The 57,546-nt window shown below is 61.9% G+C and carries 53 protein-coding genes (2 of these 53 running past the window's edge); 25 read left to right on the forward strand and 28 right to left on the reverse strand.

Annotation, left to right across the window (positions count from 1 at the left end; all coding sequences use genetic code 11):
• The 6 genes from G3O01_RS11710 to G3O01_RS11735 all read left to right on the forward strand — a co-directional run.
• On the forward strand, positions 1-264 hold the 3' end of the coding sequence (locus tag G3O01_RS11710; protein WP_241023862.1) for an ABC transporter ATP-binding protein. The gene continues 594 nt to the left of window position 1, outside the view; the window shows 264 of its 858 coding nt (coding positions 595-858); its start codon lies off the left edge, out of view; the stop codon is at positions 262-264.
• Positions 261-1,079: an ABC transporter permease gene (locus G3O01_RS11715; protein ID WP_205804792.1), complete on the forward strand. Its 819-nt coding sequence runs from the start codon at positions 261-263 to the stop codon at positions 1,077-1,079. The genes G3O01_RS11710 and G3O01_RS11715 overlap by 4 nt, the downstream gene beginning before the upstream one ends.
• On the forward strand, positions 1,076-2,053 hold the full coding sequence (locus tag G3O01_RS11720) for an ABC transporter substrate-binding protein (protein ID WP_205804793.1): 978 nt from the start codon (positions 1,076-1,078) through the stop codon (positions 2,051-2,053). Before G3O01_RS11715 ends, G3O01_RS11720 begins: the two co-directional genes overlap by 4 nt.
• Positions 2,054-2,132: 79 nt before the next feature.
• Positions 2,133-3,458 (forward strand): amidase, encoded by a 1,326-nt coding sequence (locus G3O01_RS11725; protein WP_205804794.1) that lies wholly within the window; start codon positions 2,133-2,135, stop codon positions 3,456-3,458.
• A gap of 56 nt (positions 3,459-3,514) precedes the next feature.
• On the forward strand, positions 3,515-4,180 hold the full coding sequence (locus tag G3O01_RS11730) for a GntR family transcriptional regulator (RefSeq protein WP_205804795.1): 666 nt from the start codon (positions 3,515-3,517) through the stop codon (positions 4,178-4,180).
• A gap of 70 nt (positions 4,181-4,250) precedes the next feature.
• Complete coding sequence (locus G3O01_RS11735) at positions 4,251-5,762, forward strand: amidase family protein (protein WP_205804796.1); 1,512 nt, start codon at positions 4,251-4,253, stop codon at positions 5,760-5,762.
• An 83-nt stretch (positions 5,763-5,845) separates the two neighbouring features.
• Here G3O01_RS11735 and G3O01_RS11740 read toward each other — a convergent pair whose 3' ends face one another.
• Entirely contained in the window at positions 5,846-6,460 is a 615-nt protein-coding gene (locus G3O01_RS11740; protein ID WP_241023864.1) for an ATP phosphoribosyltransferase regulatory subunit, read from the reverse strand.
• A 385-nt stretch (positions 6,461-6,845) separates the two neighbouring features.
• On the opposite strand from G3O01_RS11740, the gene G3O01_RS11745 reads away from it, so the two are divergent.
• The 4 genes from G3O01_RS11745 to G3O01_RS11760 all read left to right on the forward strand — a co-directional run bounded on the left by G3O01_RS11745 (position 6,846) and on the right by G3O01_RS11760 (position 10,393).
• Positions 6,846-9,059, forward strand: a complete 2,214-nt coding sequence (locus G3O01_RS11745; RefSeq protein ID WP_346779172.1) for a transglycosylase domain-containing protein — start codon at positions 6,846-6,848, stop codon at positions 9,057-9,059.
• 116 nt (positions 9,060-9,175) lie between these two features.
• Complete coding sequence (locus G3O01_RS11750; protein ID WP_205804797.1) at positions 9,176-9,496, forward strand: metalloregulator ArsR/SmtB family transcription factor; 321 nt, start codon at positions 9,176-9,178, stop codon at positions 9,494-9,496.
• An 11-nt stretch (positions 9,497-9,507) separates the two neighbouring features.
• Positions 9,508-9,942 (forward strand): YeeE/YedE family protein, encoded by a 435-nt coding sequence (locus G3O01_RS11755; RefSeq protein WP_205804798.1) that lies wholly within the window; start codon positions 9,508-9,510, stop codon positions 9,940-9,942.
• A gap of 1 nt (position 9,943) precedes the next feature.
• Positions 9,944-10,393: a YeeE/YedE family protein gene (locus tag G3O01_RS11760; RefSeq protein ID WP_205804799.1), complete on the forward strand. Its 450-nt coding sequence runs from the start codon at positions 9,944-9,946 to the stop codon at positions 10,391-10,393.
• Positions 10,394-10,485: 92 nt separating this feature from the next.
• Here G3O01_RS11760 and G3O01_RS11765 read toward each other — a convergent pair whose 3' ends face one another.
• The 4 genes from G3O01_RS11765 to G3O01_RS11780 all read right to left on the reverse strand — a co-directional run bounded on the left by G3O01_RS11765 (position 10,486) and on the right by G3O01_RS11780 (position 14,230).
• Positions 10,486-12,147 carry a cation acetate symporter gene (locus G3O01_RS11765; protein ID WP_205804800.1) on the reverse strand — a complete coding sequence of 554 codons (1,662 nt, stop codon included), beginning with the start codon at positions 12,145-12,147 and terminating at the stop codon, positions 10,486-10,488.
• Positions 12,144-12,449: a DUF485 domain-containing protein gene (locus G3O01_RS11770; RefSeq protein ID WP_205804801.1), complete on the reverse strand. Its 306-nt coding sequence runs from the start codon at positions 12,447-12,449 to the stop codon at positions 12,144-12,146. Before G3O01_RS11770 ends, G3O01_RS11765 begins: the two co-directional genes overlap by 4 nt.
• An 829-nt stretch (positions 12,450-13,278) precedes the next feature.
• A complete protein-coding gene (locus G3O01_RS11775; protein WP_205804802.1) occupies positions 13,279-13,518 on the reverse strand; it encodes a hypothetical protein in 240 nt (79 codons plus the stop codon).
• Between the two features lie 61 nt (positions 13,519-13,579).
• Positions 13,580-14,230: a BON domain-containing protein gene (locus G3O01_RS11780; RefSeq protein WP_205804803.1), complete on the reverse strand. Its 651-nt coding sequence runs from the start codon at positions 14,228-14,230 to the stop codon at positions 13,580-13,582.
• 351 nt (positions 14,231-14,581) lie between these two features.
• Between G3O01_RS11780 and G3O01_RS11785 the strand changes: the two genes are divergently transcribed.
• Together G3O01_RS11785 and adhP are read left to right on the forward strand one after the other, a co-directional pair.
• Positions 14,582-15,208, forward strand: a complete 627-nt coding sequence (locus tag G3O01_RS11785; protein WP_241023866.1) for a LemA family protein — start codon at positions 14,582-14,584, stop codon at positions 15,206-15,208.
• A gap of 106 nt (positions 15,209-15,314) precedes the next feature.
• Positions 15,315-16,340, forward strand: a complete 1,026-nt coding sequence (adhP, locus tag G3O01_RS11790) for an alcohol dehydrogenase AdhP (protein WP_205804804.1) — start codon at positions 15,315-15,317, stop codon at positions 16,338-16,340.
• Between the two features lie 95 nt (positions 16,341-16,435).
• On the opposite strand, the gene G3O01_RS11795 is transcribed toward adhP, so the two are convergent.
• Genes G3O01_RS11795 through G3O01_RS11805 form a run of 3 tightly spaced genes read right to left on the reverse strand, consistent with a single transcriptional unit; the run spans position 16,436 to position 18,272 of the window.
• Positions 16,436-16,966: a flavodoxin gene (locus tag G3O01_RS11795; RefSeq protein WP_205804805.1), complete on the reverse strand. Its 531-nt coding sequence runs from the start codon at positions 16,964-16,966 to the stop codon at positions 16,436-16,438.
• A gap of 52 nt (positions 16,967-17,018) precedes the next feature.
• A complete protein-coding gene (locus G3O01_RS11800) occupies positions 17,019-17,765 on the reverse strand; it encodes a beta-ketoacyl-ACP reductase (RefSeq protein ID WP_205804806.1) in 747 nt (248 codons plus the stop codon).
• 48 nt (positions 17,766-17,813) lie between these two features.
• The gene (locus tag G3O01_RS11805) at positions 17,814-18,272 is read right to left on the reverse strand and encodes a universal stress protein (RefSeq protein WP_205804807.1); all 459 of its coding nucleotides are present in this window, start codon (positions 18,270-18,272) and stop codon (positions 17,814-17,816) included.
• Between the two features lie 359 nt (positions 18,273-18,631).
• Between G3O01_RS11805 and G3O01_RS11810 the strand changes: the two genes are divergently transcribed.
• The gene (locus G3O01_RS11810; protein ID WP_205804808.1) at positions 18,632-18,976 is read left to right on the forward strand and encodes a cytochrome C; all 345 of its coding nucleotides are present in this window, start codon (positions 18,632-18,634) and stop codon (positions 18,974-18,976) included.
• Between the two features lie 11 nt (positions 18,977-18,987).
• Here the strand turns inward: G3O01_RS11810 and G3O01_RS11815 are convergent, their stop codons facing one another.
• The 5 genes from G3O01_RS11815 to G3O01_RS11835 are packed head-to-tail and all read right to left on the reverse strand — an operon-like array spanning position 18,988 to position 26,786.
• On the reverse strand, positions 18,988-19,830 hold the full coding sequence (locus G3O01_RS11815) for an ATP-binding cassette domain-containing protein (protein WP_205804809.1): 843 nt from the start codon (positions 19,828-19,830) through the stop codon (positions 18,988-18,990).
• Between the two features lie 50 nt (positions 19,831-19,880).
• Positions 19,881-21,581: a cyclic peptide export ABC transporter gene (locus G3O01_RS11820; protein ID WP_205804810.1), complete on the reverse strand. Its 1,701-nt coding sequence runs from the start codon at positions 21,579-21,581 to the stop codon at positions 19,881-19,883.
• A 21-nt stretch (positions 21,582-21,602) separates the two neighbouring features.
• Positions 21,603-23,621, reverse strand: coding sequence for a Fe(3+)-hydroxamate ABC transporter permease FhuB (fhuB, locus tag G3O01_RS11825; RefSeq protein WP_205804811.1), 2,019 nt, complete (start codon positions 23,619-23,621; stop codon positions 21,603-21,605).
• Between the two features lie 8 nt (positions 23,622-23,629).
• On the reverse strand, positions 23,630-24,577 hold the full coding sequence (locus G3O01_RS11830) for an ABC transporter substrate-binding protein (RefSeq protein WP_205804812.1): 948 nt from the start codon (positions 24,575-24,577) through the stop codon (positions 23,630-23,632).
• A 19-nt stretch (positions 24,578-24,596) separates the two neighbouring features.
• Positions 24,597-26,786 (reverse strand): TonB-dependent siderophore receptor, encoded by a 2,190-nt coding sequence (locus tag G3O01_RS11835; protein ID WP_205804813.1) that lies wholly within the window; start codon positions 26,784-26,786, stop codon positions 24,597-24,599.
• Between the two features lie 69 nt (positions 26,787-26,855).
• Between G3O01_RS11835 and G3O01_RS11840 the strand changes: the two genes are divergently transcribed.
• A complete protein-coding gene (locus tag G3O01_RS11840; RefSeq protein WP_205804814.1) occupies positions 26,856-27,845 on the forward strand; it encodes a helix-turn-helix transcriptional regulator in 990 nt (329 codons plus the stop codon).
• 114 nt (positions 27,846-27,959) lie between these two features.
• On the opposite strand, the gene G3O01_RS11845 is transcribed toward G3O01_RS11840, so the two are convergent.
• The 4 genes from G3O01_RS11845 to G3O01_RS11860 form a co-directional block, all read right to left on the reverse strand.
• On the reverse strand, positions 27,960-30,953 hold the full coding sequence (locus G3O01_RS11845) for an autotransporter outer membrane beta-barrel domain-containing protein (protein WP_205804815.1): 2,994 nt from the start codon (positions 30,951-30,953) through the stop codon (positions 27,960-27,962).
• Positions 30,954-31,679: 726 nt separating this feature from the next.
• On the reverse strand, positions 31,680-32,858 hold the full coding sequence (locus tag G3O01_RS11850) for a porin (protein WP_205804816.1): 1,179 nt from the start codon (positions 32,856-32,858) through the stop codon (positions 31,680-31,682).
• Positions 32,859-32,942: 84 nt separating this feature from the next.
• On the reverse strand, positions 32,943-34,259 hold the full coding sequence (locus G3O01_RS11855; RefSeq protein WP_205804817.1) for an MFS transporter: 1,317 nt from the start codon (positions 34,257-34,259) through the stop codon (positions 32,943-32,945).
• Positions 34,260-34,295: 36 nt separating this feature from the next.
• Entirely contained in the window at positions 34,296-35,450 is a 1,155-nt protein-coding gene (locus G3O01_RS11860; RefSeq protein WP_241023868.1) for a M20 aminoacylase family protein, read from the reverse strand.
• Positions 35,451-35,695: 245 nt separating this feature from the next.
• Between G3O01_RS11860 and G3O01_RS11865 the strand changes: the two genes are divergently transcribed.
• Positions 35,696-36,196, forward strand: a complete 501-nt coding sequence (locus tag G3O01_RS11865) for a MarR family winged helix-turn-helix transcriptional regulator (protein WP_205804818.1) — start codon at positions 35,696-35,698, stop codon at positions 36,194-36,196.
• A gap of 186 nt (positions 36,197-36,382) precedes the next feature.
• On the forward strand, positions 36,383-36,820 hold the full coding sequence (locus tag G3O01_RS11870; RefSeq protein WP_205804819.1) for a cupin domain-containing protein: 438 nt from the start codon (positions 36,383-36,385) through the stop codon (positions 36,818-36,820).
• A 78-nt stretch (positions 36,821-36,898) separates the two neighbouring features.
• Here the strand turns inward: G3O01_RS11870 and gcvA are convergent, their stop codons facing one another.
• Positions 36,899-37,825: a transcriptional regulator GcvA gene (gene gcvA, locus G3O01_RS11875; protein WP_205804820.1), complete on the reverse strand. Its 927-nt coding sequence runs from the start codon at positions 37,823-37,825 to the stop codon at positions 36,899-36,901.
• 141 nt (positions 37,826-37,966) lie between these two features.
• Here gcvA and G3O01_RS11880 point away from each other — a divergent pair, with 141 nt between their 5' ends.
• Positions 37,967-38,743, forward strand: coding sequence for an SDR family NAD(P)-dependent oxidoreductase (locus tag G3O01_RS11880; RefSeq protein WP_205804821.1), 777 nt, complete (start codon positions 37,967-37,969; stop codon positions 38,741-38,743).
• A 117-nt stretch (positions 38,744-38,860) separates the two neighbouring features.
• Here the strand turns inward: G3O01_RS11880 and G3O01_RS11885 are convergent, their stop codons facing one another.
• On the reverse strand, positions 38,861-39,376 hold the full coding sequence (locus tag G3O01_RS11885) for a MarR family transcriptional regulator (RefSeq protein WP_205804822.1): 516 nt from the start codon (positions 39,374-39,376) through the stop codon (positions 38,861-38,863).
• Between the two features lie 426 nt (positions 39,377-39,802).
• On the opposite strand from G3O01_RS11885, the gene G3O01_RS11890 reads away from it, so the two are divergent.
• From G3O01_RS11890 to G3O01_RS11905, 4 genes are read left to right on the forward strand one after another with little or no spacing between them, the layout of a single operon-like run.
• A complete protein-coding gene (locus G3O01_RS11890) occupies positions 39,803-40,672 on the forward strand; it encodes a transporter substrate-binding domain-containing protein (protein ID WP_205804823.1) in 870 nt (289 codons plus the stop codon).
• A 21-nt stretch (positions 40,673-40,693) separates the two neighbouring features.
• Positions 40,694-41,338, forward strand: coding sequence for an amino acid ABC transporter permease (locus tag G3O01_RS11895; RefSeq protein ID WP_205804824.1), 645 nt, complete (start codon positions 40,694-40,696; stop codon positions 41,336-41,338).
• Positions 41,335-41,994, forward strand: coding sequence for an ABC transporter permease subunit (locus G3O01_RS11900; RefSeq protein ID WP_205804825.1), 660 nt, complete (start codon positions 41,335-41,337; stop codon positions 41,992-41,994). The genes G3O01_RS11895 and G3O01_RS11900 overlap by 4 nt, the downstream gene beginning before the upstream one ends.
• Positions 41,991-42,890, forward strand: a complete 900-nt coding sequence (locus G3O01_RS11905) for an amino acid ABC transporter ATP-binding protein (RefSeq protein ID WP_241023869.1) — start codon at positions 41,991-41,993, stop codon at positions 42,888-42,890. Before G3O01_RS11900 ends, G3O01_RS11905 begins: the two co-directional genes overlap by 4 nt.
• 59 nt (positions 42,891-42,949) lie before the next feature.
• Here G3O01_RS11905 and G3O01_RS11910 read toward each other — a convergent pair whose 3' ends face one another.
• The 7 genes from G3O01_RS11910 to G3O01_RS11940 form a co-directional block, all read right to left on the reverse strand.
• Positions 42,950-43,780, reverse strand: a complete 831-nt coding sequence (locus tag G3O01_RS11910) for a phytanoyl-CoA dioxygenase family protein (RefSeq protein WP_205804826.1) — start codon at positions 43,778-43,780, stop codon at positions 42,950-42,952.
• 72 nt (positions 43,781-43,852) lie between these two features.
• A complete protein-coding gene (locus G3O01_RS11915; RefSeq protein ID WP_205804827.1) occupies positions 43,853-45,052 on the reverse strand; it encodes a DUF1116 domain-containing protein in 1,200 nt (399 codons plus the stop codon).
• 2 nt (positions 45,053-45,054) lie between these two features.
• A complete protein-coding gene (locus tag G3O01_RS11920) occupies positions 45,055-45,741 on the reverse strand; it encodes an SRPBCC family protein (protein ID WP_205804828.1) in 687 nt (228 codons plus the stop codon).
• A 25-nt stretch (positions 45,742-45,766) separates the two neighbouring features.
• Entirely contained in the window at positions 45,767-46,279 is a 513-nt protein-coding gene (locus tag G3O01_RS11925; RefSeq protein WP_205804829.1) for a (2Fe-2S)-binding protein, read from the reverse strand.
• Entirely contained in the window at positions 46,276-47,112 is an 837-nt protein-coding gene (locus G3O01_RS11930) for an FAD binding domain-containing protein (RefSeq protein ID WP_205804830.1), read from the reverse strand. The genes G3O01_RS11925 and G3O01_RS11930 overlap by 4 nt, the downstream gene beginning before the upstream one ends.
• Positions 47,109-49,517: a xanthine dehydrogenase family protein molybdopterin-binding subunit gene (locus tag G3O01_RS11935; protein ID WP_205804831.1), complete on the reverse strand. Its 2,409-nt coding sequence runs from the start codon at positions 49,515-49,517 to the stop codon at positions 47,109-47,111. Before G3O01_RS11935 ends, G3O01_RS11930 begins: the two co-directional genes overlap by 4 nt.
• A gap of 18 nt (positions 49,518-49,535) precedes the next feature.
• On the reverse strand, positions 49,536-50,798 hold the full coding sequence (locus G3O01_RS11940) for an amidohydrolase/deacetylase family metallohydrolase (protein ID WP_205804832.1): 1,263 nt from the start codon (positions 50,796-50,798) through the stop codon (positions 49,536-49,538).
• A 328-nt stretch (positions 50,799-51,126) separates the two neighbouring features.
• On the opposite strand from G3O01_RS11940, the gene G3O01_RS11945 reads away from it, so the two are divergent.
• Entirely contained in the window at positions 51,127-51,693 is a 567-nt protein-coding gene (locus tag G3O01_RS11945; RefSeq protein ID WP_205804833.1) for a MarR family winged helix-turn-helix transcriptional regulator, read from the forward strand.
• Between the two features lie 32 nt (positions 51,694-51,725).
• Here the strand turns inward: G3O01_RS11945 and G3O01_RS11950 are convergent, their stop codons facing one another.
• A complete protein-coding gene (locus G3O01_RS11950) occupies positions 51,726-52,745 on the reverse strand; it encodes an SGNH/GDSL hydrolase family protein (RefSeq protein WP_205805156.1) in 1,020 nt (339 codons plus the stop codon).
• Positions 52,746-53,108: 363 nt separating this feature from the next.
• Here G3O01_RS11950 and G3O01_RS11955 point away from each other — a divergent pair, with 363 nt between their 5' ends.
• Genes G3O01_RS11955 through G3O01_RS11965 form a run of 3 tightly spaced genes read left to right on the forward strand, consistent with a single transcriptional unit; the run spans position 53,109 to position 56,735 of the window.
• The gene (locus tag G3O01_RS11955; RefSeq protein WP_205804834.1) at positions 53,109-54,398 is read left to right on the forward strand and encodes an LssY C-terminal domain-containing protein; all 1,290 of its coding nucleotides are present in this window, start codon (positions 53,109-53,111) and stop codon (positions 54,396-54,398) included.
• The gene (locus tag G3O01_RS11960; protein WP_205804835.1) at positions 54,395-55,645 is read left to right on the forward strand and encodes an LssY C-terminal domain-containing protein; all 1,251 of its coding nucleotides are present in this window, start codon (positions 54,395-54,397) and stop codon (positions 55,643-55,645) included. Before G3O01_RS11955 ends, G3O01_RS11960 begins: the two co-directional genes overlap by 4 nt.
• The gene (locus tag G3O01_RS11965; RefSeq protein WP_205805158.1) at positions 55,632-56,735 is read left to right on the forward strand and encodes a hypothetical protein; all 1,104 of its coding nucleotides are present in this window, start codon (positions 55,632-55,634) and stop codon (positions 56,733-56,735) included. The genes G3O01_RS11960 and G3O01_RS11965 overlap by 14 nt, the downstream gene beginning before the upstream one ends.
• Before the next feature lie 68 nt (positions 56,736-56,803).
• Here G3O01_RS11965 and G3O01_RS11970 read toward each other — a convergent pair whose 3' ends face one another.
• Positions 56,804-57,546: the 3' portion of an SDR family oxidoreductase gene (locus G3O01_RS11970; protein WP_205804836.1), read on the reverse strand. Its footprint extends 28 nt past the window's final position; 743 of the gene's 771 nt are visible here — the last part of the coding sequence; its start codon lies off the right edge, out of view — the gene reads right to left on this strand; it ends in the stop codon at positions 56,804-56,806.

Consider the following 57,546-nt stretch of genomic DNA (forward strand, 5'->3'; position numbering starts at 1 on the left):
GTGATGGCGCTGCGTGAGCAAAGCGGCACGAGCGTTGTGCTCGTCACACACGATATCGAAGAAGCAATCGCGGTGAGCGACCGCGTGATCCTGCTGGGCGGCCGCCCCGCGCGCATCGAAGACGACATCGACGTGCGTCTTACCACGCACGGACCGCGCACTGCTGTATCGGCGCGCGAAGCGCCCGAATTCCGCACCTTCCATTCGCGCGTCTGGAATGGGCTGCGCAGCCATACCATCCAGCACTCGGGAGCCACGGCATGAGCGACGTAGCAATGTCATCCGACGCGCCGGTGCGCCAGCGCATGAAGCCACGCCACGCGGCAAAGCTCGGCACCACGGGCGCTGTTGCGCTCATCGTCGTCGCGCTCATCGCGCTGTGGCAGGTGGCCGTCTCGGCGGGCTGGATCAACGGCAAACTGCTGGGCTCGCCTGAGGGCATCTGGCTGGCTGCGCAGCAAGGTCTCAACGGCGGCACGCTGATCAGCGACACGCTCGTCACGCTCTACGAAACCGTGCTCGGTCTCGTGGTGGGCAGCGGGCTCGGCATCGCGCTCGGTTTGCTGCTGTGGTTCGTGCCGCGCGTCTCGGGCGTCGCCGAAGGCCTGTCGGTCATTCTGAACAGTATCCCGAAGATCGCGCTCGGGCCGCTCATCGTCATCTGGTTCGGCTCGGACATGACGTCGAAAGTGTGGCTCGCCGGCATTTCCACGTTTGCGGTGGCGATGATCTCTTCCTGTGCCGCCGCGCGCGAAGTCGACAAGGACCTGCTCAACCTGTTCCGCTCGTTCAACGCAAAGCCTTCGATGATCTTCACCAAGCTCATCCTGCCAGGCGCAATGCCGTGGGTGTTTTCCACGCTGCGCGTGAACATCGGCTTCGCGCTGATCGGCGCGGTGGTGGGCGAGTACATCGCTTCGCAGGCAGGGTTGGGACACGAAGTGTTCGTCGCGGGGTCGCTGTTCGATCTGAACACCGTGTGGCTCGGCATCATCGTGCTCACGCTGATGGCGACGCTCTTGAGCTGGATCGTTCAATTCACGGAAGCAAAGGTCATTTCATGGAAGGCAAAACGATGAAACGGATGAACGCACGCATGGGCGCGATCGCGGCGGCTGCCGCGATAACGGGGTTCGCAGTTCAACTGCCCGCGCACGCGGCCGAGCCGGTAACGGTCTATCAGGCATTCCAGTCGATCCAGTACCTGCCGCTCTACGTGGCAATCGACAAGGGCATCTTCGCGAAGAACGGACTCGACGTGACGAAGGTCACGGCAGGCAGCGGCGCGGCGGGCGTGGCGGCCGTGATCGGCGGTCATGCGGACTTCTCGCTGCAGGACCCGATGACCGCCGTGCTCGCGAATATCAAGGGCGCGAGTGTCATCAGCGTGGCGAACGTGGTGGCGGGCGTTCCGGTGTGGGTCATCGCGCCGCCCGATGCCGGCGTGCATCAGCCCGGCGACATGTCGAGCAAGAGCGTGGCCGTCGCGCTGCCGCCGTCGACCAGCACCTACCTGCTGCAACGTCTCATCAAGGATCAGAAGATCGAGAAGGTCTCGCTCAATACGGTGCAGCTCGGCACCGAACTCGCGCCCGTCAGCGCGGGCCGCAGCCAGGCAGCGGCCGTCTACGAACCGCAGGCCGACACGGGCATCGCGCAAGGCTACAAGATCGTATACGGCTTCCCGAAGGCCTATCCGGGCGGCTACGCATTCTCGACCATCGACACGCTCGCTTCGACCATCAAGGACAAGCCGAAGATGGTCGCCGCCTTCGTGAAATCGATCGCAGAGGCCGAGGCGCTCATTCACCAGTCGCCGCAGACGGCCAAGGACGTCGCAAAGAGCGAGTTTCCCTCGCTCGATCCGAAGATCGTGGAAGCAGCCGTGGGACGGTTGATCGACCAGAACATCTACGCGCCGACGCCGGATATTTCCGAGCAGGCTTTCCGCAACGCGTTGGATCTGCAGGAGTCGATCGGCAATATCAAGCCGGGCGCCGTCACCTATGCGGGATCGGTCGACAATTCGTTCGCGGCTTCGCTGGCAAAATAGGGTCTCCGCAGTCATTGCCGGCAATCGACCCACGCGTTCGCGCGCGCCCGTGCGCGAACGCTTCGAATGGAAGTGCAACATGACCGAAGCCTCGCCGTCGTTCGTGACGGAACTGATCGCGCAACGCGGCAATGTCGCCGCGAGCCGCGCCCGCCTCGACGCCGCCATCGCGCGCGCCGATGCGCTCGAACCCACGCTGCACGCCTTCACGTACCGCCCCGAATCGTATGTCGAGCCGGATGCGTGCACGCCGCTCGCGGGTCTGCCCGTTGGCGTGAAGGATCTGATCGACACCGTCGACATGCCGACCGCGTACGGCTCGCCGATTTATCGCGAGCATCGTCCGCAGGCGGATGCCGCCATCGTGACGAAGCTGCGCGACTATGGCGCGCTTGTATTCGGCAAAACCGTGACCACGGAATTCGCGTGGCGCCAGCCCGGCCCGACCGTCAACCCGTGGGGCCACACGCACACGCCGGGCGGCTCGTCGAGCGGTTCTGCGGCGGCGGTGGGTGCCGGCATCGTGCCGCTTGCGCTCGGCACGCAAACGGTCGGTTCGGTGATCCGCCCGGCCGCCTATTGCGGTGTGGTCGGCTACAAGCCGAGCTATGGCAGCATCGCGCGCGATGGCGTGCATCCGCTCGCCGCGTCGCTCGATCACATCGGCCTTTTTGCGCAGTCGGTGGAAACGGCCGCGCTTGCACACGCGCTGTTCGTGGCCGGGCGTCCTGACACAATCGAAAGCGTCGCTAACTGGCAGACGTGGTTCGCGCCGCTCGCCGCGTCACCGCGTCTGGGCGCCGTGCGCACCCCTTTCGATGCGCGCCTGCAGGACGCGCAGAAAGCTAACTTCGAAGCAGCGCTTGCGCAGTTGCGCGCTGCAGGCGCCGAGGTGGTCGAAATTGCATTCGGCGCGGATCTCGCGCAGATCGTCGATGCGCTGCAGGTGATCTTGCGCGTGGAGGCGTGGCACGCAATCGGTCCGGTGTCGGAGTATCACCGCGCGCAACTCAGCCATCACATGCAGGCGCTGATCGACGAAGGCGCGGCGATGCCCGAAGCGCGCTATCGCGATGCACTGGCGTTGCAGTCAGCACTGCGCGCGGAATCGGCGGCGCTGCTCGCGGGCTGCGACGCACTCGTCAGCGTGCCGGCGACGGGTGCGGCACCCGAAGGTCTCGACGATACGGGCGACCCTGTTTTCTGCGCGCCGTGGAGCCTGCTCGGCGTGCCTGCCGTGACGGTGCCATCAGGCTGGACCGCGCAGGGCTTGCCGCTGGGTTTCCAGATCATCGGCGCATTCGGCGAGGATCTGGCGACACTGCGCACGGCGGCGTGGGTCGAACGCGTAATCGGTGCGAAGCGCGACCTCGCGCCCGATGCACGCAGCGAATCCGCCGCCTGATCTTTTCGTACAGACACTCAACATCGGGCACTGACAGACCACGATCAGGAGACGCCATGGGCAAGCCGTATCGCACGATTCAGGAATATGTATTGGGTACGCTGCGCGTGGAGATCCTGCAAGGCGTCTATACCGCTGGCACGCGGCTGCGCCAGGAGGAAGTCGCGAAGCGTCTCGGTGTCAGCACGACGCCCGTGCGCGAAGCGTTTCGCGATCTGCGCGCGGAAGGACTCGTCGCGATCGATCCGAACAAAGGCGTCGAAGTGCGCGGCCTGACAGCGGATGATGTCAGCGAGATCTACGAGTTACGCATGATGCTCGAACCCATGCTCGCGGAGCGCGCGTGTCTGAACGCGAGCGTCGAACAACTGGATGCTGCGAATGCGTGCCACGAGACGATGAGCACGGTCGCGCCCACTTCGGAGCAGTGGACGCTTCTCAACGAGGAGTTCCATCAGGCGCTGATGCAAACCGAAGCGGGGACGCGGCTGTTCGAGGTCGTGCGCGGGCTGTCGTTGCTCGCGAGGCCCTATGTCTCGCTGTCCATGTATGTGCAGCCCGATATCATGGCAAGCAACAACGAAGAGCATGCGCAACTGCTGGCTGCCTGGCGTGCACGCGACTCGGATGCAGTGCGCGAGCAGACGCGTGTGCATCTGCTCAATACGCGCGATGCGATCGTCGCGTGCGTCGATCAATCTGCACGGGCGCTGGCAGCGTGATTCGCTGTTTGATTCATCGGCAGCGTCACTACCCGTCCCCCCTGTCTCTCGCAGTTCCATCACGATCCGAATGTCCGAAGCCCTGCTGGACCTGTCCGCCGTCGAGGCACGGCGCCTGATCGGCGCGGGCGAGCTGTCGCCCGTCGAGCTGCTCGACGCGTGTCTCGCGCGCATCGAAGCCATCGAGCCATCCGTTAACGCGCTTGCCGCCACCGCGTTCGAACGTGCACGCGACGAGGCGCGGCGCGCACAGGAAGCCGTCGCGCGCCGCGAACCGCTCGGCCTGCTGCACGGCTTGCCCATCGGCGTGAAGGATCTCGAAGAGACGGCTGGTCTGTTGACCACTTACGGATCGCCGCTCTATCGCGACCACGTGCCCGCCGCGGACAACGCGTTCGTTGCGCGTCTGCGCGCGGCCGGCGCGATCGTTACCGCGAAAACGAACACGCCGGAAATGGGCGCAGGCGCCAACACGCGCAACGCGGTGTGGGGTGCGACGGGCAACCCGTTCAATCCACGATTGAATGCGGGCGGTTCGTCGGGCGGGTCGGCCGTGGCGCTCGCAACGGGCATGTTGCCGCTCGCAACGGGTTCGGACCTCGGCGGTTCGCTGCGTATTCCGGCTGCGTTATGCGGCGTGGTGGGTTTTCGGGCGTCGCCGGGTCTGGTGCCGTCGGCGCATCGGCGGCTGGGCTGGGCGCCGAACTGGGTCAGCGGGCCGATGGGCCGCAGTGTCGCCGACGTGCGCCTGCAACTGGCCGCCGTCGCGGGACACTCACCAGACGATCCACTCGGCTATCCCTTCGCACTGGATCCGCACGCCGCCGCGAGCCTCGATCACACCACCCTGCGCATCGGCTATACGGAAAATTTTGGTGTCTGCGCGGTCGATGCGTCGATTCGCGCAACGTTTCGCGCGAAGCTCGCGCGCATCGCCACGCAGGTGCGCGTGTGTGAACCCATCGATCCCGCCGAACTCGACATCGGCGATGCGCATCGCGTGTTCGACGTGGTGCGCGCACAGGAATTCGTCGCGAGTCTGCGTGAGACTTATGAGCGCGATCCGTCTCTGCTCGGGCCGAACACGCGCACGAACTACGAGATGGGCAGTGCACTCACACTCGCCGACGTCGCACGCGCCGACACACAGCGCACCGCGCTATACCGGCGCTTCCAGTTGCTGTTCGCACGCTACGACGTGATCATTTCGCCCGTTTCGCCGGTCACGCCGTTCGCATGGACCACGCCGCACTGCGCGCAGATCGATGGCGTCGAACTCGAGAATTACTACCGCTGGGTCGCACTCACTTACGTGGTCACGCTGCTCACCAATCCGTCGCTGTCGTTGCCATGCGGCGTCGATCACACGGGCATGCCATTCGGTTTGCAGATGATCGGTCCGATGCGTGGAGAGGCGCGCCTGCTCGATGTCGCGCAAACGCTCGAAGCCACGTTTGCCCGCGACGAGGCGCTCGCGCGGCCTGTGCCCGATCTGCAAAAGCTGCGCGACACGCGTGAGGATGTGCAGGCGGATCTGCGTGCCGTCGTCACGCATCCGCCGGGCTTGCGGATGGGTGAGTAATTCTCGCGGTTACCGTGTTTGTGTGCCCTATTACAAGGTCAATGGGTGATCATTCGAAGAAAGCCACTTCGCGTAGGGTTCCGCTATACAAGACCTTGGGCGTTCATTGCCAACAACAGCCGTTCAGCGCCTATGCCGAAACCAGCGCCCTCCCGATATGCACCACCCCCTGCCACCTGTTGTTGCGCTCCGAGTTCGGCACAGCGCATTTCGAACCCCCGACCGTTCAGATAGTAGCTAAGTCCCCTACGGGCCGAACCATCGATCTCATAGCGAAGACCAAGCGAATCGAGAAAGCCGGTCGCTATTTCCTGGCTACGTTTGACAGCCGATTCTGGATCGGCGCATAGATACTCAAATCCCAGTTGGGAAAATTCACGGTAACGACCGGCTTGCGGTCGCTCATAGCGGTAGCATCGCGCGATATAAAACAACATCCGCTCCCGTCGGCGGCCCAGCAATTCGTTGCATCGCTCCTGAAAGAGTGCTGTCGCCTCGGGAATCAGGCAGCAAGCTCGTCCCTTCTTGTCCGGAAAGGCCCACATCTGCGCGATGATCTCGCTTCCGCCGACCTTTTTAATGAATGTTTCTTGAGACCACAATGCGGGGACAATTGCCTCCTCTGCTCCAGCGTTAATGAAGATAGCTCCGGAATTGCGTTTCCAGAGCGCGAATCTGCGCGGCTTCCTTGCCAACAATAAAACGTGTTCCGCGAATCATGGTCATGAGAATCCTCTCGGGTGCTGAAAATAAAAAAGGCGCCTTTTGGCGCCTTGGTCGTTTCTGCATGGAGCAGGGAATGTGATCCCTGATCTTCTGCTATGGACGTAACGGACCACGGCGCATCGGATGACGACCGTGATGGTGGTGAAATTCAATGAATACGTTACGAAGTTCCATGAAGTTGATATTGACACACAAACTAATGACAGTGCAACGGCGGCGATGCAACCACCGTTTTCCTGTGTCGCCGCGAAACATTTGTAAATGTCTGTTAATGCGACGATCCGCCGTTCCGTTTTGACCACAGAAGCGCCGCTCCACTTGGTACGATCGCGCCTTTTCCGATAGTGGCCTGTCACGGTGAATCGCCGATACGTATCGTTGTTTCGTGAGCGCTGCGCACGGTGGCTCGCCCGCTTCCAGCCGCTGACCGCTGCCGGCAGCACGAAAGTCCGACTGCTCTTCAGGGGCGCGCTGCGTCGCCTTCGCCATCCGACGCGACGAGGCATCGCGCTGATGCTCGCCGCGCCGCCCGTGCTGCTCCTGCTTTACGTGGTCGCCCTCGTGCCGTTCACGCCGAGTGTCGGCGATATCCGTAAAGCCCGCGTCGATCGGCCTGCGTTGATCCTGTCCGCCGACGGAAAATTGCTCGATGAGTTCAAGCCGGTCAATCGCGAGTGGGTCTCTCTCGCGCAGATCTCGCCGTACATGGTAGACGCATTGATTGCGACCGAAGACCGCCGCTTTTACGAGCATCATGGTATCGACTGGCAGCGCACTGCATCGGCTGCGCTGCATACGTTCTCCGGCGACCGGCAAGGTGGTTCGACGATCACGCAGCAGCTCGCGCGCAACCTGTATCCCGACGAAATCGGTCGCGCGCCTACCCTCACGCGCAAGCTCGAAGAAGCGATTACGGCGTTCAAGATCGAAACCGTCTACAGCAAAGACCAGATTCTCGAGACGTACCTGAACACCGTGCCGTTTCTGTACAACGCCTACGGCGTGGAGATGGCCGCGCGCACCTACTTCGGCAAATCGGCCGCTCAACTCGATATCCTCGAAAGCGCAACGCTGGTTGGCATGCTGAAGGCCAACAGCACGTATAACCCGGTGCTCAATCCCGAACGGGCGCTGCAGCGAAGAAACACCGTGCTCGGTCAGATGAGCAAATTCGGGAAACTCCAGCCCGCTACCTATGGCCGGCTCACGCGCCAACCGCTCAACGTCGATTTCGAGTTGCAGACCGTCCGTCAGGGCGCCGCGCCGCATTTCTCTGCGCAATTACGCAAATGGCTGATCGCGTGGGCTGATCGCAACGGCTACAGCATCTATGCCGACGGGCTGGTGGTGCGCACCACGATCGATTCCCGTCTGCAGGCAATGGCAGCGCAGGCGATGGACTGGCAGACCAACCAGTTGCAATCGATTGCAAACGACGTGTGGAACGAACGCACGGGCTGCTGGCCGGGTAATGAGCTTTTCCAGAGCTTCATCCGGCAGACGCCGGACTATCGCGCCGCACGTGACGCCGGCCAGACGGATGAAGCGGCGCTGAGGAAGCTCGCAACGAATCCTGCATTCGTTCGCGCACTGTGCCATAACAAGACCCAGGTGCAAGCGGGATTTGTCGCAATCGACCCTCGCAACGGGGATATCAAGGCGTGGGTCGGTAGCCCCGACTTCCATGACGAACCATTCGATCACGTGCAACAGTCGCGACGTCAACCGGGTTCGACGTTCAAACCGTTTGTCTATGGTGCAGCGTTCGCGGATGGGGCGCGGCCAGGCGATACGCTCGTTGACCGGAGCGTCACAATCGCGATGCCAGGACATGCGATCTGGCGACCGACCGATGCAGAGCCGCCTACCGGACGGCCCATGACGCTGCGGGATGCGCTGGTGTATTCACGCAACCGCGTGACGGCCCAGTTGATGCAAAAGGAAAGCCCCGAGAAAGTAGCCCGGCTCGCCCGCGCCATGGGCGTACGCGAAAGTCCACTCGAAGCGGTTCCGTCACTTGCGCTCGGCACGAGCCCCGTTACGCTCAAGGAGATGGTGTCGGCGTACAGCACGATCGCGAACCGCGGCGCTTATGTAGAACCGCGCATGGTCACGCGCATCGAAGATCGCAACGGCAAGGTACTTGCGGATTTCCCGGGGACACCCCGGGAACAGGCGCTGCCACCCCGCGCGGCGCAAACGCTTGTCGAGGTTATGCGCGACGTCGTCAATCGCGGCACCGGCGCGAGCATCCGGACACGATTCGGGATTCACGCCGACGTCGCTGGCAAGACAGGAACAACTCAGGACAACACAGACGGCTGGTTCATCCTGATGCATCCCCAACTGGTCGCAGGCGCATGGGTGGGTTTCGACGATGCACGCGTCACGCTTGGCAGCGACTATTGGGGTGAAGGCGCACACAGCGCCTTGCCGATGGTCGGCGCATTCTATGACATGGCGCTGCGCGCACGGGTCATCGATGCCGACGCACAGTTCTATCCCGAGACCCGCCCAGCCCGGCCGGTCCACGCAAAACCGCATCGACACTTTTTCTTCTGGCCGTTCTGATCTGCTTGCCGACGATTGCAACTTCGGAACGTAATTCACAGTGGCGGTGAAAACACTCTATTCACACACATTATATTTTTTAATATAATGTTTTGAGAGAAACTGAACATCGCCTCATGAAAAAGCCTCGTCTAACCATCGACCTCGCGACGATGCAGTCGGGCGCCGCGAATGCGTGCGCCCTCCTCAAGGTACTCGCCAATCCCGACCGCCTCCTGCTGATGTGCCAGCTTTCCCAAGGCGAGCTGTCTGTCGGCGAACTCGAAGAACAACTTGGCATCTATCAGCCCACGCTGTCGCAGCAACTGGGCGTACTACGGGAAAACGACCTTGTCGTCACGCGCCGGGAAGGCAAAAGCATCTTTTATTCGGTAGCGAGTCCGCAAGCGCTCGCTGTGATCGCAGTACTGTATGAACAGTTCTGCCCAAAGCAGTAAGGAGGCGCAACATGCTGATCGACCTTGGTCATTTCACGCCTGGCCTCTCGTTGACAGGCGGCATCGTGATCGGTGCTGCGGCAGCCGTGCTGATACTGTTTAATGGGCGTGTTGCCGGCATCAGCGGCATCGCAGGCGGCCTGCTGGGCTGGCGACCCGGCGACATCAACTGGCGCATCGCGTTTCTGTTGGGGCTCGTAGGCGCGCCGGTTATCGCAAGACTGCTGGACAAGCCTGCACACGTGGAGATTGAGGCGAATTGGGGCGTAGTCCTTGCGGCCGGGTTTCTCGTCGGCATAGGGACCCGCTACGCAAGCGGTTGCACCAGCGGCCACGGCGTGTGCGGTCTCTCCAGAGGATCGGTGCGCTCGCTCGTTGCCACCGCGACCTTCATGATCGCGGGATTTCTGACGGTCTTCGTGCAACGTCATCTGCTCGGAGGCTGATATGACAGACCTCAAGACACCGCTCGTTGCAGCGGTTACAGCATTGCTTGCCGGCCTTCTTTTCGGAGTTGGTCTGATGGTGTCGGGAATGGCAAACCCCGCCAAGGTGCTAGGTTTTCTCGATCTCGCAGGCCGATGGGACCCATCACTCGCCTTCGTGATGATTGGCGCCATCGCGATCGGCTCATCTGCATTTTTCATCGCCAGACGTCGGGACAGGTCATATCTCGGATTGCAGATGCAGCTTCCCGTCAGCACGGCTATCACGCCCAGACTCGTTCTGGGTAGCGCCGTCTTCGGTATCGGATGGGGTCTGGCCGGTTTTTGCCCCGGTCCCGCACTCGTCGCGCTTGGTGCCGGCTACCCAAAGGCTGTCGGCTTCGTCGCGGCAATGGTTGCGGGTATGGTCGTCTTCCAGCTCATCGAGCGATTAAAGATTGCCGCGGCATAAAGAAATGCCCCTCCTGCAAAGGAGGGGCATGTTTCCATATAGGGGCTTTCTTGCTGGAAGGCTAAGCAGCAACATACTTCCGTTTAGTCGGCCTAGTGACTTGCGCCCTCCACCGCACCGATGCCGGTTTCCGAACGAACCGCCTGCGCTTCGAACCCTGCCTGATCAATGCGTGCACGAGCGGACCTGTCCGTCACCGAGAAGAACCAGATGCCGGCGAAGCCAAGCGCCATCGAAAAGAGTGCGGGCGATGCATAGGGAAATGGCGCGCTTGCAAAGTGGAACACATCCACCCAAACTGCTTTCGAGAGAACTGTCAGCAATACGGCAGAAGCCAATCCGAGAAAGCCGCCGATCGTCGCACCGCGTGTGGTACACCCGCGCCACAGAACCGACATGAACAGCACTGGAAAGTTGGCTGACGCCGCGACCGCAAAAGCCAGCGACACCATGAACGCAATGTTCTGCTTCTCGAATACGATCCCGAGCACGACAGCAACAATACCCAGCACGACCGTCGTCACGCGCGAAACGAACAGTTCATTCACACTCGACGCCTTGCCGTGCTTGAAGACGGTCGCATACAAGTCATGTGACACGGCCGATGCACCAGCCAACGTCAGACCCGCAACGACTGCCAGAATGGTTGCGAACGCCACCGCCGAAATGAATCCGAGGAACACGTTACCGCCCACCGCACTCGCAAGATGCACGGCGGCCATGTTCGTACCGCCCAGCAACTTGCCCGCCGCATCCTTGAACACGGGGTTCGTGCTGACAAGAACGATCGCGCCAAAGCCGATGATGAAGGTCAGGATGTAGAAATAGCCGATCCATGTCGTTGCCCAGAACACCGACTTGCGTGCTTCCTTGGCATTAGGCACGGTAAAGAAGCGCATCAGGATGTGCGGCAGTCCCGCCGTGCCGAACATCAATGCAATACCGAACGAAATTGCCGAGATCGGGTCCTTGATGAAATTGCCCGGGCCCATGATAGATGCCTTCTTCTCATGCACTTCGACGGCTTTCGCAAAGAGCGCTTCAGGGCTGAAGTGAAATTGCCACAGCACCATAAACGCCATGAACGAAGCGCCTGCAAGCAGCAGACACGCCTTGATGATTTGCACCCACGTCGTTGCCGTCATGCCGCCAAACAGCACATAAACCATCATGAGCGCGCCCACGATCACCACGGCGATCCAATACTCCAGTCCAAACAGCAATTTGATCAACTGCCCGGCACCGACCATCTGCGCAATCAGATAGAACGCCACGACAACGAGCGTGCCCGAAGCGGCGAACGCACGGACGGGCGCCTGCTTGAAGCGATACGCGGCGACATCGGCGAATGTGAAACGGCCGAGATTGCGCAGCCTTTCCGCCATCAGGAACGTGATGATCGGCCAGCCCACCAGAAAACCAATCGAATAGATGAGACCGTCATAACCATTTGCGTAGACGGCTGCCGAAATGCCCAGGAACGAAGCAGCCGACATGAAATCTCCGGCGATGGCCAGTCCGTTCTGAAAGCCCGTAATTCCACCACCTGCGGTATAAAACTCGGCGGCGGAGCGCGTCCGTCTCGCGGCCCATTTGGTGATGAAAAGCGTCGCGACCACGAAGACCACGAACATCGTGATGGCGGTCCAGTTGGTCTGTTGCTTGACCGTCTGTCCCATGTCCGCGCCGGCAGCGAAACAGTATGAGGAAAAAGCAGAGAGCGCAGCAAAAGCGCCAAGACGTCGTGCGCTCATACTGCCTCCCGCTTGATCTGCTCGGTGAGTTCGTCGTACGTGCTGTTGGCTCGACGCACATAGAAGCCCGTAATGACGACCGTGAACACGATGACGAACAGTCCAAGCGGCATGCCCCACGTCATTACGCCCGCACCCATCTTTGCCGCAAGAAACTGCTTGTTGAACGCAATCAGCAGAACGTAGCCGTAATAGACGAACAACACGAGGGCAGTCAATGTCCACCCGAGCCGTGAGCGCTTTCGCACCAGTTCGCGGTACGCCGCGCTCGATTTCACTTTCTCTGCGAGCTTCACATCCATCTTCGTCTCCTGCATGAGCAGCTTTTGCTGACTGACAAGCGCCCTCGTCCGGCCATGGTCGTAACGAGGGGATCTCTATGCACCTCGTTTCCTGATTGGAATCCGGTGCAGGCTTTCGCGCGTGGGTTTCGATGCGTCGTTGTGTGGGTGCGCCGGGTACTACGTTAAAAGCACGCGCTTACCCGGTTCTTACGGCAACGCGTTTCATCGGCCCGGGTTTACACGAATGACGCGCACGTCTCCGCAAAACACGCGTTGATGGCGATGGCATCAACGACGGCCCTGTATTTAAAGCGTCGGATGTGAGCGTGTCGGTGGGATAGTGCTGTCGACATCGACCGGGATGTCTGCGGACATCGTCCTGCGGGGAAAGAGAAAGGTCTTCGCCGATACCTAACCATTCGTGCTGACCGCCTCCGGCAGCAATGGTGCGGCGACGGCAATCGCGGCGGCGCCCAAGGCAAGCGCGACGCACACCGCACGCAATACGGAGGCGATGTGTTTCATCTGACTTGACGATCAGTCGACGTTCTTCCAGATGACGTAATACATCACGGCAAGCGCAATCGCGACGGCCAGCGCAACGAGTCCACATCCAAGCGCGAGCAACCTGACCATGGCCCACTCCCAGACAGCAATTGGTTACACCACGCTAGCATCTGAGCCGGGAGCGAGATTGATGCAAGTCAAGCCGTGACTGTGCTTTCACTTTCACCGCCCAGCGGGAGTACGACCCCGTTTCGCCGTGGCGCTCCGTCTACAAGCTCTATCTGCTCACGCACAACGAACTGAACCATGCCCACGGTAACGGCTTGTGCACAAAACGCCCCTACATCTTGATGGTTCGCGCCATCTTGAGACCTATCCAGGTCGTACCTTCGCGCAGGCCATCGAGCACTGCATCCCGCTCGGAGTTGCATTTCCTCCCGTGCCGAAAGGTATGCTCGAAGTTACCGTCCGGCGACGAATGCCTGACGTGGATCGTCGACTGATAACCGCCCGTTTCGGCAGGTTCCGCCTGCACGCTCACAGACCATGCGCCGTCCTGCACGCTTCCCGTCATAGCCATCGCTGCTCCTTTTCGCCCAGAGCCGCAGTCCGCCGAAAACACGGCTGCGGCGAACGCGACTTCATTCAACGACGATATCGTCGACAACCACTCGCACGCCTGGCGCACTCCACGCGGCCCCTCTCGCAACGGCCCGTTCCGCGTAAGAACCAACCTTGCCTGTCAGCGTCACAGTTCCATCCTTTACGTCGATGCCGATGTGCCTGACTTCGCGTTCGGCATGCCGTTGCATCGCCTGTGCGATCTGCGAGGCAATGTCTTCCGAGGCGACCTTGCCGCGCACCTCTATCCGGTTGTGGACGCCCCGCACACCCCGCATGTGGCCGATCGCGCGAGCGACCACATGCGTCTGGTATGCCCAATCCACCAGGCCCGTCAACGTCACCCAGCCGTTCTCGACCTGAACCTTGACTGAATCGTCGGGCAGGCCGACCGTCCAGTGCACGATGTCGTGTACTGCTCTGCCGATGTCTTCGTCGGTGCGCTCGTCCTTCCTCGGCAACCGCACCTGCATCTCCACCACAACGGCCCGGACGCCGGATATACGATGTGCGGCTTTTTCCGCAGCGAGCTTTTCCGCGTAGCTCGGCGGATGACCAGAGAGCGTGACGACGCGATCCGTCACCTCGACCCCGATATCCGTCGCCGTCACAGCCGGATCCCACTCCAGTTCTTCTTCGACTTCTTTCTTCAACTGCCGGTCTGATTTCATCGCGTATCTCCTCGAAACGACGCGTGGCTCGCGCCACCAGAAGAAAGCTTCGACCCGCAACTTGCTGGGCGGACTGATGCAGATCAATCCAGCGCAATTTCATGCGCGTGACGCGAGGCGTTCACCTGCGCCCGGCTGACCCACCAGACCATGACACCCCTTCCGACGCGCGATGCCCAACTCCCGCATCAGTTTTCTGCACGCAGCGAATTCATGAATTCCTTCAAGATATCGGCCCACGATGCGTCACGACTGATACTGATCAAAGATCCCCGCTCTATTCGTGAAGAGATTGACAGGGATCAACGGGCGGACCGCGAACCGTTCTACGCTCGACAGGACAGAGTTCAAATGGGCAGCACGATGACGAAGTCCATTCTCTTCATTCCTCTCCTGTTCGCATTCTGTGTGCTTGCGGGCTGCGGCACCGATCGCCCGCATGTACGCGATGACGACGCGCAAGCGGCCTTCGCCGAGGTTCTCGATCTGTATAACGACCGCCTTTCGATCGCCGACGAAGCGACCGCACTGGCACGCCCTTACCTGCCCACGGGTTCATCCGTGCTCTCGGACCTCGCCAACGCACGCTCGAGTGTCGCCGCGCTGCACGCAACACCCGCCTTCGTCGATGCGCCTGCGTTGTTCGAGCGCTTCGACGTTGCGCAACGTCAGTTGACGGATGCGATATCGCAATTGATGGTCGTATGCGAATCCGTGCACCGGTTGAGCGCGACGCCGCGCTTTCATCAGCTTCAGGTACGCCTCGAGACATCGGCTCGCCGTATCGCTGAAGCACGCGATCGCTACGACAGCGCGGCGCAGCGCTACAACGCATCGCTGCGCAGCTTTCCATTGAGTCTCGCGCAAGCCGTTCATGCCGATGCCGACAAGCCGACCTTCCCGGCGCGCGACGGTTCGCCCGTGCATCGCCGGCCACGCTCGGACTTCGGTGCATTACGCGGTTCGTTGCGCGTCTAGCGCGGTTTGAGCGGTTTGAGCGCGTGACGCACCTTCATGTCGCGTGCCGGCCGCTAACACCGCTGTCAATCAATCTCACAGCCAGGACTTTTTGAAGGAGCATCACATGACCCGTCACATGAAGGCCGCCGTCGTTCATCAGTTCGGTGCGCCGCTGAGTATCGAGGAAGTTCCCGTTCCCGAAGTCGGGCCAGGCCAGATTCTGGTCAACATCAAGGCGTCAGGTGTGTGTCATACCGATCTGCATGCCGCCGACGGAGACTGGCCTGTCAAGCCATCTCTCCCCTTCATTCCTGGACATGAAGGCGTGGGCTATGTCGCCGCCGTCGGCAGCGGCGTGAGGAACGTCAAGGAAGGCGACCGCGTGGGCGTGCCATGGCTCTATACGGCCTGCGGCTACTGCGAGCATTGCCTGAGCGGCTGGGAAACGCTCTGTCACGATCAGAAGAACACCGGTTACTCCGTGAACGGGGGATACGCGGAATATGTGCTCGCCGATCCGAACTACGTCGGGCATCTGCCAGACAACGTCGCGTTCGATGAAATCGCGCCGATTCTCTGCGCCGGGGTCACCGTTTATAAAGGCATCCGCGTGACCGACACGCGCCCGGGCCAGTGGCTCGCCATCTCAGGCATTGGCGGCCTGGGTCACGTGGCTGTGCAGTATGCGATCGCGATGGGCCTGCACGTCGTCGCCGTCGACATCTCCGACGAGAAACTCGCGCTCGCACGCAAACTGGGCGCGAAGCTGACGGTCAATGCGAACACGACGGACCCAGCGGCCGCTATTCAGAAGGAAATCGGCGGAGCACATGGCGTGCTGGTCACAGCGGTATCGCGCAGCGCCTTTGCGCAGGCACTCGGCATGGTGCGGCGTGGCGGAACGGTCGCATTGAACGGACTGCCTCCCGGCGACTTTCCGTTGCCGATCTTTTCGACCGTGCTCAATGGCATCACGGTGCGCGGATCGATCGTCGGTACGCGGCGAGATTTGCAGGAGTCGCTCGATTTTGCTGCACAGGGCAGCGTCACTGCGCATATCCATCGCGACCGCCTCGAGAACATCAATAAGGTGCTCGGGCAATTGCGAGAAGGAACTGTCGACGGGCGCGTCGTGCTGGCGCTCGACTAGCGCGCACTAACAGGAGGACAGGCGTCGTGAAGCATTCGGCGACGCCTGTCCTTGTCTCCACCTTGTTTATTCGACGCGTGCCGTCCTGCCGCCTTTCAGACGCCCCATTCCGCTTCAAGCCGGGGCGCCAGCTTGTGCCTGATTTTCCGCGCGAAGCTCTGCCGCAGATCGCCATCGAGACGCTTATGCAAGTCGTGACTCGTGATCGCACACGTTGCAAACGGAGTTTTATGCGCGACGTCCGCCAGTTGCTTCAACGCCGACCCGGCACCGCTGCCGCCCAGACAGCAGAACAGCGCAAGGTGCCGGATCTGTTCGCCATGCTCCGCAAGCCAGGCCAACGCGGGTGCCGAAGCGTGACTCGCCCAAACAGGAGAACCCGTCACGACGATTTCATAGCGCGACGGATCGTGCAGCGCTGGCATGATATTGATCCGACGCCGGCACAACACATCGATCAGCGAACGCAGGTAGCCGCGCGCACCGGCGCGCGACAGGTCCGCACCCTGCTCACGGATGGGTTCGATATCGGCACCAAGTTCCGCCGCCAGCATCTCCGCGATTCGACGCGTCGTGCCGGTGCGCGAGTAATACACCACAAGTATCGTGCTGTGAGGTTCTGACACGTCGGTCTCCGTTGGTCGTGGCGATGACCGGTCGATAACGGCAGCGCCGGATTCACTCCATGTGCATCCCGCCGTTTATCGCGAGATTGGCGCCCGTCATGAAGGCCGCTTCGTCGGAACACAAAAACGCCACGAGCGCCGCAACCTCTTCGGGACGTCCGAGCCGCCCAATGGGTATCTGCGGCAGAATCTTCGTTTCCATGATGTCGTGAGGAACGGCCTGCACCATCGCCGTTGCCAGATAACCGGGCGACACCGTGTTCACCGTGATGCCGCACTTTGCGACTTCCAGCGCCAGCGACTTCGTAAAGCCATGCACGCCCGACTTCGCCGCCGAATAGTTAACCTGTCCGAACGCGCCACGCGAGCCATTCACCGAACTGACGTTGACGATACGGCCATAACCCCGTTCGACCATGCCTGGCAGAAACTGCTTCGACATGTTGAATAGCCCATCGAGATCGGTACGCAGCACGGCGTCCCAATCCGTTTTACTCATACGGGCAAACGTCGCATCGCGTGCGATGCCGGCATTGTTGATCAGGATATCGACCTTCTTCAGTTCATCGAGTACGCGTTTCGCGCAACGCTCGCACGAGTCGTAATCGGTGACATCGGCTTCGTATGCATGAAATTTGCGGCCCAGATCACGCTCTTTCATCAACCATGTTGCAACGTGATCGTTGCGCGTCGAGTAAGACATGGCCACGGTGATGCCCGCATCGTGCAGCGCCCGGCTGATCGCCGCCCCAAGCCCACCCATGCCGCCCGTGACAAAAGCCACACGTCCTTTTTCCATATCAGACTCCCGCTCCAGTGGCCTGACGTGCAGGCGACGCAGCGCCAACTACGCAAGATGGTTCGGATCGTGCCGCACGACCAATACCGGCTTTTGCGTGGTACGCAGAAGGGATTCGGCGACACTGCCGAGCAAAAGGCGCCGGGTGCCGCGCCTCCCGTGCGTGCCGATCACGATGACGTCGGCGTCGCATTCGTCGGCGGCCCGCGCCAGCACCGTCGACACGTTTTCGCCGTATGCGTCGATCGCTCGCACCGTTCCTCGCACGCCGGCTTCGCGCAAGACTTGCTCCGCGCCTTCGAATATCTGGCTGGCAACGCTCGCGGCGATGCGCGTTTCAGGTTCGGGCGCATATCCCATGTCGCCTTCCACCGGCCACTTTCCTCTGTCCACGACGGACAGCACTTCCACGAACCCGTGCGTCAGCCTGGCTAAACGCACCGCCTCTCCTAGCGCGCGCTGCGCGCAAGCGCTGTCGTCGAGTGCGACGACGATTCGCTCATACATGATCGACCTCCGTCCATGTTGTCGCCGCCCGTCAAGGCGATGATTGAACGTCATTGTCAGTATGGTTCAACTCGCTCCGTTGCAATTGACTCACGTCAACGCCTGGCCGGACGGCAGCTGCAAGATCGTCGTGAAGCACACGGGCGCGTGATCACGAATGGGCGCAATAGCAGGTTAATTCTTTGGGCTCATCTCCCGTGGCCACGACGGCAACGCCACAAGATTGACCTGCCTCAAATACTCCGCCACGTTGCGTGCCACGATGCGGGCTATGTCGGATGTCGTCAATTGGTGCCGAAGAATTTCCCTTCGGTGATGAAAAGAGAACACATCCTGGATAAACAAAAGGAGTCGTTGCCGTGATTCATGCACGCCCCATCATATTTCTCGCCTGCGCATCGAGCATGTTCCTCGCCGCTGTGAGTCCTGTACGCGCTCAATCGAGTGAACCGGACGGATTGGTCGATAAACATCACTGCATGTTCTGTCACACGTCCGATGCTCCGTTTCTGGCGCCGTCGTTTCATCAGATCGCGGACCGTTACCGCAACGTCCCGAACGCAACACAAATGCTCGAAATCAAGCTGAGAAAAGGCGGACGTGCACATTGGGGCGATACGGCCATGCCGTTGCCGCCGGAACGCGGCGGGCCGATCTCCGCAGAGGACGCCCATCAGTTGATTCAATGGGTGATGACGCAATAGCCGTTGCACACTCAATGCGCGAAGCTGATCGGCATGCCGCCGTCCGGATGCGTTACGGTACCCATCGGGATACCGTAGATCGCGCTGAGCGTCTCGGCGCGCATCAGTTCGGCGGACGGACCGTGCGCAAGCAGACTGCCGCCTTTGAGCGCAATGAGTTCGTCGCAGAAACGAACCGCCATGTTGATGTCGTGCAACACCACCACGACGCCAATGCCACGCTCCTCACTCAAACGCCTCACGAGCGTGAGCACTTCGATCTGGTGAGCGATGTCGAGCGCGGAAATCGGCTCGTCGAGCAGCAGACAATCGCTATCTTGCGCGATCAGCATCGCGAGCCACACGCGCTGGCGTTCGCCGCCTGAAAGGCTGTCTACAGCGCGATCGGTAAAACGCAGCACGTCGGTCTGCTCCATCGCTTCGAGTACTTTCTGCGCGTCGTCTCGCGAGAAGCGACCGAGCGCGCCGTGCCATGGATAGCGCCCGAGCGCGACCAGTTCGCGCACCGTCATGCCGTCCGCGGCGGGCAATTGCTGCGGCAGATATGCGACCTCGCGTGCGAACGCCCGGCTTTCCCACTGCTCAAGCGGCTTACCGACAAACTCGATCACACCCCCAGCGGGCCGCTGCTGTCGCGCGAGCAGCTTAACAAGCGTCGATTTGCCGGAACCGTTGTGACCGATCAGGCCATACACGCGCTGCTTCGCCAGTGTCAGCGATAAGGGCTTAAGCAGCGTGCGGCCACCCGCTTCAAACGAGACGTTATCGAGCGTGAAAAGCGCTTGTGCGGGCGCGGCTACCAACGGCGCATCGTCGGGCGAGAGCTTCTCGGGCAAAGTCGTAGACATACTCATCGGTAAAAACCTCGACAGCAAAACAGATTCATCAACACGATCGCCAGCCCTTATTTCTGCGCAGCAAAGGGCGCGTGCACCGTACTGCTCCCAACGCTTCCATCGATGGATCGCGCGCCGAGATCCGCACCCGCGCCGCTCTCCACGAGCTGACCGTATTCGAGCTTGATATAGCGGTCCGCGAGATGGAAATAGCGGTCGTCGTGCGTGATGACCAGCACGGTCTTGCCCTTCGCCTTCAGTTCGGGCAGCAGCTTGCGATAGAACACGTCCTTGAAGAGCGGGTCCTGATCCGCGGCCCATTCGTCGAACAGGTAGAACGGCCGGTCCTCCAGATACGCGACCAGCAACGCGAGCCGCTTCCTTTGCCCTTGCGAAAGTTCGAGCGTGGAAAACACACCGTCCTTGATGCTGACCTTGTGATCGAGTTGCAGATGCACGAGCAGTTCCTGCGCTGTCTGGTCGAGCCCATCGAAACGCATGCCGAGCAGGTTGTCGAACAGGAAGAAGTCGCTGAACACCACGGAAAACAACTGGCGATAAGCATCACGCCCGGCCTCGCCCACACTCGCGCCGTCGAGCAGGATGCGGCCACTTTCGGGTGGATAGAGGCCCACGATCATCTTCGCGAGCGTGGTCTTGCCGCTGCCGTTGCCGCCGATCAGATAGACGAGTTCGCCGGGCTTCAACGCGAGGTTGATCGGCCCGAGTGTGAACACGTCGTTCTCCTTCTCGCGGAAGTAACGATGCGTGACGCCGTCGAGCACGATGCTGTCGAACGCATCGTTCACCGGCTCATCGGTGCCGCTTGCGTCATGTGTTAGCTCGGGCGGCAATTCGGCGTTCACCTGTTCGATGCGCTCCAGTGCAACGCGCGCGGTGCTGACGCTCGGAATCGCAGAAAGCAGCGACTCGATCGGCATGACCATGTAGAGGAACACCATCGCGTAACCCGACATCACATGCGTGTTCACCGGAAAAAGCCGCGCGACTACAAACAGCGTGATGCCGATAAACGCGAACAGGATGAAGCTGCCCCAACTCGCCGCCGCCGCGTAGAGCACGTAGCCGCGCGTGCGCTGCACGCGCACGGCTTCGACGTTGGTGGAAAGCGTGTCGTCGATGAAAGCAGCGCGGCGCAGGCGATGCACCTTCAGTTCCTTCGCGCCGTCGAAGAGTGCGCGGAAGTGGCGCACCAGATCGTCCTCGCGCCGGCGCGATGCGCGCAGGTGAAAGAGCGCGCGGCCGTTGGCCACCCGGAAGCCTGCCGCACCGATGCCGATCGTGAGGATCGCCACCAGCAGGATCTGCCACGACAGCACGCTCAGATACGCGAGGCAGCCGATGATCACAGCGCTTTGCATCGCAAGCGCGGGCATGCGCACGAACAGCATCACGATGGCGTCCAGATCCTGTGTGAGCACGGCGAGCGAACGCGCGGCGCCCTGCTGCTCCAGGTGGCGAAACGAGGCGTCGCCGATGCGACGGATCGTCTGCATGCGCAGGCTTGCTTTGGCGCGCTGGCCGAGGTCCATGAAAAGCGTCTGCGAGAGCGTACGCGTGGCGAGCACGATCACGCCTAGCGCGACGAATTGCCAGCCAAGCCGCGCGAGTTGCGCGGTAGAGGCCGACAGCGCCTGGTTGATGAGTGCGACGAGACCGGCGTTGCCAAAGCCGCTAACGAGGCTGGTGATGAGCGCGACGAACAAGGTCCAGCGTGAATTGCGCGCGAGTTTCAAGAGCAAAGACATGAGTCTCCGGGGGACAGTGCGTCATGAACCGGGCCGGTCTTGCGCCGGCCTTCGGAACATCGTGAGGATCAGATAGAGTCCGCCGAGCAGCGTGGCCATCACGCCAGCCGGCATTTCCTGCGGGAACAGCACCCAGCGGCCAAGCCAGTCCGAGCCGACCATCAACGTCGCGCCGAACGCGGCGGAGATGAACAGCAAGGGCATGGCGCGGCGGATACCGAGCATGCGCGCCATGTGCGGCGCCATCAGACCGATGAACGACAGCGGCCCGATCACGAGCGTCGCGACGGCGCTCAACCACGCGCTCAGCATCAGGAGACAGAAGCGCGCTCCGGCGATACGTACGCCGAGCCCCATCGAGACCGCATCGCCGAGCGGCAGAATCTCCAGCCATCGGCGGCACAGCGGGACGGCCGCGAGCGCAAGCAGTGCGCAGCCGGCGACGAGCGCGGCCAGCCACGGTCCGACGTTGTAGGTCGAGCCCGCCAGCAGGTTGTAGAGGATGATGACGCGCGGGTCGCCGCTCGATACCGCAATCACGGAGACCGCCTGGAACGCCGCGCTCAGCGTCATGCCCGCGAGGATCAGCGTATCGGGCGAGAACGACGAGGCTCGCGCGATCAGCACCAGCGCGCACAGCGTGAGCATCGAGCCGGCCGCGCACCAGACAAGAAAGGTCGGCAGCCCCGGGGCCGAGGTAAGAAAGAGTGCACCCGTCAAACCTAGCGCGCCGCCCGCCGGGATACCGAGCAAGTCGGGGCTCGCCATCGGATTGCCAGTCATGCGCTGCATCATGCCGCCCGAGAGCGCGAGCAGCACGCCCACGCCCGCCGCCGCCACGACATGAGGCAGGCGCAGGAACAGCAACCCGGCGGCTTCGTGGACGTCGCTCAGATGCCAGCCCTCGAGACCACGCCCGAGCGAAAGCGAAAGCACGATCACCATTGCCAGTATCAGCGCACTCGCGAGCGCGACAAGACGCAGGCCGCGCGGCGAGATCGGCGCGCCTGGTTGGGCAGGCGCGTGCGCAAGATCGGGACGCCCGCGCAGGCGGCGCAACATCACCAGCAGAAGCGGCGCGCCGATCAGCGTCGTGATCGCGCCAGTCGGAATCGCCATGCCGAAGCGCGCCGCGCACAGCTGCGCGAGCTGATCGGCGAGCCACAGCAGCGCCGCGCCGATCAATGGCGACCAGATCACGCGCTCGCGCAGACGTCGCGCGCCTGCAAGCCGCGCGACGGCGGGTGCCGCGAGTCCGACGAAGCCGATCACGCCCACCGCGCTCACCACGAACGCCGCGATCAGCAACGTGAGCAGAAGCGTGATGCCGCGCGTGGCGTGCAGCGATACGCCGAGGCTCGACGCCACCGCATCGCCGAGATCGAACACCGTCATCGGCCGCAGACAAAGAAGCAATAGCAGCGCGCACGGTACGAAGCGCGCTGCGAGCGCGAACGCCACGTGCCAGTCGTGCTGCGCGAACGATCCACCGCCCCACACCAGCAGGCCGCTTAGCAGATCGTAGTGCGAGATCGCCAGCGCGAGGCAGAAGGCGCCGCCGCACAGGTTGACGATCATGCCCGCGAGGATCAGCGCGAGCGGCGACATCCCGCGCCGTGCCGCCAGCGCGAACACGGCGGCCAGTGCCGCCGCGCCGCCCGCAAGCGCAACCGCATCGCGGCCACCAGCGAGCAGGAACGGCGCGTAGACGGTGGCGAGTGCGAGCGCCAGCCACGCGCCCGAGAAAATGCCAAGCGTCACCGGCTCCGCTAGCGGATTGCGCAACACCTGTTGGGTCGCGACGCCCGCGAGCCCGAGCGCGGCCCCGCACAGCAGTGTGACGCTCACGCGCGGAAAGTCGCCGTAGTGCACCAGCAATTGCGTCACGTCGGAGGAAGAGGGCGCGACGAGCGCCTGCCACCAGAACGCGGGCGCGAGCCGCGCGTCGAGGCGCAGCGCGAACAGCAGCGCGGCGAGCACAAATAGCGCGCAGACGGGCATGAGCGGTGTGCGGTGCATCGGTACGAAGGGCGGAGTCATGACGTTCCTCATGAAGCCTCCGCGACGCGCTGCGCGGGCAAGGCCACGGAGCGCGCGGCAGGCGATGTCGCCGGCAGCGCGGCGAGCGCATCGACGAGCGCATGCGCGAACCAGGCCGCGCTCAGGATGCCGCCTTCGGGCGGCACCTCCGCCATGCCGGTCATGCGGCCCGCGCCCGTGAAAGGCATGGCCTGCCAGACACGGCTCGTCTGCATCATCGTCGCGGTCATGCCGGGCAACGGCTTGACGTACACGAGCGTCGCGCGCGGATCGGCGTCTAGCGCATCGAAGCTGATCATCGCCGAGGCCGCCGCGCCATCCGCTGCGCCCCACGCGTTGCGCAAGCCGAGCTGCGCGAGTAGCTCGCCGAACAGGCTGTGCGTGCCGAACACACGCAGATGCGATTCGTCGATAAATCGCGTCAGGTAGACGGGCGCGGTGCGCGCTTGTGACGTCGCAGGCAGCGCGTCGAGCTTCGCGCGCGCCGCCGCGATCGCGCGCTGCGATTGCATTACGGCAGCCTCGCCTTGCGCCTCGCACTCGAAGAGACGCGCGAGGTGCATCGTCTCTTCGCAGGCGGCCGTATACGGCGTGGGACTCGCGCGGAACATGCCCAACGTGACGGTGGGCGCGATGCGTTCAAGCGCGCCGCGCATCGACGCATGTGCGGGTGTGATGACGATGAGATCAGGCTTGAGCGCGAGCATCAGTTCCATGTTGGGCTGGAACATCAAGCCGAGATCGACCACGGAATCGGGCACCGGACACGCCGTGAAATTGCGCCGGAAGCCCGCAGTGTTCGCCATGCCGACGGGCAACACGCCGAGCGCGAGCGTCAGTTCGGTGAGGCCCCAGTCGAGCACGATCACGCGGCGCGGCGCGGCCGCCCGCGCACGCGCGCCGAGGGTCATAAAAGCGCCGCCCAGCAGCGCGGCGAGCATGGCACGGCGATTCATTGCACTGAACCCGAGAGAACTACCACTGGTATTTCGCTCCCGCCATCAACAGACGACCTTGTCCCCAGTAGCAGTAGTTCGCGCCGGTACACGAGGCGAAGTACTTGCGGTCCAGCAGGTTCGACACGTTCAGCCAGGTGGTCCAACCTTGCATGCTCGAGAAGCGTCGACCGAGGTCGTAGCGCAGCGAGAGATCGACGAGCGTCGCCGACGAGGTCATGAACGTGTTCGCCGTATCGCCATACGAGCCGCCGATATAGCGCACGCCGCCGCCGAACAGCAGACCCGCGAGCGGACCGGCCGAAACCGTGTAGTCGGCCCACAGCGAAGCCGTGTTACGCGGAATGCCCACCGGCACCTTGTTGAGGCTCGACGAGTTGCTCTTGGTGTTGAGCAGGTTCGTGTAGGTGTAGCTCGCAATCAGCTGCAGGTTGTTGGTCAGGCTTGCATGGCCCTCCACCTCGAAACCCTGCGAGCGCACCTGGCCCGTGAGCACGCTGAAGCCACTGTGCAGCGGATCGGTGGTTGCGACGTTGTTCTCGGTGATATGGAACGCCGACACCGTGATAAAGCTGTTGTAGCCCTTCGGTTGCAGCTTCACGCCCACTTCATACTGCTCGGACGTCATCGGCGCGAAGGCCTCGCCGCTATACGAAGTGCCGATCTGCGGCTGGAACGAACGCGAATAGCTGACGTACGGCGCGATACCGCTGTCGAACTGGTACACGCCGCCCGCGCGCCATGTGAACGCTCGGTTGAACTGCGTGGTGGTCGCACCCGTCTTGTACGAAGTCTGATCTTCATTGGCCCAGTCCTCGCGCACGCCGAACAGGAACGACCACCTGTCGATGTCGATCTGATCCTGTGCATATACGCCGAGCTGCTTGATCGAGGTCGCGTTCGACGTCGCGAACATGAAGTTCGGATACGGGATTGTCTGGCCGTAGATCGGGTTGCTTTCGTCGAGCCCCGGCGTCGAAGTCAGATTGCCGTAGAAGTAATGGTCGAACTGCATGTTCTGATAATCGAGGCCGACCGTGACGTTGTGCTTCACCGGCCCCGTGTTGAACTTCGCGTTCACCTGGTTATCCACGGTATGCGAATTCACGCTGCCGAAGTTCAGATACGCGGTACGCGCGAGCGTGTCCGTGCCCGACTTGAAGCCGTCGTTGCCCACGTACTGGATCGTCTGCGTGTTGCGCATGAAACGATAGCTCTGCTTGAACGACCACACGTCGTTAAAGCGGTGCTCCAGTTGATAGCCGATCGACTCCTGGGTCTTGCGGAAGCTGTCCCATGTCGGCTCGCCCGGATATTCGCTGCGGCTCTTCCAGGTATAGGGCACCGAGTTGTAGATGCCCGCTTCCGGGTCCGACTGATAGTTCGCGAAGATCGTGAACGTTGTGTCTTTGGTCGGGCGGAACTGGATGGTCGGCGCGATCGAGAAACGCTGCTGGTTTACGTAGTCAGTCTGCGTGCCGGTGTTGAAACCGTCGGCGGTCAGGCGGTAGAGTACCTTGCCGTCCTTGTCTATCGGGCCACTCATGTCGAAGAAGCCCTGCAGGCGGCCATAGCTGCCCGTTTGAAAACCGACTTCATGGTACGGCGTATCTGTTGGCATCTTGCTCACCAGATTGACCGTGCCGCCGGGCGAGCCCTGGCCGTATAGCACCGACGCCGGGCCGTGCAGCAGTTCGATGCGCTCGAACATATACGGATCGAAGCTCGTGACGTTGAAGCCAAAGCCGCCGTTCGGGCCGGGCGTGCGCAGACCGTTCCAGTACTCGTCGACGAGGAAGCCGCGCGCGTAGAGGTATTCGAGCGAATCGGTATTGGTGCCGCGCTGCTCGGGGTTGATGCCCGAGGTGTAGCGCAGCGCCTGCGCCACGCTCTGCGCGTTCTGCACGTCCATCTGGTCGCGTGTGACGACCGAGATCGCCTGCGGCACCTTGATGATCGGCGTGTCGGACTTCGTGCCGGCTTCGCTGCGCTTGGCCACATAGCCAACCACCGGACCCGTGCCCGTTTCCTTGTCGCGCGCGCTCTGGACAACCACAGCCGGCAGTTGCTGGCCCGATTGTGCGGTTTGCGTCGCCGCGTCCGATGCCGCCACGGGCGCTGCGGCCGTTTGCGCGCTGGCGATCTTCGCGATCGCCAGCGCTACGATCGCGGTGATCGTGCGCACTTTCAAGCGCGTGGTTCTTCCCATCTGGTTATTCACACTGTCCGATGACTTCCCGCCCCATCCCCGATTCATCCCGTCTGCCTTATTCAAGATTTGAGAATCGCCGCATTACTGAATACGAATCATTACTATTGTTATTCATATAGCGGCATACGGACGATAGAATACGTGTCATGTTTCACCGACGTCCTGTCAATTAGCTACGCGAAGCCGTCGAAATTTAGTGGTCTTGCGATATTTCTTCAAAAAACTCACAAAATGACCGAGATCTGGCAACGCTTTACCGGAAGTGAGCGACGCTATCTCAAGCGCCCTGTCATCGCCAAACGGTACGATTTCGGCGCTGGTGATATTGAAAGCTGGCACTCGCACTCACAGCCGCAGTTCGTCTACACGACGCGCGGTGTGCTGCGCGTCATCACGCCGGACGGCGCGTGGACGCTCGGCCCGTATCGTGGCCTGTGGATCGCGCCGCTTGTCGCGCACGAGTTGCAGGCGGTCAGCCCGGCGGTGATGTACACCGTCTATTTCGAGGGCGATATCGCGCCGCGCGACGAGCCGAACTGCCATGTCCTGATGATTTCGACGCTGCTCAACGAACTGGTGGCCGCGCTCGTGCTGGATCAGCAGAACGGGCATCCCGAGCGCCGCTCGAAATTGATCGACCCGCTGCTGCTTCAGGAGATGCGCGAGGCGCAACTGGCTTCCGAAGGGCTGCTGCCGCTGCCGAAGGATCGCCGGCTCCAACAGATCTGCGGCCAGCTGATGGACGCGCCCGCGGACAACACGCCGCTGAACGATTGGGGCACTCGCGTGGGCGCGAGCGAAAGCACACTGGAGCGCGCCTTCAAGGAGGAAACCGGCCTCACCTTCGGCCAGTGGCGCCAACGGTTGCGGCTGGTGGAATCGATCTCGCGCCTCGCCAAAGGCATGCCGGTCTCGACTATCGCCACCGAACTGGGCTATCGCAACTCCAGTGCCTTCATCACGATGTTCCGACGTGCGATGGGCGAGACGCCGCAGCGTTTCCTGCGCAATCGCGGCGGCGCTCAGGAAGCGGGTGGAGTGCAGCAGGTGCAATGAGTGGTATGCACATTGCACGATGGAGTTCGCGGACTTCACCGCGCACTTCTATTGCGGCATTCAACTCGGCGGCATCCATCCAGCAAACCGGTCACGTGACGCACATCGCGAGCACTACCAGCTGAACCGATAACCCGCCTGCCCGAACACATTGCGCCGATAGTCACCGCTGATGCTGTGCGCGTACGTGACATTGGCATACAGCTCAGAGCTTTTGCCGAAGCTGCCTGTCACGCCGACGCCCACGTCATACCACGTCCTGCCCAGTTCATTCTGCAGCGTTGCACCGCCGACGCTGGTTTGCCCCGGTGAGAAGAAGTCATGCAGTACATTGGCCGTCAGGTACGGTGTCAACGTCGAGTTCTTCGCATCATTGCTCAGATTGGCTCTAAACATCCGGAAGCCGAGCCGGCCGCGTAATGCATTGGTCGTGTTCGAGCCGACTTGCGAAATGCCATCGTCGAAGTGGTTCAGGTGCACGTATTGATAGAGCAGTTGTGCCTGCGGCTCGATGGCAACTCCGCCTATGCCAAGCGAAAACGGCTTGCCCACTTCGCCCGAGACACCCGCGCCGAAACCGTTCTGTCTGCCGGTGCCGCCGTACACGTCGCCGTACTGGTTCTGGTAATGCGTCAACTGGCCGACACCGTCGAAATACGTGCCATCCGGCAGATATTTCGTCCAGTAACCGCCAACCGATTGCGCCTGCGTTTCGAGCGTGCCGGTCGCGTCGGACAACTGTCCGGTGAGGCCGCGCGCGCTGTCGGCGAACGATGCGGAAGTCGAGCCGAAACTCACTGTCGCGCCCGCGTGCGTGCTGCCGCCGTTCGAACCTCGCGCGATCGTCCAGTCCTTGCCGAACTGCGCGAAGAAAGTACGCTCGTCAGCCGAGAAGCGGTCGCCAGCGTTGGCATCGAGGTTCTGTCCACCGATGCGCCCCCACACGCCGTTCTTGCTGGCGGGCTGGGCGGCCGCTTCGACATTCGCCAGATCACCCACGCGTTCATGCAGGCGCCCGAGGATCGTAAAACCGTAGTCGGTGACTAGCAGCGGCGTGACTGCGTAGCCCGTCACGGCCGGTCGATAGGCAATCGGCGCAGCGGCAAGAGCGGAAGCGCTGGACGTAGCGCCGGATGACGAAGTGCCGTTCGTCGCCACCTGTTCGAGTTGCGATCTGAGGTACCAGCCGTTCGCATCCGTCGCGCCGCCCTGATACAGCAGGTATTGATACGCGCCGGACTGAACGGGCGCAGCCAGACTGAAGCTGTTTGCGGCCGACGTGCCGTTGACCTGCACGAGCTGAATGCCGTCGCCAGTGGTAGCCGCGCCCGTACTCACGCGATTGACGCGCAGGGTCGTGCTGCCGCTCGCATTACCGCCGATCACGAGACGGTCGCCCTGCGTGGCAGTGCCACTCTGGTTGGTTGCCGCGTTCAGCACGACCTGGCCGTTCGTACCGGTGTAGTTACCGGCGACGCTCAACACGTTGCCCACTTGTCCGGAAGCGGCCGCCAGATTGACGACACCGGCGTTGTTAAGATCGCCGCCGACGCGCAGCGTCCCCGTGCTGCCCGATGCGAACGATGCCAGCGCATTCGCAATCGCGATCGTGCCGCTGTTGTTCACCGAACCGGACACCGAGCCGTAACCGCCGAGCGAAGCACCGGCTGCAACGGTGGTCAGCCCGGCGCCGATCGTGGCCGTATTGTGTGCCGCGTCGCCGACCGCCAGCGTGCCGGCATTGATCGAGGTGCCGCCCGTGTACGTGTTAGCCGCATTCAGGATCAGCGTGCCCGCGCCGGATTTGGTCAGCGCGCCAGCGCCTGAGACCACGCCATTCAGGGTCAGCGTCGTGCCTGCGTCGGTCAGCAGCGTACCGTTCGATGTCGTCGTTACGGTTCGCGCGCTGGTGATATCGGCGGTGTTTTCCAGCGTGCCGCCGTTGAACGTGAGCCCGCCCGACGCATCGCCGAGATTCGCGTCGCTCGAAATCTGCAGCACACCATTGGTCAACGTCCACGGCGTGACTGCGGCAGTCGTACCGGTCAGCGTCCATGTGCTCGTGCCGGTCTTCGAGAATATGTTGAAGTTCTGGTACTGCGCGGCGCTGCCAATCGACGAGACGTCGAAGGAAACGTTTGCGCTGCCGCCCAGAACAAGCGTGTTGGTGGACTGCGTCGCGTCGGCAACGACATTGCCCACGATCCTGGACCCCGCCTGAAGCTCGAGCAGAAGTCGACCCGACGAGGCGTTCATCCGGATCGCCGTAGTTCCGCCGTCGCCAGCCTGAATAGTGCCGCTGTTGGTCAGAATGAGCGGTCCAAGCGAGAGCACCGCCGCAGCGCCATTCCCACCGACCAGCGTGCCCGAGTTGATGATCGTTGCATTCGCGGAGAGTACGGTCTTTCGCATCTCGACCGCCGTACCGCCCGACGTCGCGCCGGTCAGATCGGACCCGCCGCGAATCGTGCCATTGTTGATCAACAACCCTCCCGCTGTCGGGGTTCCCAACACTACGCCAAACGCCCCGCCGTTCCCATTCGTATTGCCGCCCGCGATGGTGCCGTTGTTGGTGATCGTGACCAGTCCGCCCGTGATCGACGTGTTCACGCCGACGCCCGCAGTGCCGCTCACAGGAGCGTCGCCTCCAACAATCGATCCGTTGTTCACGAGCGTGCTCGCGCTCATCGTCACGCCGCCGCCCGCGATTCCCGAAGGGTTCGTGAATCCCGTAATCGATCCGTTGTTGATGACAGATGTATTGCTGAGCGATAGCAGCGCGTAGGAGATCGCTGCGGTAGTCGACGCGCCCGCGAAGGTCCCCACAAGTGTTACGGGAGGCGAGGTTGACGAAGCGCCCGTCAACGAAAAGCCAGAGTTGCCCGAGACTGTGAAGCCCTGGGTGTCGATTGTGAGCGCCTTGGTTGTGGCCGGTAACGCGGACGAAAGCTGAAAACTTTGCGTCAGCGTGATGGTGGAACTTGCGTCCGGCGATGCGTTGGCATTGCTGATAGCAGTAGTAAGCTCTGCACTGTTAGCCGCCGTGAAGTCCGCTGCCAGAGCCGTTTGAGCGAATACACCGGCAACAGCCAGCGCAATACCGTGCATAGTGAGGGTTTTGCCTCGATGCGTGGCCCCCGAAGATTGCCGACGGTTTAAGCATTTTTTCATTATGGTTCTCTGACGTGTCTGATTCGGCGCAATACGCGCCGTGATTAACTACGCAAAATTGTTTAAAACAATTACGGGCGTGGAAGATATCAGAACATCAGGTAATTTTTTGCGCGGCGGGACAACGTGCGGCGGTGGCGCAACAGTGCGTTATAAACGGTGGTTTTGTCGGAATATGCAGGCATGTGCCCGCCGCTCAAGCCCGTCAGATAAAGGCTTTGCGAGAAATGCCAGATTCGCCGGGCGCGATGCGAAGGCGACAACCGGCGTGCGGGACGGGCGCGGGATTTCCGGATCAGTGAATGCGCACCGGTAATGGACGGTAAGCTTTTAGCGTTTTTTAGAATTATCTATCTGCGCTTTAAAAGCAGTTAACCGGAAATGCATACGCACCATGCTGTTTGAATATTAATTTTCATGTGCGTATGGCGATAGATCTTTAAAACTGTCAGATCGAATTTCGCGTGCGAACAGTAGACAAATATCAAATCTTATGTGCAGACAAAATGAATGGCCTCGTCGTTGAGCACGCTTCGCCAAGGCCATTCCACCCTCAAAGCCCCGGTTATCGCGGCTAGCTGGACGCTTAAACGCTTTCATTTCCGTTAGCATTACGAACAATAAAAAGCGCTTGTTCGCAATGCTATTGACGCTCATCCGCTGTTAGAACTTTTCCCGGATACCGACACGCACGAACGCCTGCCGGTCACTGCTCGACGCGCTTTGCGTGTTGATTGCGGCGACAGCCGATTTCCCCGTCGAGTCGGTTCCCGATGCCTTCTGATAAATGCCAACAACGTACACGTCCGTACGCTTCGACAGAAAATAATCGACGCCCAGTGCGCCCTGCAGGTACTTCGCGCCCGGATTGGTCGCGCCGCCCGCTTCGCTGACGTCGCCGCCCTTCGTATAGTTGAACGCCGCGCCCGCCAGCAATGCCGGCGTCAACTGATACTTGAAGTTGATTTCCACGTCGTTGAAGGTGGCGGTACCCGTATAGCCCTTCGAGTTCAGTGAAGCCACCGCACCCAGATTCATGAACTTGACGTTCGAGTAGGTTGCCCCAAACGTCGCGGCACCCAGCGTGTACGCGCCGCCCGCAGCGATCACCTGATACGTGTTGGCCGAAACGAAGCCGCTATACACCGGCGTGGTGACCGTCGACGCGGTTGTCGACGAGGTGTTGTTGCCGAACATGCTGCCGCTATTCGCGCCCGGCGTGCGTGCGTTCAGGTAGCCCACGGCGAGCGTCAATGGACCGTTCGCGTAACTCGCACCCAGCGACCAGATCTGGTTCGCCGTCACGTCGCCCGCCACGCCGCCAAGACTATACGTGCCGCCAAAAGTCAGCCCCGCGTAGTTCGCGCTCGCGTATTTGATGGTGTTATTGGTGCGATACGAGTTGTTCAGGTTGTCGAGATCGCCCGGATGCGCGCCCATGCTGCTCGCCCATTGATCGCCCGTCGCCAGAATGCCGACGTAGTCCACCACCGAATCGTATTGACGTCCCAGCGTGACAGTGCCAAATCCGTTCGACAGGCCGACATACGCCTGGCGGCCGAACATCAAACCGCCCTGCCCCAGCTTTCCTGTGCTCACGTCGAAGCCGTTTTCGAGCACGAAGATCGCCTTCGTGCCGCCGCCCAGGTCTTCCGCGCCACGCAGACCCCAACGGCTCGCCTGCAGTCCACCGCTCGTCAGGCTGTAGAGCCGATGGCCGCCGGCGTTGGAGTTGTAGTTCAGCCCTTCATCAAGCACACCGTACAACGTCACGCTGCTCTGCGCGTGAGCGACGCCGGCGAACACACCCAGGACAGCGAGTGCCAGAAACGACTTTCTCATCGAATGATCTCCAGACGGATGGTTTTTTATTAAGGACAAACATGGGCCGCATCGGCGGCCTTTCCAACAACATCGCGCGCTGGATCAGGTAGCCAGCCCGACAGAACGTGCACGCATTTTCGAGGGCAACAGAAGCACGCCGGCGATTCCGATCAGCACGCTTGCTTCGACGTAATAGATCGGCGCGAGATTGCTGCCCGTCGCCTGCACCAGCCAGATATTCACGAACGGCGCGAGTCCGCCGAAGATCAGCACCGCAACGTTGTAGGTGACGGCCGCGCCCGTCGAACGGACGCTCACGGGGAATATCTCCGTCAACGTGACGGGCGTGACACCCCAGAAGAAGCTCATCAACAGCGATACACCCAATTGCGCTTCCACCAGAGAGCGGAACGACGGCGCACTCACCAGCTGGCTGAAGAGAGGAAATGCGGCGATGCCATAAGCGGCCATCGACAGAAGGAGTACTGATTTTCGACCATAACGATCTGACAGCAGTCCGGCGATCGGGCAAAAAATCATGATGACGGCCGTGCTCAGACACGTACTGAGATTGACATCGGCAGCAGATAAACCCAGTTGCTTCTTAGCGAAGATCGGCAGAAAGAAGACGAAAACATAAGCCGACACGGTGCCCGCCACCGCCACACCGATGCTTGCCAGACCTTCTTTCGGGTAGTCGCGCAGCAGCGTCTTCAGCGGTGTCTTCTCGGCGCGTTGCTCGCCGCGTTCAACCTGATTCGTATAAGCGAGAAATTCCGGCGATTCATCGACCCGCGAGCGGATCAGCCAGCCGACCGGGCCGATCAGAATGCCCACGAGGAACGGCAAGCGCCATCCCCAGGCTTCGAGATCGTGCGCGGACAGGTTGACCGTCAGCAGCCAGGCAACCATCGCGCCGACTGCAAACGCAAGCGCCTGCGAACACATCTGGAAGCTGCCGTAGAAACCGCGCCGGTTGGCGGGCGCAAATTCCATCAGCATCGTCGTGGCGCCGCTGAATTCGCCTCCCGCCGAGAAGCCCTGGATCAGACGGGCGAGCACCATCAGGATGGGCGCGGCAACGCCGATGGCCGCATGGGTCGGCAATACGCCGATCATGCCGGTGCCGATGGCCATCAACGCAATCGTTACCGACAGCGCTTTCTTGCGGCCAACGCGGTCGCCATACAGTCCCAGCAACACGCCGCCGATGGGTCTTACCGCGAAGCTCACGCCGAATGTCGCGAGCGTCAGCAGCAACGATGCGAACTCGCTGTCAGCCGGAAAATACAGCCTCGCGATAGTCACGGCAAAGAGGCCGTAGATCGCAAAGTCAAACCACTCGAACGCATTGCCCAACACTGAGGCAATCACTACTTTTCGTACCATCGCCGGTGAAGGCGTCGATTTCAAGTGCATGTCCATTGCTCCTGTGCGGATGAGTGGATCGAGGAATTAACCCAGGCGTTGCTTCACGATTTCGATAAACACGGCAGCACCCGTCGGCGATGTGTCGTCGTCGAAGTCGAACTCGGGGTGATGACAGGTCAGGCCGTTATGGCCAAGAAAGAAGTACGAGCCGGGCCGCTGCTGCAACATGAACGCGAAGTCTTCCGACGCCATCAGGGGCGCCACGTTGGGAATCACGTTGTCTGCGCCAAGCACCTGCTCGGCAGCGCGACGCACCACGTCGGTCTGTTCGGCGGTGTTGACGGTGGGCGGCGAGGTCTGAAGATGCTCGAACGCGACCTCGCAACCGTGCATGCGCGCGGCGCCTTGGCAGATGTCCTCGAGTCTCGCCAGCGCCAGCTTTTGTGCGCCAACCGACAGTGTGCGTACTGTGCCTTCGAGCACTGCCGTATCGGCAATCACGTTGATCGCCGTGCCCGCGATGAACTTGCACACGCTGACGACCGCCGTGTCGAGCGGGTCGATGTTGCGGCTGACGATGCTCTGGATCGATTGCACGATCTGGGTACCGACGACGATGGGATCGATCGATTTGTGCGGCATCGCCGCGTGACTGCCGACGCCCTTCACGGTGATCCGGAACAGATCGCATGCCGAGAGAATCGAGCCGACACGCACACCGATCTTGCCCGCAGGCAATGCGTTGTTGTTGTGCAGCGCGTAGATCTCGTCGCATGGAAAGCGCTCGAACAGGCCGTCGTCGATCATCACCGAGCCGCCGCGCAGCGTCTCTTCGGCGGGCTGGAAGATCAGATGGACCGTGCCGCGAAACGCACGGTTCGCCGACAGATGTTTCGCCACGCCGAGCAGAATGGCTGTGTGGCCGTCGTGACCGCAACCGTGGAACACGTTGTCGTGCGTCGAACGATGCGCGACGGTGCCCTTCTCGCTCATCGGCAACGCATCCATATCGGCACGCAGGCCGATCGCCGGACCCGCCCCCAGATTGCCGCGAAGCGTGCCGACCACGCCCGTTCCGCCAACGCCTGTCGTCACGTGGATATCCCACTGCGCCAGCAGCTTCGCCACCAGTCCCGCCGTCCGGTGCTCCTGAAACCCCAACTCGGGATGGCGGTGAATATCGCGCCGCCACCCGCGCATCTGTTCCGCCAGCGTCTCCATCACAGTGTCTTTCTCCATGCAACCAGCCTCTATATGTAGTGAGATATCCGCCGACGAACGGCGACGCCTGTCGGGCGTTCATTCGTAGAATACGTCAATAGTTGCAAACGTCAACTGATCAAAAATAAGGCAATCCCTGGCATCGGAATGAGCTTGGGCTATCATCCGGATCAGAAAGGAAAGCGGGTTGATCCGAGCCGCAGACCGCCTCGAAAGTTGAAAGCGCGAGGCACTTGAACCGGATCTTCGAAATGCGAGCGGGTATGTCATCAGTCAAGCGGAAAGGCGACGTTGCTTCACACCATGCAAAGTCCGCGTATTTCCTGACCTTCAAACTGGACCTGATCAAGACCGAGATGATCAGACGGGCGAACGGCGTTTATCGGCCCGCGTGCGGCCTCGACGTGCGTTCGCTGCGCGTGTTGCGGATCGTCTGCGACACGCCGGGCATCACGACGACGGCGCTCAAGGAACAGACGCTGATCGAGAAGACGCTGTTGTCGAAACTGCTGTCCGATCTGATCGACAGAAAGCTGGTGCGGCGAACCATCCATCCGGACGATGCGCGGCACTTTCAGCTATGGGCGACAGCGGCGGGCGAGAAGACACGCGTCGCCAGCGACGAACTGGGGCAGTCGCTGGAAACGGAGATGTTGTCAATGCTTTCGCAGGATGAGCGCGACGAACTCAATCGCATCGTCGACAAGCTGGTGGATGTGTTTCGCCGGTCGGCAAGTGGCGAGGATACGAAACCAGCGGCGTGAAATTGGGCGCACCTTGCGATCGCGCGTGAGTCACCGATCCGTCTTCGCAGGCTGCGCACCAAATAGATGCCGGCGCGAGTTCAGCCCGATCGCATCTGCCGCTCCGAACTGACTGACGAACACTGCATCGGCATTGGAATGCTAAATGCTTGAACAGACGCCCAACTTCTCAGCAGGAGGTGTGCGATGTCCGTCGAACTCGAAACCCAGTTTTCGCATGTCAAGCGCGGCGATACGCCCTATGAAGGAGGAGGCCTGCGCGACTTCTTCCAGTATCGCGATCTGGGCATTGCGCACGCAACGGGCGGAAAGGTGGTTGCACAGCTCGTCAAGGCGCATCGCGCACCAGAGGAAGGCACCGGGTGGCACCGCCATGAGGCAGATTTCCACATCGTCATCATGCTGAAAGGGTGGGCGCGCTTCATGTACGGCGACAAGGAAACGCTGGTCGAAGCGGGCGATTGCGTGCACCAGGCGCCCGGCATCGTGCATTTCCTGTTCGACTATTCCGACGACATGGAATATCTGGAAATCGTGAGTCCCGCCGACTTCAAATCAATTGATGCACAGGCGCCCTGCGCGGTTCCCGCACCAACGCCGTGGCCCGTCGAGGCGTCTTCATAAGCCACGCATACGACGCTTGACGCCACTCACGGGCGCCGCACACCGCGCACGATCACCGATGCAACGCGTGCGGTCGATCTACTTCACCGTTCCGTCGCTGGAAGCCTCGTCACGAAGCCACTCGTAAAACGCGACGAGTCGAGGCAATTCCGCGCACTCCTTCCGATACACGATGTAATAGGCAAGCTCCGACGGCCGCGCGATCTCTGGAAATAGCCGGATCAATCGCCCAGCGGCCAGATCGTCGCGCGCGAGAACACTGCGCGCCAACGCCACGCCATGCCCGTCGATAGCGGCCTGCAACACTGCAGCGGAGTTATTGATTTTCAGACTCGCCCGCGCCGATGTCAGCCTGGTTCCCGCGCTTTTGAGCCATGCGTCCCAGGTCACGAACCCTGTCTGCCGATCGACGGACAGATCGTCGATCAATGTAACCCGGCTCAGATCGCCAGGTCCGCGCAATTCGGCGTGATGCTCCAGAAAACTTGGCGAGCAGACGGGAAACACCTCTTCGTCCATGAGCTTTTCTGCCTCCAGACCGGGCCAGTGTCCGGCGCCATAGCGCACTCCGATGTCGATCCCTTGCGTCGCGAAGTCCATCAGCTTGAGGCTCGTGTCGAGGCGTATGTCGGTGTCTGGCCACGCGGTCTGGAAGCGATCGATGCGGGGAAGCAGCCACTTTGCAGCGAACGCGGGGCTGACTGTGACAGTCAGTACGCCGACCGTCGATCGCTCCTTGAGGCGTGCGAACCCGAGGTTCAAACGATCAAACCCGTCACGGATGTCAGGGAGCGCCCTTAACGACACCTCCGTTGGCACCAGCGGGGTTCGCCCGCGACCGCCTCGATGAAACAACGGCACGCCCAGCCATTCCTCCAGGCTGCGGACCAGCTGGCCAACGGCCGCCGGTGTGACATTTAGCTCGGCCGCAGCCCCGGAGAAACTCTGGTGGCGCGCGCTGGCTTCGAAAGCGCGCAGTGCGTTGAGGAATATCGGGGCAGTCATAAGGACAAAGATTTTCTTTCAGATAGAAGCAGAATATCTGATTTGTCAACCTGGGTGCGTTCTCCAACAATATGACTATCAATCATAGATAGCAAACGGTTTCAGGCTCTGCCTTGCCGTATCAATTGAAGGAGCAGCGTAATGGATAGTTTTTCTACCAAGGTCGCCATCATTACGGGCGGCGGTTCGGGCATCGGCAAGGAAGTAGCGATCCGGCTTGCAAAGCTGGGAGCTAGCGTCGTCATCGGCGGACGCGATGAAGCCAAATTGCAGAAGGCTGCCGCCGAGATCGATCCGACAGGCACCAGGGTCCGCACGTACGCCGGCGACATCGCTTCGCCAGCAACAGCGGCAGGTCTCGTCGAGGTTGCAACGAAAGCGTTTGGCGGCGTCGATATCCTGATCAACAACGCCGGCGTATTCCGGCCGAAGGAATTTCTCGAGATTAGCGAGTCCGAATACGACTGGTTCCTCGACACGATCCTCAAAGGGAAGTTCTTCATGGCACAAGCGGCTGCGCGCGCGATGAAGCAGCGCGGTGGCGGCGCTATCGTGCAAACCGGCTCGCTCTGGGCCTTGCAGGCTATCGGTGCAACGCCTTCGTCCGCCTACTCGGCGGCCAATGCTGGCGTACATGCACTCACGCGCAACCTCGCCATTGAGCTGGCATCCGCCAATATCCGCATCAATACGGTTGCGCCGGGCGTCGTAGAGACGCCGGTCTATAACACGTTCATGACGGACGATCAGGTCAAGCAGACGCTGCCGTCGTTCAACGCGTTTCATCCTCTTGGTCGCAATGGCCAGCCAGCCGATGTCGCAGAAGCAATCCTTTTCCTGGCATCCCCGAGTGCTTCGTGGATCACCGGCACGGTGCTGCCCGTCGACGGCGGCGTAATGGCCGGCAGACAGGCCTGAAGCGTCATCTGAAAAGCGCGCATCAATGGTCTATCTGCAGCTCACGCTGAAACGCCGGCCGTGCTCGGGCAACCTCGTCGCGGTCGTCAAGCCAGCGTAGTCGCACAACTCATTCCGCTATCGCACGATCGGCGTACGGCTGAGTTCGTTGTTCGTCTCGACCAGCAACAGCAGTTGCCTCAGAAACGTCGCGCGTTCCTCCACCGGCAACGCTGCGATGGTGCGCTCATGCGCACGAGCGACGGGTGATTCGAGTCGCGCGAGCAACGCATGCCCCACGCCCGTCAGCTCCGCGACCTTCTTTCGACGATCCGTGCGTGACACGCGGCTCTGCACGAAGCGCCGCTGCGCGAGACGGGTTATCACGTCCGCGGTATTCGCACGATCCAACCCCACCGCGCGCGACAGCACCACCTGCTCGGAAGGCCCCAGCTGTTCCAGCGCAGTGAGAATGCTGTATTGCACCGGCGTGATGCCTTCGGCCGCGCATTCCTCCATGAAAAGCGCAACGTGAATCTGATGCAGGCGGCGGATCAGAAAACCGGGCCGCTCATTGAGCGCCGTGTTGCGCCATGCAAGCGCCTGATCCTGTTCGATGTCTTCGGCGCTGCTGACTGTTGATGGAGCGTCCATGAGCGAAGAGTCCGTTTGCGTTCAATACGAGTTGTTCACGCATGGTGCGCGACCGTTCGTCAGCATACATCTTATTGCCCCGGATGCCGACGCCCCCATGCAAAGAATCTCGCGTACACCTGTCGTGGGTCAATCGCGCGCCGATTACCGGCTCTGCATGGCGCAAACCGGTGCGCACATGCACGAATACAAAGCCCAACAAACATACGTGGTGCACCACACATTTCCGTCGATCACCCTTGTCACGCCTGGTCTCCCGCCGCATGCGGGACTCGCGGCGAAACAGATCGTTGGCATACCCCTTGCATATTCCAGAGCTGAATCGTCAGTATCCAAACGAATTTATCGACTCGACGATCATCCTCCAGCGAACGTGTGCGTACGAAGCCTTGCGCGCGGTCGCTACCACTATCAAAGGGGCTCTTCATGTCAGTCCGTCTTACCCGCCGCGATCCTGGTCAGTCGAAACCGCGCACCGCCGTTGCGCTTCTGCGCGCCTGTGCGCTGGCGCTCGTCGCTACCTTCGGCATCGTTCATGCGGCGCACGCAGCCAGCGCCGAGGAAATCAAGGCGCGCGGCTATCTGAGCGTCGCAACTGAGGATGACTACACCCCGTTCGAATTCGTTGCTGACGGCAAGAACACCGGTTACGACAACGACCTGCTCGCGCTGGTGCGCAAGAAGATTGGCGTGGACGTGAAGCAGCAGGTCATGCCGTGGTCGGGCATTCTGCCGGGCGTGACGACCGGCAAGTACGATATGGCGCTGACCGCCGTGCTCGTCACCGAAGAGCGCAAGAAGACTTTCGATTTCGCGTCCCCGACCTGCGAATCCATCACTTTCTACGCGACCAAAAAAGGTTCGTCGATCAAGAGCCCGGACGATCTCGTCGGCAAGGTGGTCGGTGCGGAAACGGGCAGCGCGATGCTCGCGGACCTCAAGCTCTTCGATGAACAGTTGAAGAAGAAGCACGGTGGAAATGGCATCAAGCAGATCGTCGAATATCAGTCGTACCCGGAGGCTTATCAGGATCTCGGTGTGGGACGCGTCGACGCGGTGGCCAACACGCAGATCAGCCTGAACTCGCTCGTCAAGACGCGCCCGGATACGTTCGTCGTCGGCCAGGCGATCGGCAAGCCGACGTACATTGCGTGGGCCGTCAAGAAGGGCAACGCCGATGTGCTGAAGATGGTCGATGCCGCGCTGCTCGAACTGCGCAAGAGCGGCGAGATGTACCAGCTCCAGCAGAAGTGGCTCGGCGCGAGCTACAAGGACATGCCGCAGTCGGTCAACTGACGCCTTCGTGATCCTGCATCGATGAACGCCTTCGACTACTGGAGCATCGCTCAGGGCGCGCTGGCGACCGTGGTTCTTTCGGTCGCCAGCATCGTACTCGGCGTGCCACTCGGGCTGGGCCTCGCGCTGATCCGCTGGGCCCGCGTGCCGTTTCTGAACCGCGCCGTCGTCGCTTACGTGAGTCTGATCCGCTCGTGTCCTGCTGTGACGCTCACGCTGCTGATCTTCTTCGCGCTGCCGCAATTCGGCATTTCACTCGACCCGACGCCCGCCGCGATCCTCGCGCTCACTATCAGCACCGCCGCGTTCAACTGCGAGATCTGGCGCGCGGCACTGATCAATTTTCCCCGCGATCAATACGATGCCGCACTCGCCTTCGCGATGCCGCGCTCGCTGCGTTTTCGCCGCATCGTGATGCCGCAGATCTGGCGTGCGAGCCTGCCCGGTCTCGTCAACGAGATGACCTTGCAGATCAAGTCGACACCTGCCGTCGCCGTGATCGGCATTGTCGAGATTACACGCGCGGCCTTGCGCGTCGGTGCACGCACTTACGATCCGTTGCCGCCCTTCGTTTTTGCGCTCGTGCTTTATGGGCTGATCGTGTTCGTGCTCGTCAAGGCGCAACGCGTGATCGAGCGCCGCCAACCCGTGGAGGCCCGCGCATGATCGACAATTTTCTGATCGTCTGGCAACAGCGCGCGGACGTGCTGTCGGGACTGCTCGACACACTCGGTCTGCTCGCGGTGGCGGCCGCTGCATCGCTCGTGCTCGGCGCACTGCTCACGCCCGCATTGATGTCGAAGCGCGCCGCCATCGCGCGGCTCGCCACGCTTTACGTCGACGCGATGCGTTGCGCACCGTTTCTCCTGTTCGTCTATCTGATCTATTTCGGCCTGCCCACAGCGGGCATTCGCCTGTCGAACTGGTGGGCGGGCGCAATCGCACTGATTCTCTACAACACGGCGTACATGGCCGAACTGTTGCGCGGCGCATGGGTCGGTCTGCCAACACCGATGATCGAGGCCGCCCGCGCCTACGGTTTTCACGGCTTCGGACTGGTTCGCCGCATCATCCTGCCGCAGGTTTTCACGGTCGCCCTGCCGATGATCGGCAACCAGATCGTGCAGATCGTCAAGGACAGCGCGTTCCTCACCGTGATCGCCGTCGGCGAACTCACTCATCAGATGAACGGCATTCAGGCTACCTATTTCATTCCGTTTGCCGCGTTCATCACGGCAGTGCTGCTGTACTGGGCGATCTGTCTCGTGATCGAAGGCGGCAGCGGCTTACTGTCGAGATTCGCCGAGGAACGCAGAGCATGAACATTTCGAACGACGTCCCGCCCACCATCATGCGCGCAGCCGAGGCGGCGGGAGCTTCGTCCAGCCTGTCCAGCGATGCGCCGCGGCCGGGCGCGGAAACCGTCCTGCAACTCAATGGCATCTCGAAGTCGTTCGGCGAGAACAACGTGCTGCGTGATGTATCGCTCACCGTGCACAAGGGCGAGACCGTGTGCCTGCTCGGTCCGTCGGGTTGCGGAAAATCGACGCTGCTGCGCTGTGTGAACTGGCTTGAGATTCCCGACGCGGGCACCGTGCATGTGTCGAACCGGCGCATGGGCGTGCGTGAAGGTTCGTCCATCAAGATGAGCGACGCCGAACTCGCGCGTTCGCGCGCGCGCATCGGCATGGTGTTTCAGCATTTCGCGCTGTGGCCGCACCTGACGGTGTTGCAGAACGTGATGGAAGCGCCGCTACACGTGCTCGGTCGGCCGCGCGAAGAAGTGCGCGCGGAAGCGGAACGCCTGCTGGAACGCGTCGGTCTTGCCGGCAAGATGGATGCGTTTCCGTCGCGGCTGTCGGGCGGACAGAAGCAGCGCGTGGGCATCGCGCGCGCCCTCGCGATGAAACCCGACATCCTGCTGTTCGACGAACCGACGAGCGCGCTCGACCCGATGCTCGTCGGCGAAGTGCTGAATGTGATGCGCTCGCTTGCGCAGGACGGCGCGACCATGGTAATCGTCACGCACGAGATGGAGTTCGCGCGGCAAGTAGCGAGCCGCATCGTCTTCATGGATGCGGGCCAGGTGATCGAGACCGCCCCGCCCGAACAGTTCTTCGGCGCCCCGCAGACGCCACGCGCACGCCAGTTTCTCGCACGCTTCCGCTCGCCGCATCATGCGGCCGACGACTGGAGCGAAACCTCGAAACTAGCCTGAAACAAGGGTTAAAAGCGTTCATCGCGGTGTTCACACCACTGCGATGAACGTTGCAGCATTCATTGCGGCGCGATCATATCCGCTGCCTGCTTCACTTCTCCATCCTTGTATTTGCCCCACGTCTGCGCGAGTTCGCTCATCGAGCGCGGATCGCAATCGTATTCGGGCAGCATGTCGGGATCCCAGTGATCGAAGCGGTCGACGCCGCGCACCAGCGTCGCACGACGGCGGCCCGAGACCGAGCGCACATGCGCCGGCACATAGAAAAACGCGAAACCGATGCGTCTGTCATCGGAACGGTTAGGCAGCGAGCTATGTGCGGTGCGTTCATGATGCATCGAAAATTCGCCAGGCTGCAGCGGCATTTCGACCGCGAGATTCTCGTCGATATCAACCAGCGTCTGGCCTTTCGCCAGCATGTTGTCCTTCGCGAAGGTCTCAACGTGCTTCAGATCGGGCCCACTGTGCGAGCCAGGCAGCACGCGCAACACGCCGTTGACCGAGTTCGCAGGTGTGAGCGCGACCCACACGGTCACTTCTTCGTGCGGCGTGAGCCCGAAGTAGGTCGAGTCCTGATGCCACGACACATAACGTGGATCGCGGCCGTTCTTCGCGAAGATCGACGCGCCGAACAGCATGATGTCCGGCCCGATGAGATCCTCGACGGCATCGAGAATGGCGGGATGACGCCCAAGCTCGACAATGGCCGGCAACGCCAGATGACCCTTGATTTTCAGCGTCCTGTTGACGTCTTCGCCGGAAGTCGCCTCATATTGCTCGATGATGCGGCGATACTCCGCCGCCTCCTGCTCGCTGATTGCGCGCATCGGATAGACATAGCCGTGCTGTTTGAAGTGCGCGATCTGCGCTTCGCTCAAGTGCTTCGTCATGGACGTTCCTCAGGATGTGCTTCGATTGAAAGCGTTTGTTCATCGATTGCCAGGCAGCGTCCTCGCAAAAACCTACTGCGCAGCCTGCATGGAGAGCGCGCGCGCGAACAGTTCAGGCGGCGCTGTATAAAGGCCGCGACCGAGCAGGCCTGTGCGTCCATCAGCGCCGATCATTGCAATCGCTGCCAGCGGCGCAATGTCTTCGCGAACGACGCGTGCCGCATCGAGCACGCCGGGCAAATGCGCGAACATGGAATGCGGCTCCGTGTGAACGCGCGCCTGCCTGTCTCGCCACCCGTCGGGCAGATACGCTTCGAATGCCTGCGCGGGTTCCGGTGCAAATGCAAGCGCTTGCGCACCAAACCCGGCCGCATCGATGACGCCGCTGTCACCCGTGAGCGGCGCGGCGGCTGCCTGCTGCTGCGGATCGATGCGCGAGCCTTGCGGTGCATGCGCAACGGCCGTGATCCAGCGCGACGGTGCGCCCGCGAGCCGGATGCCCACGCGCTCGCCATTGCCCGCCATCGCCACCACGAGCGTAGATGCGGGCTGACCCGCACGCGCAGTCGCCGATAGCATCAGCGCACACGCGGCCATCCATAGCGTGAGAAAGAAGAGTGGCGTTTGCGCGAGCATCGCGTCGATGTCTGCATAGTGCTGGCCAGACACGAGACGCGGCGCAAGTTGCGCCCGCAATGCAGCCGTCGCAGCAGTTGTGCGCGCATGCAGGTCGTCGCCGGCATCGAGACCGGCGCGGGCCAGCGCGAACAGATCCAACGGACCCTGTGCGAGCGCTGCATCAAGTGCGGGCGCGAGTACAGTGTCACGCCACGTCAGGCGTTCGAGAATACGCATGTCGCGGCTGCCGAAGCGGATCTGCGGACCCGCGCCGCTGCCCAGCAACGACCACGCGCGCGCATCGGGATCGCTTGCATCGGCGACTTCGACGAGCATCGTGCGCGGAGAAATAACAGCAGCGAGCGGCGTCACCGCGCCATACGACTGCGCGCATTCGAGGCGCACATCGCCCTGTTCTATCAGACGTTCGGCCTGCGCTTCGTCTCTCGCCCAGCCTTCGTACAGACAGCACAAAACCGCCGATGAACGCACGGGCGCAGATGGCTTGCGCGGGTCGTCGAACGGCGGACCGGCGTGCAGCAGCGTGAATTCAGGCAGATGGACGGCATCGCGCGCCGCCGAGACGGCGCGCCATTGCGGACGTACGGCGTGAACGCAGCTCAGCGCGAGCGCGTTGGCATCCTCGGCGCGCATGATCAGCGGCTCGCGAAACTGAAGAGTCCGCGCAGGCGCGACCACAGCATTTTCCAGAACAGATTGCCGACATCGAGTGGCGCATTTGCCGGGTGCACGCGCGCAACGGGACGCGATTCGACACGCACCGCTTGCACCGGCACTTCGGCTTCTTCATGAACAGGCACCGCCGTTGCAGCGGATGTCTGCTCGACGGACGCGACCTCGGTTTGCACGACCTCGCTGTTCGTCACAGCGCCCGCTTCATCCAGCTTCGCCTTGAGATTGTCCGCGAACGCTTCCGTCATGCGCGTGGCGAGTTCCTTCACGATGCCGCCGCGCGAGAACTGCGCGAGGCTGCCGCCGATCGTGTAATCCACCTTCACATCCACGCGCGTTTCGCCTGCCGTTATCGCCTGAAGTGCAAACGACGCCACGCCTTTCACGCGCGACGCGCTCTTGCGATCCACGCCCGTTCCCGTGATGCTGCCGCAATACTGCGCATCGTCGAGCTTCATTTCACCGTCGCCCGCGAACGATGCGACGATCGGCCCAAGCTTGACTGTCATCGCGAGCTTGAGCATCCCGTTCTCGACCGGCGCCGTGAGCGACGCGCCCGGCAAACACGCGACAATGCCGGGCGTATCGTGAAAGCGCGCCCACACGGCATCGCGCGGATACGGCACGGTAAAGCTTTGTTCGATTTCCATTGCGTATCAATCCGTAGTCGAGGTATCAGGCAGTTACCGCGAGCGGCGCCGCCGCGCACGCACGACGCGCATCGAGCACACGACGAATCGCGCGCACGATACCCACATAGCCAGTGCAGCGGCACAGGTTGCCGGAGAGTTCGAGGCGCACGCGCGCGTCGTCGGCATCGGGCAGGCGCGTGACGATATCGCGCGCGGTCATCAGCATGCCCGGCGTGCAGTAGCCGCATTGCAACGCGTGCTCAGCGCTGAACGCGGCACGCAGTTCGTTCATGGTCGCGTCGTCGTCGAAACCTTCGATGGTGCGCACGGCGCTGCCTGCGCAACTGATCGCAGGCGTGATGCACGAGCGCGTCGGCGCGCCGTCCACGTCGATCGTGCACGCGCCGCATACGCCCTGCTCGCAGCCGATGTTGGTGCCGCACAGCATGCGCTGCTCGCGCAGAAAATCCGCGAGACTCGTGCGCGGTTCGACGCGGTCCGCAACAGGCGTCCGATTGACGACGAGTTCGATCGTCTTGATGAATGCGTCGTTCATGATGCTTTCCCGTCCTGTTTGCGGATGCCCGCCGCCGCGCGCACCAGCGCAACGCGATGCACCTCGTGTTCATAGCTGCCCGCTTCGATGCCTGCCGCTTCGAGATGCGCATCGAAGCACGATGTGTACGGATCGGCATCGCGCAACAGTGCGTGGGCATCGTCGATTGCGTACGGCGGCGAGTCGATCGCGCCGATTACCGCGCGGCACACGCCGCGTGCTGCGTCGTCGATGAACACGGCAATGGCCTCCGCGAATTCGCCCGGCTTGCGATTGAACTTGTAATAGCTCCAGCGCGCCGTCGGAGACAGACGTGTAAAGCGCACGCCCGTGAGAACTTCTTCGGGTTCGAGGGCAGTCGTGAATGCGCCGGCCATCCACTCGCCGTTGCCGATCACGCGCGCGCCGCCCGGCCCAGCAACCAGAAAATCGGCATCTAGCGCGCACATCGTGTTGATCCAGTCGGCGGCGGGATCGGCATGCGCGAGACTGCCGCCGAGCGTGCCGCGATTGCGCACCGCGCGATACGCGATGCCGCGCGCGACATACTCCATAAGTCCGCGTGTGCCGGTGTCGATCTTGCCGTCTTCGATCTCCGCATGCGTGATGCACGCGCCGAGCGTGACGATGTCGCCTTCAATACTGCACTTGCGCAACGCCGCGATACCACGCAGGTCGACCAGCATTTCCGGCTGCGCGAGCCGCAGGTTCATCATCGGACCGAGCGACTGACTCCCGGCCACGAACTTGCCCATGCCGTCGGTCGGCTTGATGAGCGCGATCGCCTCGTCGCAGGCAAGAGGCTTTGCATAATCGTAGGTCGCGGCCTTCATGCTGGCATTCCTTTCAGCACGTTCGCGTGCTGTTCACGCTGCTTCGCGAGCGCTGCGACGATCACGCGCGGCGTGATCGGCAGCTGATCGATGCGCACGCCGAGTTCGCGCAGCGCGTCGTTGACGGCATTGGCGATGGCCGCGGGCGGGCCGATCGCCCCGCTCTCGCCAATGCCCTTCTGCCCGAACTCCGTATAAGGCGCCGGCGTCTCCATATGTTCGATGCGGATCGCGGGCACTTCCGTCGCGCCCGGCAAGATGTAGTCGGCCAGCGTCGAAGCAAGCGGCTGACCGTCTTCGCTGTAGGGCATCGCTTCGTAAAGCGCCGTGCCGATGCCTTGCGCCGCGCCGCCATAAACCTGTCCGTCGACGACCATCGGATTGATCAGCACGCCGCCGTCCTCGACGATCGCGTAATCGAGAATCTCCGTCTGCCCGAGGGCGGGATCGACGGCGACGACCACCGCATGGCAGGCATAGCTGAACGTGCCCGAATCGCGCCTCGCCTGATAGGACGTCGACACTTCGAGCCCGCGCGGATCGACGTCTGGCGGCAGCAGCTGCGGCGCCAGATACCATGTGCGCGCAATCTCCTGCAAGGTACGGCGCGCGTCCTTGCCGACGACTGCGCCGCTTTCCCAGCGCACGTCGCTGACCGGCTGCCCGAGCAGATGCGCGCCGATCTTCATCAGCCGCTCCTTGAGTTCCTTCGACGCCCGCCCGACCGCGCCGCCCGCCATCACGATCGAGCGCGAGCCCCATGTGCCCGTCGAATATGGCGTGACGCCTGTATCGCCGAGCACGATGCGCACGCGGTCCGTGTCGATGCCGAGCACTTCGTGCGCGATCTGCGCGAGCGTGGTTTCCATGCTCTGCCCATGCGAATGCACACCTACGCGCACTTCGAGCACGCCGTCGGGTGTGAGGCGGATCACGGCGGGCTCGTAGCCCGGCACCATCGGAATGCCCCAGCCGTGATACACCGACGTGCCATGCGCGCCCTGCTCGCAGAAGACCGACATGCCAAAGCCGATGCGCCTGCCATCCGGCTCGCCGCGCCGCTGACGGGCGCGCACTGCCGGCAGGTCGATCGCGGCCATCGCGCGGCGCACGGCTTCGGGATAGTCGCCGCTATCAAAGTGCTTCTTCGTGATGTTGTCGTAGGGCATTTCGTGCGGCTGCACGAGATTGCGCAGACGCACTTCGAAAGGTTCGAGGCCTGCTTCGAGCGCGATCGCATCCATGATCGTTTCGATCGCGTAGCACACGCCCGTGCGCGCCACGCCCCGATAAGGAAGGATCGGCGGCTTGTTGGTCGCGACCGACCACGTGCGGCAGCGGAATCGATCCATCTTGTACGGCCCCGGCAGAATGCTGCCGACCTGCGCCGCTTCCAGGCATGCCGAAAACGGATACGACGAATACGCGCCCGAATCCACGTGCGCGTTGCATTCGACCGCGAGCAGACGGCCATCGCGATCCGCATAGCCGGTGATGTCGTAATCGTGCTCGCGGCAGTTCGCGTTCGCGGTGAGCTGTTCGCGGCGGTCCTCGATCCAGCGCACCGGCTTCTCGAGTTGCATCGCGAGCCAGCCGCAGCAGACTTCCTCGGGGAGCAGAATGCCCTTGTAACCGAAGCCGCCGCCGACATCGGGCGCAATCACGCGTACCTGTCCTTCGTCGAGGCCGAGGCATTCCGCGAGGCCCGTGCGCGTGATGTGCGGCATCTGCGCCGACGTATGCACGATCAGTTGCGACAGACGGCGGTCCCAATGCGCGACCACGCCGCGCCCTTCCATCGGCGCCATGCTCTGGCGCGCCGTGCGCAGCTTGCGATGCACGCGAATAGGCGCATCGCGCCGGATGGCGTCGAGATCGACGTCGGGGTTCGCATCGACGAAGGTTTCGAGAAACACGTTGTCGCCCCAGTGCTCGTGCACCAGCGCCGAATCTTCGCGGCGCGCATCGAGCATGTCGACCACAGCGGGCAGTTCCTCGAAATCGACGAACACCTGCGCGGCGATATCTTCGGCTTCAGCGCGCGTCGCGGCCACGCACATCGCGATGGTCTCGCCGACCTGACGCACCTTGCCGCTCGCGAGCACGGGCTGTTGCGAGCTTTTGAAGCCCGCCAGACCCGAATTCGCGACGATGGGCTTCACGCCTTCCAGATCGGCGAGCGTATAGACAGCGTGCGCGTGCGCTTCCGGCTTCTCGATGCCGACGATATGACCATGCGCGATCGGACTGCGCACGAACGCCACATCGACCATGCCGACCATGCGGATGTTGGGAACGTACTCGCCGCGCCCGTGCATGAAGCGCTCGTCTTCCTTGCGCGTCAGCGAGGCACCAATGCCTTGCGGACGATGGATGTCGCTGCGTGTGTGGGGACGTTTGATCATTGTGTGGGCCTCGCGTTCTCAGGCGGCGCGCGCGAGCGGCAGCGTCGGCGAGACAGAGTCGTGACGCACGCCGTCGCGCAGGCAGAAGAGCGGCGACAGCATGCGGTCGGTGATGACCTGCGTGCCCTCGTTGTCTTCCAGAATCCAGCGTCCGCGGCGGTCGTCGAGCACGCTGATGTCGGCGCCGCGTCCCACTTCGAGCGTGCCGATCTGCGCTTCCATGCCGACCATCTTCGCGGCGTTGCAGGTCGCCATCGCGACGACGTGTTGCAGCGGCAAGCCGAGCGCGAGCATGCTGGTCATCGCACTCACCAGGCTGAACTGCGTGCGGCCGAGGAACGAATGTTCCTCGTCGGGATGGCTGTCGGGCGTGCCGGCGGGCGCGGGCACATGCGTGTTGTAGCCGTGCATGTCGGCACCGAGTGTGTCGGGCACGACGCCCGCATCGAGCACGATGCGCGCCGTCTTGAAGCTGAAATGCGAGCCGTGGCCGACGTCGATCTTCAGGCCGCGCGCAACCGCTTCATGCACGAGCGGATGCAGTTGCCCGTTCTCCTCGACGAAGCCGCCCGGATGACGGCTGAACGGATGCGCGAGGATATCGCCGGGTTTGAGCGTCTCGACCACCTGATTGAAGATGGAATCGGCCTGCACAGGCAGCGCGCCGCTCTCGGGCTTCGGCCACAACTGGCCGAAATGGATATACAACGGCAGCTCGGCGCCACGGCCGATCTTCGCGGCGATCTTCATCACGTCGAGACCCCAGCGCGCAAACCCGCCAATTTCAGCGTGAGCCTTGATCCCTTTGACGAGATCGGCATTCGCGCGGACCGACTTGATGGTTGCATCGGCATCGAGGCAATCGGGGCGATACAGGTCCGGGTAGTAATGCCCCTCCAGGCCGCCAACGAGATAAGCGGAAATGAAGGCGAGCACGCGCGTGGCGGAACGCTCCGCCACGTAGTGCCGAAAGCCGGGAATCGTAATGCAGCTCGGCCCGCCCTGATCGACGATCGTCGTCACGCCCGACTGCACGCCGCACTGATCCGCGTTCAGGCCGAAGCGGCCCGTGACGTACTGGAACACGTGGCCGTGCGTATCGATGAGGCCGGGCAGCACCAGCTTGCCGCCGCAATCGATCACTTCCGCGTTGCGCGCGTGACTCGCGGCATCGGAGCCGATCGCGGCAATCACGCCGTTGTCCACCAGCACGTCGAGCGTGGCGTCGATCTTCTGGGCGGGGTCGATGACACGGCCCCCTTTGAGCAGAACTTGTGACATGTACGGTGCGATAGCCGAGTGGGAAGATGCGTGGTGTACCGCAAATTGTGTGCCGGTTTTTTTGCACGGCTTTCGCAGTAGTATTTTCTTTTTTAAATCATCTATTTAACGCGATTCACGCACACCAGATCCGTGCCGTACCACGGATCTCTCATTTGACACTCGCACCAAATCGGACGACGCGCGCCCGTGTGCGCACCAAGCACAGGCGCGACGCCTTCTTATGGTGATTCCGTGGTGTACCCCACATTTGCGGCAGGCTGCGATTTCAGCCTAGAATACGTCACGGAGCGTTCGAAGCTCGCCTATCTTTCTCAGAGTCGTTTCCATGCGAACCACTGCCCCCGATCACATCGACATTCAGAGCGTCCGTGCGGAGCTTGCCGAGCGGCAGGCGCATTCGCCGCTGTTCTCGCGGCCAGGCTTTCTGATCCGCCGCATGCATCAGATCCACACGTTCCTGTTCGCGCAGGAGACGAGCGAGTTCAACATTACGCCGGTGCAATACAGCCTGCTCACCACGCTCGAATCGCTCGGCGAAATGGACCAGAACACGCTCGCGATCGAAGTCGGGCTGGAGCGTTCGAGCGTCGCGGAAGTCATTCCGCGTCTCAATGCACGTGGACTCGTGACACGCACGCAGGCCGAGCACGACAAGCGCTTGCGGCTGGTGAAACTCACGCCTGCGGGCAAGCGTCTGATCAGAAAGATGTCGAGCGCCGTGCAGCGCGCGCACGATCGCACCATCGAGCATCTTTCGCCCGTCGAGCGCGATGTGTTCATGCTGCAGATGATCCGGCTGGTGGAAGCCAATAACGCGGAAGGTCCGGTGCCGTTCCGGTTGCCCGACAGTCAGTTGCTCGCGCAGGATGAGAGTTCTGTCGACGCGACCTGAATCTATGCGACGGACGCGGTGATCTCCGCGACTCAGTGCCCCAGGCCGCTATTAGCGATCTGCTTCTCCACGTATTGGGCAAAGAGCGTATGCAGATGCGTCGTCGGATGAAGCTCGTCGGCGAACATATAGGTCTGGTCGGCGTTGGCGGTCACGTAGGTTGGCGGTGAGCAGAGCAACGCCGTTGCATGGGGTGTTTTCGCTGGGTCACAGGCGACGCTGGTATTCGACACGGTAAAACCATTGGCTTGAAAGTTCGCAATGATCTGGTTCAACCATGTATAGGCATCGATCTGGATAACCTTGGTTTGCAGACCCGCCGCCTGTAAGCCAGCGTTCAGACTGTTGTTGAAAAGTTGCGATAACTGGGTCAGATTTGCGCCCCCATCTGACGCGGCGATGCCTTCGGGCGACAGTCCGATATTCGGTAGATTGACCACCACGACATGCGTGGCACCGTTCTGGATGATCTGCCCAACAAGCTGAGCGAGAGTGGTGGCGGCCGTCTCAACAGTCTGCGCCGCGGCGGGCAGCGCCCCGGCCCGAAGCACATCGTTGGCACCGGCCCATACGAGTACCAGTTGATTTGAATTAAAGGACCCATGCGCGCCAAGATAGCTTGAAATCTGCTGATTGACGGGCATTTCGATATTGCCGATTACATCCGTCAGGAAGTCGCTCTGATTTGCTGGCGTCGCCACCGTGGCGCCACCTTCCGCATAACCGAGGCCGCTTTGCGCGCTAAGTTTATGCGTGAGGTCAATCGTGTACGCGGCGCTTAGCGTATCGCCGTAGTATTGCGCCACATCCTGAGTCCACACCTGTCCGGGATTGGTCGTGAAACGCCCTCCGCCAACCACGCTTGCGATCGGTGCATAGGTCCCAACGTCTGAAAGGCTATCTCCGAACGAGACGATTTGCAGATTGATCCCGCCTGCCGATGTCGTCGTGTTGCCATTGCTCGAGCTGCTTCCGTGTCCGCCGCATGCCGAAAGCACCGAGATCGCGATGAAAAAAATTACAGCGCGCGCCTTGTAACTTAGTGCTTGCATGGCAACTCCTTTCCGGTCAGCCGAAGCGCTGCAGCCATGTCGGCTGGTGATCTGGCGCTTCGCCTTTCCGATAGTCCCTAGCATCAAGCAAAAAGTGTGCGCTGCGGTTGGCCAGCCGGTGAGATGCCTGGCGCGGCGACGGTGGCCCTTCTGCGTCGCCATACGCAAAGGTTCGACGATGCCGTCGATCCTGAAGGTATTCACGACCGACCTGAACGAATGTCGCGTAGGGCGGTAGGTGCCGATCAACGCACTATAATTCTCATGCGTTTCGGAAAGCAGGTCCGAAACCTTAAAGAAAAATCAGTCGAATATCCACACTGATTTCAGCGCAGGTTTGACTCGCAGTGGTGAGGTGCTCCAATGAAGCGCATCGTGCTGCAAGTGCTGACGATGGTTCTCGTGGCCTGTGCGCTAGCCGGTTGCGCCGACACTCCTTCCACGACCGATGTTCCCAGCTACCAGGGCCGCGCCGCTTCGCGCACCGACGGCGGACTGCGCGTTTCGACAGCAGTACTTTCATCGGATGAAAGCAAGACTCTCTACGACGCTGAACTGGCGAAAAAGAACATTCAGCCTGTCTGGGTAGAAGTCAGGAATGACGAGCCGCGCAGCTATTTCCTGATGAGTCCGGGGCTCGACCCAAATTTCTTTCCAGCGTCAGAAGCGGCAGAGGCGTTCGAGAGTGACGCGACGCAGGTACAGAAGACCTCGCTCGACCAGCGCTTTAACACGCTCGCTTTTCGCAATCCCATTGTGCCTGGGCAAACCGCATCCGGCTTCGTGCTCACGAACCTGACCGAGGGCGCGAAACTGGTCCAACTGGATCTCGTTGCCAGCGGACAGGCAAGGACCTTTTCGATCCTCACGGTCGTACCCGGGTTTCAAGCCGACTACAAGACAAGCAAAGTATTCAGGCGCGCGGCTGATGCAACTGAATCTGTCGTGGACTACACGGATGACGAGGCCTTCCGTGCAGCGCTCGAAGCCTTGCCATGCTGCGTCACCAACAAGGACGGTTCAAAGAACGGCGATCCCGTCAATCTCGTGATCGTGGGCGGTCTCGATGACGCTTTTCCCGCGCTCGTGCGGCGCGGCTGGAGCCCGACCGAGCAGAAGTGGTCAGGCGCGATCTGGAGGATGGTGACCTCCGCGCTCTCCGGCGAACGCTACGTCAACGCGCCCGTGAGCGATCTCTATCTGTTCGGACGCGCGCAGGATCTCGCGCTGCAAAAAGCACGCGACACGATCCACCAACGCAATCATTTACGACTCTGGCTTACCACCATGCGGTACCACGGCAAAACGGTGTGGGTCGGCCAGATCAGCCGCGATATCGGTGTTCGCCTCACGTTTCACTCGCCGACGCTCACGACCCACAAGATCGACCCCGACGTGGATGAAGCGCGTACCGCACTGACGGAAGACATGGCCTATTCGCAGAGCCTGGTGAAGCTGGGACTCGTGAAGGGCGTGGGCGTCGCGCCGCAAAGCGCACCACGCGAAAACCTGACTACCGATCCGTATTACACCGACGGCTATCGCCAGGTGCTCGTATTCGACCACGCGCCGAGATCGCTTGCGGATATCGAGCTGTTCCCGTGGGTTACAGATGACGAACTCAAGGCGACGTCGTTCGGAGGAAAGCGATGAGCGTCGTGCTGCCGTTGCGTCGTTTGATGGGAGGCGTCTTCATCGCGGCTCTCGTGCTTGCTATCGTGGGCTGTTCGACATGGCAGGCCCCGCCTCATGCTGACGATGGTCCGTTGCGTACGCGTGCAGTCAGCGCCACTAACCGCAATGTGCGCGTGAGTGCCACCGTGCTTGGCAGCGAAGACAGCGAGCGGATGTTCGGCGCCGATGTCACCCGAGCGCGTGTACAGCCCGTGTGGGTCGAGGTGCAAAACGAGACGTCGCAACCGTTGTGGCTGTTGCGCTCGGGCACCGACCCGGACTACTTTTCTCCGCATGAAGTCGCATGGTCGTTACACACGCTGCTTGGCGGTGCAACGAATACGCGCATCGACGACTACTTCAGCAGCCTCGGCTTCAAGAACCCGATACCAGCAGGAGAGACACGCGCCGGCATTCTGTTCACGAATCCCGATCGCGTGACCAAGCTCGTCAATATCGACCTGTTCGGAAGCCAGACGCTGATCCCGTTCACACTCTCTCTGCGCGTGCCAGGCAGCGAGTCGGACCCGCAACTCGCGCAGGCTCCCTTCGCATACACCGAAACGGAGATCACGGACTGCCCGGATCTCGCATCGCTGCGCGTCGCCCTGGAACGGCTGCCATGCTGCGCCACCAACGCCGATGGGACCGTCAATGCCGATCCGCTGAACGCGGTTCTGATCGGCCAACTTGCCGACGTCGGGTCGGCACTGGTACGGCGCAACTACCGGCGCAACCTGCGCGAGTCCGACGCGGTGCAAAGAGTCTTCGGTCGGAACGCGGACGCCGTTGGGCGTAAGCAGGCACAGGCGGGTGCACCCGCCACGTGGATACGCGCATGGCTGGTGCCAATCCGCTTTCAGGGCCAACCGGTGTACGTCGCGCAGGTGGGGCGTCCGGTCGGCGGGCGCTTTGCACCGCGCGACGAGACACAGCCGATCCTGCACAGCAACGTCGACGAGGCACGCAACTTCCTGATCCAGGACCTGATGTATTCCGGCGGTCTCGACAAGCTCGGCTTTGTGTACGGTGTCGGCGAGGCAACGAGGGAGCATCCGAGGACGACACTCGACAATGCAACCTACTACACGGACGGGTTGCGCGCGGTGATGTTCTTCGCGACGCGGCCGCTCAGTTTCTCCGACGTGCAGGTTCTCGACTGGGTGCCGTATCTGGAACAACGTGAAGCCATCCAGCGCAGGGAAATGGGCGATGCCTCCAGATGACCTGACATTCGATCGCCGTGCTGCGGCCGTGGTGGCGACAAGCATTGCACTCCTCCTCGGCGCGTGCGCGACAAAGCCGCTTATCCCGTACTCGGCCGATACCCCTCCGCTGGTCCTTGCGCCGGCATCGCAGGCGGGCGTACAGGACAAGCGGGGGCGTTTCCGCGAGATCTATTGCGCGGTGCTCGAAGCGCGCGGCCCCGCGCTGCCCGACTACCGTCCTTGCGACGACGCGCTGACCCGCGTGGGCGTCGAGCCGGCCGGCACCGGCAAGCCCGTCGATCTACGGCCGTCGCAACGTCATCTCGTAGCGGCCGTCGTGGCAGGGATCGGATACGACTGCTTCAGGCCGTGGCTGAATACGCAAGGCACTGTCGTCGCAAACCTGCGCCAGTCCGGCTATGACGGAACCCTTATCGACGTCGATGCGCTGTCGGGTTCGACGAATAACGCACGCCAGATACGTGATGCCATTATGGCCATGCCTCCTCCTGAGGGAGCACCACGCCTCGTGCTGATTGGCTATTCGAAGGGCGCGCCCGACATTCTCGAAGCAGTGGTGGCCTATCCGGAGATCCGTCGCCGTGTGGCGGCCGTGGTTAGCGCCGCTGGCGCGGTAGGCGGGTCGCCGCTCGCCGATGATGCCGAACAGTACCAGGCCGACTTGATGCGGCAATTCCCCGGCGCAACCTGCTCGTCCGGCGACGGCGGCGCAGTGCAGAGCCTGCGGCCCGCGACGCGCAAGGCGTGGCTGGCCCAGCATCCGCTTCCTGCCGATCTGCGCTATTACTCGCTCGTAACGTTCCCTCAGTTGGAGCGCATCTCGTCAATTCTCAAATCGAGTTATGACAAGCTCGCGCGTATCGATCCTCGAAACGACAGCCAGGTCATCTTTTACGATCAGGTGGTGCCGGGCAGTACCCTGATTGGATATGTCAACGCCGATCATTGGGCGCTTGCCGTGCCCATTGCCCGCACGCACCCTACTATCGGCTCGCTGTTCGTCACGCAAAATGCCTACCCGCGCGAGGCGCTGACAGAGGCGATCCTGCGTTTCGTCGAGGAGGATCTGACTGCACCCGCCAGGTGACTGCGCAAGCGGGCGTCACCCGATTTGCTTCGACTGGTCGCTCTCGAATCCGGGCAATGATCAAACCCTCACCCCCTCCCGACAAAAGGCATTTTCGTTGCCATAACGGTGTGAAAAAGCACATTCGCGTCGAGCGGCAAGTTCGCCATATATGCCACTGAACGACCGACGATTTCCGCGTCGATCAGCGGTTCCGCTGCCACTTCTCCATTAGCTTGCGGAACCCCGTGCGCCATAGCCCCGGCAAGGGCACTGTGCGCGTTGCCCACGTCGATCTGACCGACGGCAATGTCGTACGCACGGCCATCGAGCGCAGCGCAACGCGTCAGGCCCGTTACGGCGTGCTTCGTGGCCGTGTAGGCGATCGAATTCGGTCGCGGCACCCAGGCCGACAACGACCCGTTATTAATGATGCGGCCGCCACGCGGGGTTTGCGTCGACATGATCCTGAACGCCTTCTGCAAGCAGAAAAACATGCCGTTGAGGTTGACATCGACGGTGCCGCGCCATTGTTCGGGCGTCCACGTTTCAAACGAACCAGGCGGATTGCCAACGCCCGCATTGTTGAACAGCAGATCGATCCGCCCGAAACGCGCAACGATGGCGTCGAACGATGACGTGACCGCAAGCGGATCGGATACATCGCACGACACGGCGAACGCGCGCTTTTCGAACGCAACGTCATTGGCGATCTCCCGCAACGGCTCGATACGTCTGCCGAGCAGCGCAACCGCCCATCCGTTTCTCAGCAATTCGAGCGCCGCCGCCTTGCCGATGCCTGACCCCGCACCTGTCACGATAGCCACGCGCG

It is taken from the genome of Burkholderia sp. Ac-20365 (assembly GCF_017104715.1).
GTDB lineage: Bacteria > Pseudomonadota > Gammaproteobacteria > Burkholderiales > Burkholderiaceae > Paraburkholderia.

Coding starts and splice junctions, on each gene's coding strand:
- G3O01_RS11715 (WP_205804792.1), top strand. CDS start 261: ATGAGCGACGTAGCAATGTCATCCGACGCGCCGGTGCGCCAGCGCATG.
- G3O01_RS11720 (WP_205804793.1), top strand. CDS start 1,076: ATGAAACGGATGAACGCACGCATGGGCGCGATCGCGGCGGCTGCCGCG.
- G3O01_RS11725 (WP_205804794.1), top strand. CDS start 2,133: ATGACCGAAGCCTCGCCGTCGTTCGTGACGGAACTGATCGCGCAACGC.
- G3O01_RS11730 (WP_205804795.1), top strand. CDS start 3,515: ATGGGCAAGCCGTATCGCACGATTCAGGAATATGTATTGGGTACGCTG.
- G3O01_RS11735 (WP_205804796.1), top strand. CDS start 4,251: ATGTCCGAAGCCCTGCTGGACCTGTCCGCCGTCGAGGCACGGCGCCTG.
- G3O01_RS11750 (WP_205804797.1), top strand. CDS start 9,176: ATGAAAAAGCCTCGTCTAACCATCGACCTCGCGACGATGCAGTCGGGC.
- G3O01_RS11755 (WP_205804798.1), top strand. CDS start 9,508: ATGCTGATCGACCTTGGTCATTTCACGCCTGGCCTCTCGTTGACAGGC.
- G3O01_RS11760 (WP_205804799.1), top strand. CDS start 9,944: ATGACAGACCTCAAGACACCGCTCGTTGCAGCGGTTACAGCATTGCTT.
- G3O01_RS11765 (WP_205804800.1), bottom strand. CDS start 12,147: ATGAGCGCACGACGTCTTGGCGCTTTTGCTGCGCTCTCTGCTTTTTCC.
- G3O01_RS11770 (WP_205804801.1), bottom strand. CDS start 12,449: ATGGATGTGAAGCTCGCAGAGAAAGTGAAATCGAGCGCGGCGTACCGC.
- G3O01_RS11775 (WP_205804802.1), bottom strand. CDS start 13,518: ATGGCTATGACGGGAAGCGTGCAGGACGGCGCATGGTCTGTGAGCGTG.
- G3O01_RS11780 (WP_205804803.1), bottom strand. CDS start 14,230: ATGAAATCAGACCGGCAGTTGAAGAAAGAAGTCGAAGAAGAACTGGAG.
- G3O01_RS11785 (WP_241023866.1), top strand. CDS start 14,582: ATGGGCAGCACGATGACGAAGTCCATTCTCTTCATTCCTCTCCTGTTC.
- adhP (WP_205804804.1), top strand. CDS start 15,315: ATGACCCGTCACATGAAGGCCGCCGTCGTTCATCAGTTCGGTGCGCCG.
- G3O01_RS11800 (WP_205804806.1), bottom strand. CDS start 17,765: ATGGAAAAAGGACGTGTGGCTTTTGTCACGGGCGGCATGGGTGGGCTT.
- G3O01_RS11805 (WP_205804807.1), bottom strand. CDS start 18,272: ATGTATGAGCGAATCGTCGTCGCACTCGACGACAGCGCTTGCGCGCAG.
- G3O01_RS11815 (WP_205804809.1), bottom strand. CDS start 19,830: ATGAGTATGTCTACGACTTTGCCCGAGAAGCTCTCGCCCGACGATGCG.
- G3O01_RS11820 (WP_205804810.1), bottom strand. CDS start 21,581: ATGTCTTTGCTCTTGAAACTCGCGCGCAATTCACGCTGGACCTTGTTC.
- fhuB (WP_205804811.1), bottom strand. CDS start 23,621: ATGACTCCGCCCTTCGTACCGATGCACCGCACACCGCTCATGCCCGTC.
- G3O01_RS11830 (WP_205804812.1), bottom strand. CDS start 24,577: ATGAATCGCCGTGCCATGCTCGCCGCGCTGCTGGGCGGCGCTTTTATG.
- G3O01_RS11835 (WP_205804813.1), bottom strand. CDS start 26,786: ATGGGAAGAACCACGCGCTTGAAAGTGCGCACGATCACCGCGATCGTA.
- G3O01_RS11845 (WP_205804815.1), bottom strand. CDS start 30,953: ATGCACGGTATTGCGCTGGCTGTTGCCGGTGTATTCGCTCAAACGGCT.
- G3O01_RS11850 (WP_205804816.1), bottom strand. CDS start 32,858: ATGAGAAAGTCGTTTCTGGCACTCGCTGTCCTGGGTGTGTTCGCCGGC.
- G3O01_RS11855 (WP_205804817.1), bottom strand. CDS start 34,259: ATGCACTTGAAATCGACGCCTTCACCGGCGATGGTACGAAAAGTAGTG.
- G3O01_RS11860 (WP_241023868.1), bottom strand. CDS start 35,450: ATGGAGAAAGACACTGTGATGGAGACGCTGGCGGAACAGATGCGCGGG.
- G3O01_RS11865 (WP_205804818.1), top strand. CDS start 35,696: ATGTCATCAGTCAAGCGGAAAGGCGACGTTGCTTCACACCATGCAAAG.
- G3O01_RS11870 (WP_205804819.1), top strand. CDS start 36,383: ATGTCCGTCGAACTCGAAACCCAGTTTTCGCATGTCAAGCGCGGCGAT.
- gcvA (WP_205804820.1), bottom strand. CDS start 37,825: ATGACTGCCCCGATATTCCTCAACGCACTGCGCGCTTTCGAAGCCAGC.
- G3O01_RS11880 (WP_205804821.1), top strand. CDS start 37,967: ATGGATAGTTTTTCTACCAAGGTCGCCATCATTACGGGCGGCGGTTCG.
- G3O01_RS11885 (WP_205804822.1), bottom strand. CDS start 39,376: ATGGACGCTCCATCAACAGTCAGCAGCGCCGAAGACATCGAACAGGAT.
- G3O01_RS11890 (WP_205804823.1), top strand. CDS start 39,803: ATGTCAGTCCGTCTTACCCGCCGCGATCCTGGTCAGTCGAAACCGCGC.
- G3O01_RS11895 (WP_205804824.1), top strand. CDS start 40,694: ATGAACGCCTTCGACTACTGGAGCATCGCTCAGGGCGCGCTGGCGACC.
- G3O01_RS11900 (WP_205804825.1), top strand. CDS start 41,335: ATGATCGACAATTTTCTGATCGTCTGGCAACAGCGCGCGGACGTGCTG.
- G3O01_RS11905 (WP_241023869.1), top strand. CDS start 41,991: ATGAACATTTCGAACGACGTCCCGCCCACCATCATGCGCGCAGCCGAG.
- G3O01_RS11910 (WP_205804826.1), bottom strand. CDS start 43,780: ATGACGAAGCACTTGAGCGAAGCGCAGATCGCGCACTTCAAACAGCAC.
- G3O01_RS11915 (WP_205804827.1), bottom strand. CDS start 45,052: ATGCGCGCCGAGGATGCCAACGCGCTCGCGCTGAGCTGCGTTCACGCC.
- G3O01_RS11920 (WP_205804828.1), bottom strand. CDS start 45,741: ATGGAAATCGAACAAAGCTTTACCGTGCCGTATCCGCGCGATGCCGTG.
- G3O01_RS11925 (WP_205804829.1), bottom strand. CDS start 46,279: ATGAACGACGCATTCATCAAGACGATCGAACTCGTCGTCAATCGGACG.
- G3O01_RS11930 (WP_205804830.1), bottom strand. CDS start 47,112: ATGAAGGCCGCGACCTACGATTATGCAAAGCCTCTTGCCTGCGACGAG.
- G3O01_RS11935 (WP_205804831.1), bottom strand. CDS start 49,517: ATGATCAAACGTCCCCACACACGCAGCGACATCCATCGTCCGCAAGGC.
- G3O01_RS11940 (WP_205804832.1), bottom strand. CDS start 50,798: ATGTCACAAGTTCTGCTCAAAGGGGGCCGTGTCATCGACCCCGCCCAG.
- G3O01_RS11945 (WP_205804833.1), top strand. CDS start 51,127: ATGCGAACCACTGCCCCCGATCACATCGACATTCAGAGCGTCCGTGCG.
- G3O01_RS11950 (WP_205805156.1), bottom strand. CDS start 52,745: ATGCAAGCACTAAGTTACAAGGCGCGCGCTGTAATTTTTTTCATCGCG.
- G3O01_RS11955 (WP_205804834.1), top strand. CDS start 53,109: ATGAAGCGCATCGTGCTGCAAGTGCTGACGATGGTTCTCGTGGCCTGT.
- G3O01_RS11960 (WP_205804835.1), top strand. CDS start 54,395: ATGAGCGTCGTGCTGCCGTTGCGTCGTTTGATGGGAGGCGTCTTCATC.
- G3O01_RS11965 (WP_205805158.1), top strand. CDS start 55,632: ATGCCTCCAGATGACCTGACATTCGATCGCCGTGCTGCGGCCGTGGTG.